Raw genomic sequence first — 52,270 nt, 5'->3', positions numbered from 1 at the left:
TCTTGCGGTCGGGATCGATAAAGTGGGCCATCGTTCACTCATCATATTGAATTATAAATAATTATACCTCAATAGGCTGGCCCGTGAAAGTCCGACAGGCTGCTAGTGACGGCCTTGCATGACACGCTTAAGTTCTATTGAAAGTTGGCGCGCCGGATAGAATCCCAGGTGACGTTGCACAACATGTCCATCGGGAGCGACGATAAGCGTATAGGGAAGCATTCCATTTCTATCCCCAATCGCTGAGAGCACCTTGCCAGGATGCGACCCCGCCAAGAGCGTCAGATAATTAAGGTGCTCATCGTGTATAAATTTCTGGGCAGATTTTTTGCCATCCAGCGCTATACCAACGAAGCGAACTTTAGATCCAAGTTTCCGGTGGAGACGAGCAAAATCCGGTGCCTCATGATGGCAAACTGGACACCAGTTTGCCCACAAATTAATCACCATTACTTTTCCTTCAAGATGGCTTAAGTTCACCAAACCTCCAGACAGATCTGGGAGTGATATGCCTGCGAGGACGGGATGGGAGATAGTGACAACGGGGGCCGCATAAGCCATTTCTGGCATCAGGAATACGAAAATAACGCTTGCCCATATTTTGAATATTCGCTTGTTCATTTTTAATCTCTCTTCTAGATGAATCTATTGGCCTCTATCAAAAGACGCGGGGTTGACTCTGCGCACCGACGTACGGGATTGGATATGCACATCTGCAAGGATGACATCTCCCCTGTCGCCTTCGCTCCGCCCAATTTGACTGTGTAATACTTAGGGATTTTATACAGAACCATGCCATGCCAATTATTTGTGGTTACTCACTGTTCGTGAGGCATTCAATTTTGTGAAAAAAACCATCCGAGATTCGCCACAACCAAAGGAGTCAGATAGTTGAAAATTATTTTCAATGTAATGCCGATAGTTACAACCCCTAAAAACATCTCCCCGCCTTCATTCACCAAAGTCAGTAGAGTACCTACAATGACCGCAATCAAGACGGTGCGTCGCAATTGAGAAGAGCGCAATATCTGCAGCGTTTTCATGTAAATATTCTTGCCCACCACCTTCTCCGCCCCTCAGGAACTACGGCATGGGCTGACAGGTCCTCTGGCGCGACCAAACTTATTATCCATCCGGGGAGGATGATTTTACCGCTGCACCCACAGGATGCCCCCAGATTGTTGGGGTCGTATATTTTGATAAATTTTGGATTTCCAGGATCATCGAAATAAACGATGCCCAAGTAGGGCTCGTCATGATCGGTGCGCAGCAGGCGATCTATCTCCTGAATGAATTTATCAAACGTTGCCACGGAGAGTGGCATGTTAGGGACTGTGGCGTTCAGGTAGTATACATACCATTGTCCATGGTTGTTTTCGCGTAGATACCTTGTCAAAGTATCCCAATCACTCCATTGCCGAACTCCAATCAGTATCCCATTGTAAATATCAGAAAAAGAACGATCAGAAGCGTTTACATTATTCGTCATGGGGCACCTCTGCCGTTTCTAATCCGATATATGCCGCGCCCAACATGCCAGCGCAATCTGCGCTGGATGAGGGGGTTATCCTTGTCCGTCCCCTCAGAATAGGAATCAGGTCCGCATCCAATGCGCTTTGAACGGCTGGGGCCATCCATGGCCAAGAGCCGATGAGCCCTCCGCCGATACAGACCAAATCGGCATCCAGAATTTTCTGCAAATGTGCGAGGGCTTGGCCAAGGGCGCGACCAGCTTGCCTGACGCGCCGAACGGTCTCCGGCATCCGCCATTTGTCCTATATCGCGAGCGGTCTTATAACAGCCGGTATATTCTGTGTAACTAAGCTTTACTCCACTCGCCGAAGCATATTGTTCCAGGCAGCCCCGATTACCACACCCACAAACACGTCCGTTGGGTTCCACAATCAAATGGCCGATTTCCAGGGCGCTCCCGTATGCACCAGGATAGACTTGTCCATTCAGAACCAGTCCGCCGCCTATGCCGGTCCCCAACCCCACATAGAGCAAATGTCTAAGGTCTGAGTGATGTGGTCGGGCCAGTAAATATTCGCCATAGGCAGCTGCATTGGCATCGTTTACCAGGCACACCGGCAGGCTAAATCGCTTCTGCAGGAGTGAAATCAAGTCTGTATTTTCCAGATGCTGTAAGTTGGGTGACTGCAGCAACAGGCTATTGCCGGGATCGACAAAACCAGGAATGCCCATGCCGATGTGCTGCACTTGCTTGTGCTTGCACAAAGCATCTGCGATGGCATCGCCAACCAGACGCACCACCAGTCGCTGCGCGTCTTCGCGATTTCCGGCGTGCCTGCAAACTTCCGAGAGGTCGGGCGCTGTGCGATATTCTGAAAGCAGTCGAAGTCCACGAAAAACACCTAAACGAAGATTGGTGCCACCGATATCCAGACCCAGGTGGAGTGCCGCATTTCTCTGGATCTTCGGATCTGCGGCAAGTGCTGGATGAACACTGGTTTTGGCGGGCGTCATGCCAAACCTTCGGCGTTGAAAGCGGGCCTATCGAAAGGCACGCCATCCTTCCTTGATCGCAGAAGCCGTATATACTCGGCATGAGCCCACGCCAAAGGCGTGGCCGAGCCGGTGCCACGCCCGGGATACAAGCCTTTTGCAGGTATGGCTGCCTGATCCCATATCTGCTCCGGGATACAACCTCCCTCATTGGCAAAACACTCCAGGGCACGGATATAGGAAGTCACTTCCTCTCCTGCGGCTATGGCAAAATGCCCTCGCTCGCCGGTTAGCAATGGCCATAAACGACCTTGGCCAAGCCCATCGAATGGGTCACCATCGCCGTGTTCCCCATATCCGTCGCCGTTATAGCGATACCAGCAGGGACCGCAAGGTGTTTCCTGGCGACAAACCCCATCCCAGACCGGCAAGGTTTTCAGAACATGGGGATCATCCGGTCGCCGCAAGCCCAGACGGACGAGTGACAGGAACCCGCCATCTACGACACAGCACTGGGAATGACTATGTATGGCCTCCGGCGGAAGGTATCGAATGGGGAGAAATATCCGGCATTCGGGAAGGTGCTCTCCGGTATCGATAACCGGGATCTGTGCGATACGCTCATAATGATCAGGGTGTCCTGGGAGCAGTCGCCCGCAATGGGTAAAGGTCCATTCCTCAATGCGCTGGCCCCAGGAATCTGCCACCTGATGGTAATTACAACCCCAGGCTTTTCCCTTCTTGCTGTCACAGAGCTGACTTGCGGCACGTAGGGCCGCCACCACCACGGCCAGGGTTTGCGGACTGTAACCGCGATTCTCCTCCCAGCGATCCTGCGGCGTGACCGGTCCCTGACTGACCAGAAAATCCGCAGCTCGATGGACGGTATCGCTCGGATCGGGGATCAGGCTTTCCTGGAATAAACGCCAGGCGAGCAAGATGGGGTAAGCCACTTCATCCAGCTGCAACCCGCGCCAATATGGCGTTCCATCGACCCAGAAATTCTGTGGCCAGGATCCATCGGCATTTTGCCGACGCTGCAGATAATGCCAGGTTTGCACAGGCGTATCGCAATCTCCAGCGGCCAACAGCCCCATGCTGAGATGATACAGGTCGCGCGGCCAGACCAGATGGTAACCCCCTTGAGCGCTGGTGGCGTCGCTTTGTTCACCCCAGGGAATCGAAAGAGAAGCCACACCGGCCCCTGGTTCCTCCTTGTCGAAATGGCAACGAAGAATGGCCACGCTGCGACGATATAATTTGCCGTGATCCTCACTGGAGGGAGACAAGTCGAGAAGATCCGTCTGATAGCTGAGCCACTCGCGGCTGTATTCCCTTAGGATTGAAATGAATCCCATGGTCAGGGAAAATCTGGCGTGAGCCATCGCTTGTTCATGGGACGCACCAAAGCCCAGAGCCAGGGTGCACTCGCCCACACCGAGATCCAGCTCTGCAGTCAGCGCCACATGACCAGGTCCTGCTTCGGAGAAGGTCCAGTGCATATCATGGTGGTAATGGAGGTCCTGCCAGCCATCCGAGGCACCCACATAGCCTGCAGACATGCGCACAAAAGGTGTGGTTCCCGTGAGCGCGACGGTAATATCGTCACGACAGGCGAGGCACCAATCGGTTCCATCGGGTTCGCGTTGACAGACGGCGTGATTGCCCATGCCTGTGTTTCCAATCTGCGGCGCCCATAACAGGAAGAGGCGATAAGGACCCTCTTCTGGAGACAAGACTTCGAAATGCAGGTGGATGAGTAGACTATCGCGTTCGGAATCGGTACATATTTGTTTGGTTAAACGAAACCGTTTGCCGGGATCTTCACTCATGATGAGATAGGCGGGTACCCCTTCCTCGATCCAGCGCACGGTGTGCACCAAATCGCGACGTTCTTCCTGAAAGCCACCGTTGGCATCCAATATTAAAAACTGGAGATCCCGCATATTGGGAGTATCCACTCGGGGATAATAGCATTCGGTGAGCACGCCATCGGCTATGGTGAACCACACGCGTGAGCGTGCACTCAAAGCCGTTCCCACTCCCGTCTTATGGGACGGCGCCCAGTCGGGTGCAAGTCCTGGCATGCCCAAAGCGTGCCCATAGGAAATGGATTTATCGCTCATTTTCGTCCTTCCTTCGAAACCGATGCATTCGTGATGACTTCGACGGTTTCCAGGGACTGCAAAATAGGGCAACCATGATAGCTGCCGGAGCGTTCATTCTCGCAATCCTTTATAAATCGCATTAAGGTGACTTCCAGGCTCTGCAATGCCTGAATTTTCTCGTGCACGGAAGACAGTTTGATTTGTGCCTGAAGATGCACCGTATCGCAGGCTTGCGCGTCATTGATCCGCAGCGCTAGCAATTCACGCGCTTCCTGCAACGTAAAGCCAAGCATTTGTGCGTGCTTGATAAAACGAATGCGCGCGATGGTGTCCTGTGGATAGCGCCGGATGCCGAGATGGGGTTTGACCGGTTGAGGAATAAGGCCTTGCCGTTCGTAAAAACGCACTGTTTCCACATGCACACCAGCGGCTTTGGCCACCTCGCCGATGCGATAATCTGGTTGCAGGGGGTTCCTGTTCATGACCAGTTCTCTTGCCGCTCAGGAAAGGCTTGCAGGAGCGTGGTCTGGAAGGCGAAAAACATCTGTCCTATACACTGCGCCTCTTGCACCGTGTACACAGTGTCTGTCAGGTTCCTGGCGCAATCTGGGCAGAGAAAATAAATAGCCGTACACAGCCCGCTACATGCGGGATGTTCCGTGCGCGTCTGACGATTCAGAAAGTGCATAAACACAAGCGGGGCATCCACCGCACATGGACTATCCACGCAGGGACCCAGATCCAGTTCAATGCCGACGCCACAGGCGTGGCACCGGCTCTCCAGGCGTACCAATGACTTCCAGAAAAGTGGGATCGCGAGCGCATCGACGGCACACATCGCAAATGTAGGCCGGTGTTTCCCATGGGCTACACGGATAGAGGTTTCTTTGGCGCTGAACGGATAAGCGCCCAGTCCCTCTACACTGGACACCACAGCGTCCAGTGCAATCAGCCTCCGCAATGCGGCCTCCGGGAAGTGCTGTGCCGAAGGTGGATTACTCCTGACGATCCAGAACCGCAAAATCTGTGTGTGGGTTCTCTGGATCAGCTCCGGCTCGTTGCTTATCCTGGCCTGCAGAGGAAAATCCCTCTGCAGATTTTCCAGTCCTCTTTCCACATGATCGAGGCGCATGATCGTTCTCCTTCTCCGCTAGCCGGCACAACAAGACAGCTGTTTCACATCTTTGGTAAACGTCTGAGCGCAGAGTTTCAAGCCTTCAACCATGGTCAGGTAGGGAAATAACTGGTCCGCCAAATCCTGGAAGCGTAGTCCGCCACGCAAGGCCAATGCCGCGGACTGGACAATCTCCCCACCCTCAGCGGCCAGTATCTGTGCCCCTAAGAGTTTGCCTGATGCCTCTTCCGCTACCAGTTTGATAAAGCCCCTGGTGTCGAAATTCGCCAAGGCTCGCGGCACATTGTCCAGGCTCAGGGTACGGCTAATCACTTTGATCCCCAGCCGTTCTGCGGCCTGTTCATCCAGTCCGACCGTGGCCACCTGAGGGTCCGTGAAGACCACAGCCGGCATGGCGCTCAGATCCAGTGTGGCATCACCTCCCAACATATTGACTGCGGCACGGGTACCTCCTGCAGCGGCGACATAAACGAACTGAGGATGTGCCGTACAGTCTCCTGTCGCAAAGATGTGGGAGACACTACTGCGCATGTGCTCATCAACCATGACGGCTCCGATCTCGTTGGTCACTACGCCAAGGGACTCCAACCCTAAATCCTGCGTGTTTGGTATACGTCCCGTAGCCACCAGCAACTGGTCTGCGCGGAGCGGGCCGGATGCGATCTGGAGCACAAACTGTCCATTCTCATAATGTACAGATTCCGGTACGGTATGCTTGAGCACCCGAATACCTTCTTCTTCAAATACGGCCGTCAGGCCCTCACCCAAGGCTGGATCATCCTTGGACAACAAGGTGCTACGCGCCAGGATAGTGACTTTCGCACCCAGTCTGCGGAAGGCTTGGGCGATCTCGACTGCCACCACAGAGCCACCTAATACCACAAGGTGACGTGGCAGATCGGCAGCGACCAGCGCTTCTGTTGACGTCCAATAGGGTGTTTGTTCCAGGCCCGGTATTGAAGGCCGGTGCGGATGCGCACCAACAGCGATGAGGATGCGATCTCCCTCAACGGACTGCTCTTTGCCATCCGGTGCACGTACAATGACGGTGTGCGCGTCGGCGAATCGAGCCGTTCCCTGCAGAAAAGTGATAGCTGGGTGCGAAGTCAGTACATTGGCATATTTTTCGTGGCGCAGTTCGTCAACACGTTCCTGTTGCTGTACCACAAGGGCTGCGCGATGCACTATGGGTTCACAATGACCGAGTCCATGGAAGGGATGCGCGCGCTGCCAATGTGCCATTTGCGCGGCGCGGATCATGATTTTGGAGGGAACACATCCGACGTTGACGCAGGTTCCTCCCAGAGTCCCTTTTTCGATCATGGTTACGCGCGCGCCCCCTTCAACGGATCGTATGGCCGCAGCGAAGGCTCCCGAACCAGAACCCAGAATGACAACATGCAACCCCTTTCCATCGGCGTCAGCAGCCCCTGCTTTTTGACTATGCATGCCTGCGGCAGTAGTGGTGGTGGTGTCCATTATCTTGGCGCCATAACCGGCCTTCGTCGTTGCGGCGATGAGCGCGGCGGCAGCAACATTGTCGGTCACATCCACCTGTGCCAAACCTTCCGGGAAGGATGCTTTGGCATTTTTTACACCAGCGACGCCACTAAGCGCTTTTTCTACGGTCACCGCGCAGTGGCTGCAGGTCATACCAGAAATTTGTAATTGAATATGCTTATCCATCATTGTTTCTCCTGGATCCATAACAGGTTGCACTATTTTATCCGTGCACTAAAGATGCGGGATATCCAATTCTCTGAAAGGTCCGCAATAGAACGGGCGCACTCATCTTTTTGGAATCATACGTTACAGTTACCGTTCTTTTCATATCGTCAATCCGGATATGCTCCACTCCAGGCATGCGATGCAATGCAATATAAATGGCTGTCTCACAGGCCTTATCACTACAACTCATAGAAGGCACTTTAAATATGGACGTGGCAGATGCCGCATGGACCACCACAGAGGAAGCCGGGGTGGCCCATGCGGTGGACATGCCGATCATGCTGCCCAGAACGACTGAAAGTGCAGATATTAAAACCCAATTTTTCCTGGAAGTTGCTTTGAAGTTCATACTTTTCACTCCTTAATTTAATGGAAAGATAAAATTTCTACATCAGCAAACGCGGCAACACATGCGGCAGAGCCAGCATAACAATCACAAAAACAGTGCCCATCCACAAAAGAGGCGTTTTCCACCGGCCTAACCGCCCCCCTGACGAACAGGAGCCACAGGCCGCAGCTTTTTGCTCGCGATAATTTTGTATATGGGCGTATCCCAGAAATATCAGAACAATCACATCCAGGTAAGGAGCGTAGGGATCTAGGATTCGCAAGTTGGCCATCCATGCGCCACCGACACCGGCCACAATCAGCAACAACGGCAAAACACAGCAGGCCGATGCCAGGAAACCCACCACGACAGCCACCAGCAAACCCCAAAGCCCTTTCGGTCGGAGGCTCGGCGTATTCAATGCGCTTGTGGCACAAACGTTCTCCGATGGATCCGATTTGATTTCATTCACATTCATGTTGTTCAGAACCTCCGCTTATCCGGATAACATCATCGTTCACGGTGAACTATAACCGCCGTACTATAGTACGGTGTCAAGCGCGAATCAGAGTCCATCTTTTAGGGCGGCGGGAGGGTGGGAGGAGGAAAATAACCCATCGAAATCCGTTGACAAAATCTATGCGTCATAAGTAGTATGAGCAAACATACATATGTAACATGACTTATGTCAATGAGGTGCCTGCCGTGGATTTTGAATCCTGCCCCGCCGTCCTCCTGGGACCCGTCCTCAAGGCCCTGGCTGAGCCCAACCGGCTGCGCATCCTCTGCACATTGGGGACGGAATGTCGGCCGGTGACCGACATTATTCATGCCACCGATCTGCCCCAAACCAATGTGTCCTTCCATTTGCGCATCTTGCGCGAGGCCGGCCTCGTACGCGCAGAGCGTCGGGGGGCCTTTATTTACTATTGCCTCCCCGATCCGGAGTTGTTGGCGATCCTGCAATCGTTGCAGCTTTGGGTGGCCGCACATGCCTCATTGGCCAATACTCAGGATTCGGAAGATATTAGCAACGAAAGCGTTTCTATAACCGAAAGGAGGGCCAACTCATGTGGATAAATGGCGGGTGGGGCTGGACGCCCTGGATGATGATTTTCCCTTTGTTTTTTCTGGTGCTGATGGTGGTTTTCATGGTTTTTATGATGCGCGGCGGCATGGGCGGCGCCATGGGCGGTGGTTCGCACGAAACGCCCGACTCAGGAGAAACTCCGCGGGAAGCCCTGGACCGGCGTTACGCCCGGGGCGAGATCACCCGCGAAGAATACCAGCAGATGCGCAAGGATCTGGAATAGCAGGGAAGGAGTCGGGATGAATACGAAAGAGCAAGCGGCATTTTTCCCGGCCACGGTCATGCCCGATCCCGACTGGTGGCAGGCCCTGTGGCACGATCCGGAGGGGGTCATCAGGGATTTGGGTGTCAGGCCCGGCATGACGGTGCTGGATATCTGCTGCGGGGATGGCTATTTCACCGCCGCCCTCGCCCGGCAGGTGGAGGACGGCCGAATCCTCGGTTTCGATCTGGACGAGCAGATGCTGGCCGCCGCCGCATCGGTGTGCGCTGGGCTGGAAAACTGCACCTTTCTGCAGGGCGACGCCATGGCACTGCATCGGCTGCTCCCCGAGCCGGTGGACTACTGCCTCATGGCCAACACCTTTCACGGCGTGCCCGAGCAGACGGGCCTGGTCTGGGAGATCGCCCGCGTCCTGAAGCCCGGCGGGCTCTTCGCCGTCGTCAACTGGCACGCCCGTCCCCGGGAAGAAACACCGGTCCTGGGGCAGGCCCGCGGACCGCGCACGGAGCTGCGCATGACGCCGGAGCAGGTGCGCGCCGTCGTCGAGGCCGCCGGCCTCCAGCTGGATCGCGTGGTCGAACTTCCTCCTTATCATTACGGCGCCCTTTTTCGGCTTCCCGGTTAACGGGAAAAGTGGGGATGTTCCGCAGGTTCCAGGACATTCCTTTTCCATCAGGTTCTGCAGTTCAGGAGGTTTCAAATGGAAACGAAAGTACCAGAAGGTCAGGCGGAGAGTCCGCAGGAAGCCGCCGCGCCGACGAAAGAAGGCGGTGGTAAACCCATGGGCATGGGCATGGGCATGATGAAAAAAATGATGGGTCAGAGGGGACAGGGCGGCGAAGGCCCCATGGCGATGATGCAGAAGATGATGGGCCAGAAAGGAGAAGGGGCGGAAAGCGGCGACAATCCGATGCAACAGATGATGGGGACATGCATGGAAATGTGTACGGAAATGCTGGACACCATGAGTCGCACCACTTCCCTAGCGGTCTATGCGCAGCCCGAACTACACCAGCTTTTTGAAGAATGGCTCGCGGGCCGGGAAGGTGATGTTCTAAAGCTTATTGAGGAGCGCGGCAGCCTGGACCCGGAGGCTCTGGCCGCTGCGCTGTCCATGAGTCCGGCGAGCGTGACCACCCTGCTGGCCCACCTGCAGAATCAAGGGAAGATCCGCCTGCATGCGGAAATCATCGAAAAGTCCTAACGGCTGACGGTTTCCCCGGGGCGGGCATGTACAGATGCGCGTCCTCCGGACTGATCGCTTGCGCATTGGGCATCATGTCGTTGAGCATGTTGAAAGGGGATACTGATGAAGAAACAAATCACCATCATAGGCAATGGGTTCGCATCCCTGTTTTTCGTTAGGTATTTTCTCGCCATCCCCATCTTTCCTGTCATCGCCTATTTTTTTCGAAGGATATATTCCCGATACGACATCACAGTCATCGGAAATGGTAAATTCATTTATTTTCCAGCAATTCCTGAATTTCTCACAAAGAAGCGAAACAAAGCAGATGTCACCATTGATATTCGTCCATTCCTAAGACGACGAAACATTCGCTTTATTGAGGGTACAGTTGTCGATATACAGGACGGCGGACGGACCGTGATTACCCATGATGGAGAATACAAGAATGATTATCTATTTATTGGTATATGGCCATCCTTTTGAAAAGACGACATTCCTGGAACAGGAGAATACACATATTCGCCATGTTATGGTCCGGATGAGATGGACGTATTTGTAAAGAAGCTGGAATCCCTGAGTGCTGGTATCATATATGTCGGCTACAAGATTAACCGGATGGACGGTTTCGTTGCCGGACGTCCCGGCCCCATGTATGAATGCGCCTGCCTCCTGGATTACGCATTGAGAGAAAGGGGGGTAAGAAATAATTTTGAGATTCATTTCTTCTCCCCAGATAGAAGTCCGGGAGAGAAAGGCGCGATAACCGATCGACTGCGTGAGCGCGGGATTATCCTTGACGATGGATATGCACCAGTAGAATTTTTAGATGGAGGGATGGCTGATAAGGATGGCAGGTTCAGGAAGGCCGATTTGGTCCTCTATTCTCCTGAAATAACGGGACCATCGCTTGTGCAGAAGTCATGCCTTCCCGTGTCTATTGGTGGCCATATTGATGTAGATAAATATGGGCAGGTAAAGGGGCTGCCTCATGTTTTTGCCGCGGGAGATTGCGCTAATCATGAAAACCCACCGCCATGGGTGCCACATCAAGCCCACATGGCCCAACTTCGAGCTAGCGCAGCGGCAAAAAATATGAAGGCCATTTTAAACGGTAAGAGATCCACGAATCTTTATAGACAGGAGCTTTCATGTATACTGGACATGCAGAATGATGCCATGTGGCTATACAGATCGGAAGATGGTAGACCCCCGTTTCGAAATATTTTCCGCGGCGTTCGAAGAATTTGATTTTCGTAAAAGAAGCATTCGAACGAATATTCCTGTTTTATCTTCGGCATTTGTAGTCGTGCATCACCATTCGGGAACCGCATCTAGCGCCATACACTTGATTAATGCCTAGACAACTCATGCCCTCTCCTCTGGAGGTTAGCAGCTATCCAGTACCAACCTTGTTGCCATACGGGTTTAAATTGCGAATGACCGCAATCAGTCTGTACCGGCCATTCAACATAAAAACTCCACCGGTAGCCTTTGGCATAAGGAATACACGGGTCGCGGAAGCATTATCATTCCTACCAGCATACTTCTATATGCCCTCATCACCGAGTTGTGTCTTCCAACTCAAAGCCAGTATAAATTATTAAGGTTTTTGGCCTACAAGTCCATGGGCTTCCAACCACATTTTGCAAATAGTCTTCTAACCCATCTTCTCGCGGCCATACCGCGCCCGCCTCAGAACAGTATAGCCATAGCCTTGTCTGCTGTGACCGCTTCATGGCACGCCTATATTTACATATAATATTGATTATATTACGTCTTCTTCTTGATCTTTCGGATTGTGATTCCGATTATTGCGGGTTCGAGCCCCGTCAGTCACCCCATATTTATCAATCTGTTTTTTTGAGGGGTAAGGCGGAGTTTTCTAGGGGTGTATGGTGGTTTTAAGTAAAGTCTGGAAGGTTACGTCTTTTGGGTAACTGAAGGCTCAAACTCGGCGCGTGTAAACGATTGACTGCGGGCATCCCTGTTTACATAGATTTGCAGGCTACTCCATGACTCATGCAGGCTGATACGCTGAATATCCGGGATGCTCAGCCCATCTTCCGCCAACCGTGAACAACCCTCGTGCCGCAAATCATGAAAATGCAGATCTTCGATTCCCAGGATTTGCATGTGCCGCGTCCAGTATGACCCGATGGTTTTTGGATCAAACGGAAACAGGCGGTCATCCTGCATCGTTTTTCGGCGTGCCACCAGATCAGCGTCCTCTATCGTTGCGTTAATGACGGGCAGAAGGGCATCCGTAATGTGCATCCATTGATGGTTCCCCTGCGATCCGCCAGGGTTTTTGATGTTGCGCACAAGCCAGATTCCACGGTCCTGATCGTAGTCCGAAAGTCGCATGGACATGATTTCCGATTGCCGGCGGCATGAATAGATGGCGAACCAAAAAATGAGATACATGGGTGGCGAGGATTTCCGGTGGCCCAGTGATAAAAATCGCTCGCAGATTCTCTCTATCTCTTCCCGTTTGAGCCGTCGCTTTCTCTTCCGTGATCTCGCTACCAGTCGCTCGGCCCGGCAAAGCTCCGTCGCGTCTCCAATGGCTTCCATGGACAGCGGGATGCCCCATGCCGCGCGTGCATAGCGATAGATTACCCGCAACCAGATCAGATCGTTGAGCACGGTGGATGGCCCTGTTCCGGACACGCGGCGACTACGAATGTGGGAGATAAGGCGCGGCGCATCAACTTCGGATGCCATACATTCCGCGATGGGCAGTCTCCGCAATAGGAGCAGGTGCTGCAACTTGCTACGACCTAGCGGCTCGACCGCTTGCTTTTCCTCAATGTAACGATCGATCATCTTGCCGATGGGCAACGCCGATGAGGGACGCACAGCCTCTTTGGGGTTTTCACGTAGCGCCTGTTCGCGTTCTAATGCCCAGGCTTTGGCGGTCGCTTTCTTGTGGAACGTCCGGCTCTCACAATGGAAGGCTTCCCCATTGCGCTTGAGGCGAATTGTTGCAGTATGGCGAAGGGTACCATCCTTCTGTTTTCGTGAGACAATAGTGGCCAACTCGGTGCTCCGGTGCAACATGGACGGGAAAACGGCTTCATGTTGCACTCTTGTAACACTGGATACGGTAAAATACAAGTTTACGCGGCTAAATGTGGCATAATACAGGCCGTCGAACCATGAGGTAACTCTATGAATAACAATAAAAACACAGTGAATTCAAGTGATAAGATATTGTCCGTCGCCCCCATGCTCGACTGGACAGACCGCCATTGTCGATATTTTCTGCGCCTGGTATGCCCTTCCTGTGTGCTTTATACCGAGATGGTCACCACCAGTGCGCTTCTTCTGGGGCGTGACCCTGAGCGATTTCTCGAATTCTCTGCGGCGGAGCACCCCCTGATTTTGCAGTTGGGGGGGGATGATCCGGCGGCGATGCGAGCGGTCGCGGCGATGGCGCATGCCTATGGCTATGACGGCCTCAATTTGAATGTGGGTTGTCCCTCGCCGCGGGTGCAGAAAGGCCGCTTTGGGGCCTGTCTGATGGCGACGCCTGAGCTGGTCGCCGAGTTGGTGGCAGCTATGGGAGAAAGTGGCTTGCCCGTCAGCGTGAAACACCGTCTCGGTCTGGATCGGGAAGAGGACTACGCGGCGCTGCGTGCTTTCATCGAAACCGTCGCGGTGGCGGGGTGCCGACACTTCATTGTTCATGCGCGTAATGCCTGGCTGAAAGGCCTCAGTCCGGCTGAAAACCGTGACGTGCCGCCCTTGCGCTGGGATTGGGTGCATCAGTTGAAAAAAGAGCTGCCGCATCTGACCATCGAGATCAATGGAGGCTTTAACGATTTGGCGGCGGTGACGGCGCAGTTTTCCTCAGTGGATGGGGTAATGATCGGGCGCGCTGCCTATCATCATCCTTTACTATTGGCGGAAATTGAACGTGCCATGGGGCGCAGGGAGACCCTGCCAGAACCCGAAGTGATCTTATCTGGATTGATAGAATATGCGGAACAGTGGGGGGAGGCGTTGCCTGCGCCGCGGTTAAGCCGTCATTTGCATGGGCTGCGCTTTGGGCAAAATGGCGCGAGAGCATGGCGTCATTTTCTGGGTACGGCTGAACTCGGTGAGAGCGCCGCGGAGTTTCTGCGGCGCGGTATCTCGCTGTTAGATTGAAAGTCAGGCGAGGACGTGGTGACTCATGGCCAGCAGGCGTAGAGTGCGCTGATCCCGGATGCGAAAGTACACACGACTGGCTACCCGTCGCACCAGCACCAAGCCGCTGTCCTGCAATAAGGCAAGATGCTGCGATGCATTGCTATGGCTGGTATTGATGGCTTTCACGAGGCTTTGCATGCTCATTTCGCCTCGTCCCAGCAGGCAGATAATCTTGTATCGCAGGGGGTGAGACATGGCTTTGATCACCTCGGAAAGCTGCTCAATCTTGCGTTCGGGAATAATGGGATTTTGCATGGTTAGGCTCCTTGTCATCAGAATACGATCTTCGCCCATATTTAGCATAGATCGTGCCATATTATCGCACTGGCCTGTATTGTTTGCATAAGTTTGAAAATGCCCGATGATATGATGGCGCGCAGCCGAGCTATATTGTAGCCTGTCGGCTACGCTTTTTTGTGGGGTACCTTGGGGCTATTGAGTTCTATGGGGTTTTTGCTGTGTGCAACGGACGACATCTAACGGCGCTGGCGGAGGAGGTGGCCTCCGCCGGGCTCTCACTCAGATCTGATTGCGCCAGTAGTGGTCTTCTTTGTCCATGATCCGGGTGGCCTCGTCTGGTCCCCAGGAGCCAGAGGGGTAGGTGAGGATGTAGTCGGTCTCCCGTCCCCAGGACTTGATGATAGGGTCGACGACGCGCCAGGCCCATTCGACCTCGTCAAAGCGGATGAACAGGGCTTTGTCGCCTTGCATCACGTCTAGCAGCAGGGCCTCATAGGCATCCAGCTCCTGCTCACCATCTTTGCGGTAAGATGCGTTGAGTTGTACGGGGCGAACGCGCATTTCCAGACCCGGTTCCTTGACCTGGATTTCAATTTTAAGGCTCTCCGGTTCCAGAGAGAGCAATATCCAGTTGGGCTCAATACGTTCGATACTGGTTTCGCGGAAGAGTTGTTGCGGTGTATGACGGAAGCGGATGGCCACGCTGGAGGTCTTGGCAGTAAGACGTTTGCCGGTACGCAAATAAAAGGGCACGCCGCGCCAGCGCCAGTTATCAATGTAAAACTTGGCGGCGACAAAGGTTTCTGTTACCGAGTTGGGCTCAACACCCGCCTCGTCCTGATAGCCGGGGACGTGTTTATCGTGGACAACGCCAGGCCCATACTGCGCGCGCATGGCATAGGCGGTAACAGCCGATTTGGGAATAGGGCGGATTGAGCGCAGGACTTTGACTTTTTCGTCGCGCAGGCTATCTGCCTCCAGCGAAGGTGGTGGTTCCATGGCGACCAGAGTGAGAACCTGCATCAGGTGATTTTGCAGCATATCGCGCAGAGCACCGGCCTGATCATAATAGCCAGCCCGATTTTCAATGCCGATATCTTCGGCCACCGTTATCTGGACGTGGTCGATGTAATTACGGTTCCATATCGCTTCAATCGCCAGGTTGGCGAAACGAAAAACCAGCAGATTCTGGACAATTTCTTTGCCAAGATAATGATCGATACGATATATCTGGTCTTCGTGGAAGTGACGATGCAACTGCTCATTGAGTTGTACGGCACTTTCCAGATCATCCCCGAAGGGCTTTTCAATGACGATGCGGTAGTCGCCATCCTGATTGAATCCTGCCTCGGAAAGGCGTTGTACCACCGGAATAAAATCGGTGGGACGAATAGCGAGATAAAAAATGGTACCTGCTGGTTTTTCGGCCCCTGCCGGGGTCAGCAGGCTGTGGAGTCTGGCGTAAGATTCCGGCTCATGGATTTCACCGCGCACATATTCAAAATGCCTGCAAAAATCGGCAAAGTGGTCCGCGTGATAATTGCTGGCATAGGTTTCCAGTTGCTCATGGAGAAAGTCCTGCCAGGTTTTGTCATCCCAAGGTCGTCGGCCGAAGGCGAGAATGCGCAGTTCTTCAGGCATTCTGCCTGCACAATGCAGATGATAAAGTGCGGGGAGAAGTTTTTTGCTGGCGAGATCGCCGGTAGCCCCAAAAATGACGAACTGACAATTACAGTTACTCATTCAGTCCTCCTTTTGCACGGCATGGCCGCCAAACTGGTTACGCATCATCGCCAGGAGTTTGGCGGCGTAGTCGTCGCGCCCCTGCGAGGCCCAACGCATTTGCAAGGCGAGGGTAATGACCGGCGCGGGAATTTTCAGTGCGAGAGCGGCCTGCGCGGTCCACAAACCTTCGCCGGAGTCCGCTACTACAGGCGCGATGTCGGCGAGCACCTGATCTTTGGCGAGGGTGTCAGCAGTGAGATCAAGAAGCCAGGAGCGGACGACGCTGCCATAGCGCCACATTTCGGCCACCTTGGCGAGGTCCAGTCCGAATTCGGTTTTGCCTTGCAAAATGGCGAAGCCTTCGGCGAGGGCCTGCATCATGCCGTATTCGATGCCATTGTGGACCATTTTGACAAAGTGGCCGCTGCCGACGGGGCCACAGTGCAACCAGCCTTTGTCGGTGCCCGGTGCCAGTGCCTCCAGAAAAGGCGTTACCTGAGCTACGGCTTCCTGGCTGCCACCGACCATCAGGGCATAACCCTCTTGTAGACCCCAGACACCGCCCGAAACACCGGCGTCTATGTAATGCACCCCCGCCGCCTCCACTTTTTTGGATTGGGCGACGGAGTCCTCATAAAAGGCATTCGCGCCATTAATCAGTATGTCGCCCTTGCTCAATAAGGGAAGAATGGAGTCGATATGACTCTGGGTGGCCTCTCCGGCGGGGAGCATGAGCCAGACGATCCGGCGGCTGGGCAAGGCCTGAACGAGGGCTTCCAGACTTTCGGCAGCGTGCATGCCTGTTTCTTTAGCCAGATCAGTGGATTTTTCGGTATGGCGATTGTAAACGGTGACTTCCAGACCCTTGATGTGCAGACGCCGCGCCATATTGGCACCCATTCGACCTAAGCCGACCATCCCGATGCTTTTGTTACTCATTGCTTGCTCCTTTGCGTACACGCCTGCCAGAAAATGTTAGCATGAGTATAGACGTTCGGGCCTTTATGTCGCCGTTTTACTGCTACGAAGGAAATTTCCATGCAACTGGGCACACCACTTTCCGCTTCTGCTACGCGTTTGCTCATGCTCGGTGCAGGTGAGTTGGGTAAAGAAGTTCTGATAGCCGCGCAGCGGCTGGGGGTAGAGACGATCGCGGTGGATCGTTACGCCGATGCGCCGGCCATGCAAGTTGCCCATCGTTCCCATGTGCTGGATATGACCGATCCAGAGGCCATTCTGGCCATTGTCAAACGCGAGCGTCCGCACTTTGTGGTGCCGGAAATTGAGGCTATTGCGACTTCCGCATTGGCGGAAATCGAGGCGCTGGGGTTGGCCACCGTGGTGCCCTCGGCACGGGCAGTACAGTTGACCATGGACCGCGAGGGTATCCGCCGCCTCGCTGCGGAAGAGTTGGGCTTGCCGACATCGCCGTATCGCTTCGCCGGGACGCTGGCAGAGTTGGAAGAGGCGGCGGCGGAGCTGGGCTTTCCCTGTGTGATTAAGCCGGTCATGTCCTCCAGTGGTAAGGGGCAGTCCGTAGTGCGTGGCGCGGCGGAACTGGCGCTGGCCTGGCAGGAGGCGCAGACGGCGGGTCGGGTCGGCGGCCAGCGGATTATTGTCGAGGGCTTTGTGGATTTCGACTTCGAGATCACCCTGCTGACCGTGCGCTCTGTCTTGGGGACGACTTTTTGTGCGCCTATCGGGCATCGTCAGGAGGCCGGCGATTATGTGGAGTCCTGGCAGCCGCAGCCGATGAGCGAGGCCGCTTTGCAGCAGGCGGAAAAGATGGCGCAATTGGTGACCGGCAATCTGGGCGGACGGGGACTGTACGGAGTGGAGTTTTTCGTGCGTGGTGAAGAGGTCATCTTCAGTGAGCTCTCGCCGCGCCCTCATGATACGGGTCTGGTGACCCTTGCCAGTCAGCGTCAGAGTGAGTTCGACCTGCACCTGCGTGCCATTTTGGGTTTGCCGGTCGATCCGGGCTTCCGGCGTCCGGCGGCGTCTGCGGTGATTCGCGGGAAGGAACTCGGTTGGGGGCCGGTGTATTCTGGGCTGGAGGAGGCGCTGGCGGTGCCGGAAAGCGATCTGCGGCTTTTCGGCAAGCCGACAGCCAGCAAGCTCAGGCGCCTCGGGGTAGGTATTGCATGCGCCGATGATGTGGAGGAAGCCCGGGAGCGCGCCCGCCGGGTTGCTGCGGCGATCAAAATCTGCCCCGCTTCCTGAGCGGGGTTGATCCTGCGGTAACGCGATCCCGGTTCTCGGGGCGGTCTAGGCGTTGATAAAAGCGCTGATGCGGTCCAGGGCCATCTCCAGATTCTTATCGCTGGTCGCGAAGGACAGGCGGATATGGCCAGGCGTGCCGAAGGCTGAGCCCGGTACTACTGCCACTCCGGCCTCCAGCAAGGCTTCAGCCAGGGCAAGATCGTCACGCAGACTTTTCGCCGCCATGACTTCGCGGAATCCCGGAAAGCTGTAAAAGGTACCATCGGAGGGCATGGCAGCAACGCCGGGCAGCGCTTTCAGGCGGTCGTAGACGTATTGGTGGCGCCGCTTGAAGGCATGCACCATTTCGTGGATGGCGCTGTCGCCACCTTCCAGCGCTGCCTGGGCGGCCACCTGGGCGATGGAGGTGGGATTGGAGGTGCTCTGGGACTGTACCGTATTCATTGCGGTGATCAGCGCTTTGGGGCCGGCGCAGTAGCCGATGCGCCACCCGGTCATGGCATAGGCCTTGGACACGCCATTCATGACGATGCAGCGCGGGGTCAGATCCGGGCAGGCATTGGCGATATTGACAAAGTCTTCATCGTAGAAACGGATTTTCTCATACATGTCATCGCTGGCGATGAGGATATGCGGATGACGGCGAAGTACCTCGCCCAGGGCTTCCAGTTCCGGGCGGCTGTAGGCCACGCCGGAGGGGTTGGAGGGGCTGTTGATGACCAGCAGGCGGGTGTTGGGGGTAATCGCCTCATCCAGTTGCTCCGGACTGATCTTGAAACGCTGGCTGGCGTCGGTATCGATGATGACAGGCCGTGCTTCCGCCAGTAGCACGATGTCCGGATAAGACACCCAGTAGGGCGCGGGAATGATGACTTCATCACCCGCATCCAGAAGGGCCTGACAAAGATTGAAGAAGCTTTGCTTGCCGCCGACGGAAACAAGAATTTCATCGGGGCGGTATGACAGATGGTTGTCGTGCGCGAATTTGCCGATGATGGCGGCTTTCAGCTCCGGCGTGCCGCCGACGGCGGTGTATTTGGTGAAGCCCTGCCGGATGGCGGCGATGGCCGCTTCCTTGATGTACTCCGGGGTGTCGAAGTCCGGTTCCCCAGCACCCAGACTGACAATATCCTTCCCTTCGCGGCGCAGTTGCTGGGCACGGGCAGTGACCGCAAGGGTGGGGGAGGGGCGCACCGCATTCACGCGGCGGGAAAGGCGGATATCCACAATCATCAACTCCAGGAGCAATTTCATCGGGCGCGGAAAATGCGCGCAAGAGCGCAAATGATAAGCATCCTTCGACTAAAATCAACTATTTTGCGCGAGGCAGGTATTTGCCGGGATGTGGGATGTGAAGGATTGACATTACAATCGACTAGAAGAGTACGATTTTCACCATGTATCCAGTCGACACCGCTTGAGTGGCCGGAAGGCAGGGGACGTGATTATGGCGAACGTAGAAATTGGAATAGAGGGCATGACCTGCGCCTCTTGCAGCAGCCGGGTGGAGCGCACCCTGAACCGCTTGCCGGGGGTGCAGGCCGCGGTGGTGAATTTGAGTACGGAACAGGCCACAGTGCAGTACGATCCGACGCAGATTACCCCTGACGCACTGACTGCGGCCATCACAGAAAGCGGCTACACGCCCGTGATCGCGGAGACGGAACTGGTTATCGAAGGGATGACCTGTGCGTCCTGCGTGGGGAGGGTGGAGCGCAGTCTGCGCCGCCTGCCCGGCGTGCTGGAGGCGACGGTCAATCTCGCCACAGAACGGGCGGCACTGCGCTATCTGCCGGATACTCTGGACCAAAACACCTTGATCGCCGCAGTGACCGCGGCCGGATATGGGGCGCGCACGGTGCTGGAGGATGTGGCCGTCGCTGACCGCAAAGCGCAGGTCATCCGCGCCATGCGCCGGGATGTCGTCATCGCGGTGGTGCTGGCTCTCCCCATTCTGCTGCTCTCCATGGGCATGGCGCTGGTTCCGGCACTGGATCGTCTGCTGGGCCGCCTGGAGCTTTTTCCGCAGTTTTGGGCCTGGGTGCAGGCGGGATTGGCGACGATCGTGCTGGCGGGTCCTGGTCGGCGATTTTTCCGGCCGGGTTTTCTCGCCTATCGCCATCTGTCGCCGGATATGAATTCCTTGGTAGCCACGGGAACTGGAGCGGCTTGGCTGTATAGCATGCTGGTCCTCGTGGCGCCAGACTGGTTCCCCACCAGTGCCCGGCATGTCTATTTTGACTCCGCGGCAGTGGTGATTGCGGCGGTTCTCTTCGGTAAATATCTGGAAGAACTGGCGAAGGGAAGGACTTCCGCAGCGATCAAGCAGTTGCTGGGTCTGCAGGCAAAGGAGGCCCATGTGTTGCGCGACGGCGAGGAGTTGCAGGTGGCGATCGGCGCCGTTGTTCTGGGCGATCAGGTGGTGGTCAGACCGGGGGAACGTTTGCCCGTGGATGGCGTGGTCGTGGATGGCGACTCCCACGTGGACACAGCTATGCTCACCGGCGAACCACTGCCAGAGCATAAAAAGCAGGGTGATCCGGTGGTGGGCGGCACGGTGAACCGCGAGGGGCGTCTGCTGATCAGGGCGACCTCGGTGGGCCGGGATACGGTGCTGGCGCAGATCATCCGGCTGGTGGAGCAGGCGCAAACGGGCAAGTTACCGATTCAAGGCCTGGCGGATCGGGTGGTGCGAATTTTTACACCGCTGGTGATCCTTATCGCTCTGCTGAGCTTTGTCTTCTGGCTGCTGTTCGGGCCGCCGCCCGCGATCACCCTCGCCATGCTCTCGGCGGTGGCGGTGCTGGTGGTGGCCTGCCCCTGTGCGATGGGGTTGGCGACCCCGGCGGCGGTGATGGTCGGTACCGGACGCGCCGCGGAACTGGGGGTGCTTTTTCGCAAGGGGGAGGCACTGGAGTCTCTGGCAGCGGTGGATACGGTTTGCCTGGATAAGACCGGGACCCTGACCTATGGGCGTCCGGCGGTGACGCAGATTGAGGCGACGGATCCCGGGTATTTATTGCAGATGGCTGCTGCCGTGGAGAGTGCTTCCGAGCACCCCCTGGCACACGCGGTACTGGTGGCTGCGGGCGAGCGTCATCTGGATCTCCCGGCAGTGCGTGATTTTATGGCATCCCCGGGGAAGGGTGTGCAGGGCAGGGTGGATGGAGAGATCGTGCTTGCAGGTACGTTAGCCTGGATGCGTGAACACGGGATCATTATGCCGGAGTCTTCTGCGGGCGATTTGCAGCAGACCGGCAGGACCATCGTCTATGTAGCCAGGGATGGCCGCCTGCTGGGACTGCTGGGGATCAGCGATGTGGTCCGGCCGGAATCTGCCCAGGTGGTCCGGGCGCTCAGGGCGTTGGGCTTAAGGGTGGCGATGGTGACGGGCGATGCCGAGGCTGCGGCCCGGGTGATTGGCGGCCAGTTGGGGATTGACGAGATCTATGCGCAGGTATTGCCGCAGGATAAGGCGGAGATCGTGCGTCAACTACAGGGAAAGGGCCGCAAAGTGGTTTTTGTCGGGGAGGGCATCAACGATTCGCCGGCGCTGGCGCAGGCGGATGTGGGCATGGCCCTCGCCTCAGGTACGGACATCGCGATGGAGGCGGCGGATATCACGCTTACCCATGGAGATCTGGGGGGGGTCATTACCGCGATTCAGGCGGCACGCCAAAGCATGCGGACCATTCGCGGTAATCTGTTCTGGGCTTTTTTTTATAACATTCTGCTGATACCTGTTGCTGCCGGTGTGGCTATTCCCTTCGGAATTCAGCTCAACCCGATGCTTGCAGGCGTGGCCATGGGACTGTCTTCGATTTTTGTACTCAGCAACAGTCTGCGGCTGAAACGTTTACAGCCCTGGGCGGCAGCACCCTGAGCACCAGGCGGGTGAATGGAGTATGCTGAGGCATTCTCCGTGTATTGTCAGGTGATATGTGGCGCAAAATCCGTGGCAACGTCCGGTCAACAGAAATGTCTGGGTGTTGTGGAAGCTCAAGCCGTTTTTGCTGACCCGTCGTGTGTATCTGCTGTTCTATGCACTGGCCCTGTTGCTGAGCGCCGCCAGTGCGCTGGTGCTGCCGCAGGGCGCGCGCTGGATTCTTGATAAGGGATTTCACAGCTACCCGGCGCTGCTGTGGATCAGTGCCGCCCTGCTGGGATTGGGACTGTTCACTGTCGCCATGCGCGCCCTGCGCGATGCCCTGGCCACCTGGATCGGACAAGGTGTGGTGGCGGACCTCCGTACTATGGTGTTCAGTCATGCCTTGCATTTGCCTGCTGTTTTTTATGAGGTTTTTCGCACCGGAGAGGTCATTTCCCGGCTCAGCAGCGATGTGACCATCCTGCGTTTTGGCTTGACCGGGGTACTGGGGCGCAGCCTGCAAAGTGGCATTACCCTGATCGGGGCGCTGACGCTGATGGCCGCCACCCTGCCGCAACTGATCATCCCCGGCTTGGTCGCCTTACCTCTGCTGGTGCTCATCAACCTGAAATCCGGCCGCCTGCAACGTCGCTACAGCCGCAACGAGCAGGACTACCTAGCTGATCTGAGCGCGCATACGGAAGAGTCGGTCAATGGTATCCGGGTGATTCAGGCGTTGACCCTGGAGCCGCAGACGGAGGAACATTATCGGCGCGATATCCGGTTGTTACTGGGGCAAGTCTGGTCCCGGGTGATGGTGCAATTGTGGTCCACCTTTTTGACCGGCGGGCTCGTATTCCTGGCGCTCAGTGTGATGCTCTATTGGGGTGGGTTGGCCGTGTTGCGCCACGAAGTGGGGATCGGGGTGCTGGCGGCTTTTCTGCTCTACGCCCTGATGGCAGCGACTTCTCTCGCCGCCCTCGGCGAACTGTGGGGCAGCATGGCGCGTTTAGCCGGGGCGACGGAGCGGCTGTTGGCCCTGCTGGATGAGACGCCGGAGGCAAGTGCACCTGTCTCCTCCATACAGGATGCAGCGCCACCTCATGTGAACGACGGACTGCTGGCGCAGCGGGTAAGGCCCGCCCGCCTGCGTCTGGATGATGTATCTTTCAGTTATCCGTCACGTAGCGATTGCCACGCGATTGCAAATATCTCTTTCGACATTGCCGAGGGAGAAACGATGGCCTTTGTGGGTGCCTCTGGTGCTGGTAAAAGTACGTTATTTTCCCTGTTGTTGCGCCATTATCAGCCGAGTCGGGGCCACATTTTGCTGGACGGGGTCGATATTAACACCTTGCCGCTCCATTCGTTGCGGCAACAACTGGCGGTGGTGCCTCAGCATCCGGTGATTTTCTCCATGAGTATTGCGGAAAACATCATGATGGCCCGTCCGGACGCGAGCGAGGCTGACCTTCTGGAGGCGGTGTGTGCGGCGCGGGTGGATGAATTTTCTGATCGTCTGAAGGGGCGGCTGCAGACCCATGTGGGGGAGAAGGGCGTTACTTTGTCGGGCGGGCAACGTCAGCGTATTGCCATTGCCCGGGCCATTCTGCGTAATCCACGCGTACTGATCCTGGATGAGGCCACCAGTGCCCTGGATGCAGAGAACGAACGCATTATTCAGGAGGCGCTGGGCAATCTTACCGCTCAGCGCACCACCCTCGTTGCGGCACATCGGTTGGCGACGGTTATTCATGCGTCACGTATTGCGGTGCTGGATAAGGGAAGGCTGGTCGCTGTGGGGAATCACCGGGAGCTTTTGGATTCTTGTCCGATTTATCGTCAGTTCGCGCAATTGCAGCGCTTGCATGAGGGAGTGGAAGATATGCCGGAACTCCAAAAAGTTCGTGCGTGATCGGGCTTGGCGAACTAAAGTTGAGACGAAGAGTCTCATTTCAAATGAGCAGCGCGTTTTTTATAAACATGAGTGGGGTACCGCATATCGGGTGTATTGGTGGCAATCTAGGGAGGGAGGCCCTGTATGAGTACGGATTTTGAGCAAAATATGGCCTGGATCAGGCGGGCACAAACAGACATGAAGGCTTTTGTGGAAGGGTTGGCGACGCGTCTTGAGGGTGACGTGCCGGGTTTTGTGGAGGTAGAGCGCAAGAAGGACGGATTCTTTGCGAAAACCAGCCACATTGAGTCAATTATTATCCACACCAATAATAACGACTATATCCTCAAAAAAGAGGGCGCCCATATCAGCACCGTGCGCGCGAAAACCGTGCGCGGCGTAGTGCTCAAACACGAAGATTTATCGTTATCCGTCTGGCTGGAAAGTTTAGTCGCGGATCTGGCTGATCTCTCCGGCGAAATGCAGGGCGCCAGCAATACCTTGCACGACTTTCTTATGGGGTAATCTGAAGGAGGGTTTATGTCCATTTGGGACAAGATCAAACACGGCATCGAGGAAGTCGCACATGATGCCCAGCGTGCCGCAGAAAATATCGGTCAGAGTGCCAGCAAAGGCATTCGCTCACAAACCCCCGAAGAAATGCAGCGTTACTCCGAATGGGAACTGGCGCTGCGCCAACACCGCCTCCCTTCTTTCGTTCAAAGCCGCATGTTTCAGACCAGCCAGGGGCGATTGCCCTGGATCAGTACGGCGAAGGCGTCCGAGTTGCTGCTACAGCGCAGCCACGGTGTGCAGCCCATTGGTATGGTGACCGGCAACTGCTGGTACCATTTTGGTTATTCCTGGACCCAGGGGCACTATGATGGCTGGCACACGGCGGTAGAGCGCATGCGCCTGGAGGCGCTGGCCGTGGGTGCGAATGCCATCGTCGATGTGCGGATGAAGGTGCATCATGGTGAGCACGAAGATATGGATTATGGCGTTACCGGCACGGCCATCCGCATTCGCGGTCTGCCACCGTCCGCGGAGCCGGTCGTGGCGACGGTGTCGGCACTGGAGTTTGTACGGCTGCTGGAAGACGGGGTGGTGCCTGTGGGTATTGCTATAGGTGCCAATTTTGACTGGTACAGCCCGTGGATGGGTACCGTAGCTGCGCAGGCCGCTCAGTCTTCTCCCTTTGCGGCACGCTACTGGAATATGGAAATCACCGACCTGTCGGCATTCCAGGAAAATGTCCGCCGTCGTGCTCTCTACGATTTACGTGAAGATGGACGGCGTATGGCGGCTGCGGTACTGGCCCATACCAGCACTACCCAGATGTTCCATGTCGCCGGAGATCAGGACAACCCAGAACGCTTTCTTTGCCGACACATCAGTATTGGCACGGCCATCAGTTATTTGCCGCAAAATGTCCCCCAGCACGAGTTGATTCCGATGATTTCACTCCTTGACCATCCATTGAAAAGTGCCACCACGACACGAAAGGATCTTATATGACTGATACCGCTGAACAACTGGCTCCTCATGCCATCGAACGTCTGAAAGGCTTGCGTTCGCAGGGCAGTCACGAAGGCATATTTACCTCCGATCTTTCCGTCAATGAATTCGTTATGGTCCGTAAGGCCAATTTTGAGCCTTTAGGGCTGGTGGTGGGTTCCTGCATTTACCACATGGGTATTCAGTATGGTAACTGGAATCAGAACATGGAGATGGATGTGCTGTCCCAGGCGATGTACCAGGCCCGCGAACTGGCCATGAGTCGCATGGAACAGGAGGCTACCTTGCTACAGGCGGATGGTATTGTTGGTGTGCGCCTGGAAGTCAAACGCATGGAATGGGATCAGGAGATTCTCGAATTTATGGCGATTGGTACGGCTATCGCGCACCGTAGCGGCGCCTCCGGATTTAAGGGGGTGGGGGGTAAACCGTTCACCAGCGATCTCAGCGGGCAGGATTTCTGGATGTTACTACAGGCGGGCTATCGGCCGATGGAAATGGTGATGGGCTCCTGTGTGTATCATGTCGCCCATCAGGGCCTTTTGAAATCTCTGGGCAATGTGGGGCGCAATACCGAAATGGAGCAATTTACCCAGGCTATGTATGACGCGCGTGAGCTGGCCATGGAGCGTATGCAGCATGAGGCCCAGGAGGCCCAGGCTGATGGCATTACCGGCGTGCAACTGCATGAAGGTAGTCACAACTGGAAGCCGCATGTCATTGAGTTTTTTGCGGTGGGCACGGCAGTGAAGGCCATGGAGAATGCGGATGCACTGGTCGATGGTCTGAGTCCGCAACTGGTGATCCCGGTGAATGATTGATGCAGTGAACAGCACGATGCTGTCCTAAGGAGTGATCTGATGTCGATCTTTAAGCGTGCCGCAGAAATACTGGAAGGCAAGGTGAATCATTTTCTCGATAATGCGGAGGACCCTGCAGAAGCCCTGGATCTTTCCTATGAGAAGATGGTTACGAATTTGCAGGATACCAAAAGACATCTTGCCGATGTGGTGACCGAACGGGTCTCTCTGGAAAACCAGATGGCGCAGGCGCAGAAAGCGTCCGATAAAGCCGACGCCGATGCCCGTATGGCGCTGGGCGCCAACCGGGAAGATCTGGCGCGCGCTGAATTGGCCCAGAAGCAGTCCGAATTGCAGAAGATCGCTTCCCTCAAGGAAGCGCATGATACCGTCGCCGCCCAGGCGCAGAAGCTGACCGATTACGAGAATAAGCTGCGGGACCATATCGAGCAGTTCAGAACCCAGAAGGAAGTGACCAAGAGTGAGATGACCGCGGCGCAGGCGGAAGTCAAAGTCAGCGAGTCGCTCACCGGTATTGGCAAAGGCATGGATGACGCCGGTGATGCCATGCGCCGCGCTCAGGGTCGTACTCAGAACATGGAGGCCAAGGCAGCGGCCATGGATGGGCTGATGGAATCTGGTGCGCTAAATGATCCTTTGGATAGCCGTAGTCAGATCGAGAAAGAGCTGGATAACGTGCGCGCTACGAGTGGTGTGGATGATGATCTCGCCAAGCTCAAAGCGGAAGTGGCGAAGGATAAAGGCACATCGGCGAGTGGTGCCAGCGGTAGTTGAGGATCCTGGTTGGGTTGTTGGGGCGGAGGATTGACCGAGCCCCCTTCTGTGGGTATATTACGCCCTCCACGCGCTCGTAGCTCAGCTGGATAGAGCAACTGGCTACGAACCAGTAGGTCGGCGGTTCGACTCCGTCCGAGCGCACCATGTAAAACAAGGGCATTGAGGTATATCCTCTTTGCCCTTTTGTTTTTTTTGGTTGGTTATCGCGTCGGTTACCCCTTGCTTTGATCCCGGTCTGTGAAGGAGATATCTGTTGCGTATTGGTAGAACGGTTCAGCATGCGCCCGCCGTGGATGCTACCCGGATCACGGCCTTGTTCTCGCCCTGCAGGACCTGGCGATACCGGCTTACCCTCCCGTTTTCCGGCCGCGCGGGGGATATGATCGCCGTTTTTCTGAAAAATCCTTCCAGCGCGAACGAAATAGCCGCCGACAAGACCGTACGCACGGCCTCAGAGTATGTCTGGCGCAAATTTCCGCAAGCGGGCGGGTTGCACATTTTGAATCTTTACGCCTTACGCGGCACTGACAGCAAGGAAGTAGGCGGTGTGCTGCGACAACGGGGCGAGTCCTATGTCATAGGTCCGCAAAATGACGCCACCATTCGTGAAACACTTGGTGCGAGCTCTGCTGTCATTGTTGCTTGGGGTGGCCATGCGGGCATTCCGCCTGCCCTTTACGACAAGCGCGTTGCACGGTGCCTCGAAATTTTGTGCGAGAATCAGCCAGCCATTTGGAGAAACGGGAGAAAGGGATCAGACAAATATCCATTTCATGCGTGCTACTGGGCTTATGATGATCGCCTGACGCCTGTACAAATGCCTTAACGATATCTGCTCAGGGCGACACATGGATGATCATGACAGCCAGGACGATGGTGATACTCAGCAGAATGACTCCGTAGAGGCCATAGAGGAATTTGTGGACATGATAACTACCTTCGTCTACTTTTTTGACCGTGCGAATGAAGTTGATACCACCAATCACCAGATTGGTGACCCCGAGAAGAATGAAAACAATGCCCATCCCGGAAAAACCTGCTCCCGTCACGAGTTTGGTATGGAGCATGAGGGAGAGCTGCTCCAGAAAGAAGTCGAACTTCTCAATGACGAAACCAAAGGCGATCAGGCCGATGCCTGTGCGCACCCAAGCCAGGAAGGTGCGTTCGGCAGCCATATAAATGCGCGGATCAATGATTTCTTTCGCAGCCACGGGAGGTCCTTTTCCGATGTGTTCCAAGTCTGACATAAAACGAAATCCTACCACAAAAATTAGGATGATGGCGGGCCAACTGAGCCAATAGAAAGTTTCAGTAAAAAAGTCTCCCAGCGTGGCGTAGTGGAGCGCCTTAAACAGCATCGCCAGACGTGCAGAGACCAGGCCGGTACCTATAGAGACGAAGAGGAGCTTGAAATAGCCCAGGTAGGTGCGCTCCAAGGCCATGTAAAGACGCGGTTCCTGCACCGTCGGCAGGTGTCTCAGGAACATCATGACTAAGGTAACCGTCTTTGGTGGGACATTGGGTGCGCGATATGGGCTAAGACCGGAGCGCAGTGTAACGTGAAAAAATGGGTGTGAGAAGATCAAAAAATGATTGACCCTGATGCCTTTGATTGGTATTTTGTGCCCTCTCCAGATGAGAGGCACTCATTTTGGGCGGTTAGCTCAGTGGTAGAGCACTGCCTTCACACGGCAGGGGCCAGTGGTTCGAACCCACTACCGCCCACCAAATAAACAGTGGCTTGGCAAGAAATGCCAGGCCGTTTTTTTGTCATCACCCGGTTTACCGCGCCAATTCTTTGAGTGCGTAGAGCAAATCCAAGGCCTGCCTGGGGCTGAGTTGGTCCGGTTCCATCTGACTTAATCGATGCACCGCCGGGTGCGGAGCGGCCTGGAAGAGGGACAACTGGGCGGGCGCTGTATTGCGGGTTGGCTGCTGGGCGGTTTCTTCCAGTAGACTGAGCCGATGGCGGGCGCGTTGCACGACCGGGTCAGGAATCCCGGCAAGCTTGGCAACCGCCAGTCCGTAGCTCTGCGCGGACGGGCCACCCTCCACCCGATGCAGGAATACGACCTGATCCCCTTGTGTCAAAGCATCGAGATGGGCGTTACGCAAGCCGGGAAGATCCATCTCCGTCAATTCAAAATAGTGGGTGGCGAAGAGCGTGCAGGCGCCCCGTTCCACCAGTGCTTCGGCCGTGGCCCAGGCGATGGAGAGACCGTCATAAGTGGCGGTGCCCCGCCCGATTTCATCCAGGATCACCAGGCTTTGTGCCGTAGCGAGATGGAGGATGCGCGCTGTTTCGCTCATTTCCACCATGAAGGTGGAGCGACCACCGGCCAGATCGTCGGCAGCACCGATGCGGGTAAAAATCTGGTCGATGGGGCCAATGATGGCTTCGCGGGCAGGCACCCAGCTGCCGATGTGGGCGAGCAGGACGATGAGCGCTGTTTGCCGCATGTAGGTGGATTTGCCGCCCATATTGGGACCGGTGATCAGCAGCATCCGCTGCTCTTTATCAAAATCGAGATCGTTGGGCACGAAATTACTGCCGATCTGGGCTTCTACGACGGGATGGCGGCCGTCGCGGAGATGTAAAACCGATTCTGTGACGAAATGCGGGGCATACCAGTGCAGGGTGATGGCGCGTTCAGCCAGCGTGCTGAGACCGTCCAGTTCGGCGACGGCGGTCATGGCGTCTTGCAGGGCCGGCACTTCGGGGGCTGCCGCTTCCAGGACTCGCATGAAGAGCAGGCGCTCGCGGCTCAGGGCCAGACTCTCTGCCGAGAGAGCCTGATCTTCGATTACTTTCAGGGCGTCATTGATGTAGCGTTCCGCGTTCTTGGTGGTTTGGCGGCGGCGATAGTCGTCGGGAATGGGTCCTTGGTAGCTGCGGCTGATTTCGATGTAAAAGCCATGCACCCGGTTGAACTGGATTTTAAGTTGGGCGATGCCGGTGCGCTGGCGTTCCTGCTGTTCCAGATCACGCAGCACCTCCTGCAAATTCTGGCTGAGCTGCTGCAGTCGATCTAACTCGGCGTCGTGGCCTGCACGAATGTAGCCACCATCCCGCTGGGTCATGGGCGGGGCATCCACTAAGGACTCTTCCAGCAGTGTGCGGAAGGCGGCAAAGAGCGGTATGCGCTCCTGATAAGCAGTTAGTGCAGGATGCCCTGTTTCTTCGAAGGCGGCGCGCAGCGTGGGTAGCGCCTGCAAGGTGCTGCGGAGTTGGGCGAGATCACGGGGGCTCGCCCTATTCAGGGCGACGCGGGTGAGAATGCGTTCCGCGTCCGCGATACCGTGCAAGGCCTTCTGAATGGCAACCGGCCCGCTGCCTTGGATGAGCGCTGCGACGACTTCCTGACGGGCCGCAAGCACGGGTCCCTGGCGTAGTGGTCGCAGAAGCCAGCGACGGAGCAAGCGGGCGCCCATAGCCGTCTGGGTTTTTTGCAACAAGGTGAGCAAAGTGGGACCATTCCCTTGTAGGCTTTCCACCACTTCCAATGCCCGCAAGGCGGTCGCGTCCAGATAGAGCTCTTCTTCAGTGCGCTCCGGATGAATTCGTTGAACTTGGGTCAGGCTGCTGCGTAGTTGGGTCTCGGCATAATTCAGGAGTGCGGCGGCGGCGCGTAAGGCGAGGGGCCAGTCATTGCACCCGAAACTCGCCAGTCGTCCCCCAAAATAGCGTTCAAGTACTGCCTCGGTGCGCCGAGTTTGAAAGCCGGTTTTCTCCAGGAGTTGCAATTTTTGCGGGTCGATTCCGACTGGAAGCGACGTCTCTTCCGGGGCAATGATTTCTGCGACGGGACGCCGCGCTATGGTATCTGCGATGGCGGTGTCGGCTACCTCACTCACCATGAGGCGTCCTCCGGCGGCATCCAGCCAGGCCAGGCCACAACGCGGACCGTCCGGACAGAGGGCCAGGAGCAGAGGCTCCTGGCCGGCATCCAATAAGGCACCGTCAATGATGGTACCGGGGGTGATGACCCGCACGATGGCGCGTTCCACAGGACCTTTGGCGGTGGCCGGATCGCCAATCTGCTCACCGATGGCCACCCGTTCGCCCAGACGCACCAGTTTCGCGAGATAGCCATCTATGCTCTGGACGGGTACCCCCGCCATAGGAATAGCCTGTCCTGCGCTCTGTCCGCGGCTGGTGAGGGTGATGCCGAGAAGGCGGGCGGCTTTTTCAGCATCGTCAAAGAATAGCTCGTAGAAATCCCCCATGCGATAGAAAAGCAGCGCATCCGGGCATTGTTCCTTCAGCCCGAAATACTGGCGCATCATGGGGGTGTGGTTTTGCAGAGAGGTGGAATCAGTCATGGTTTATAAAACGGGAAAAGGCGATGTCTGACATCCCCGGTGGCGACATGGCAAATAGTGCTTGCCATGCTTTCAGAAAATCGTCCTTCCCACCGATGCAGGAAGGACGCGGTAATCAATCGCGACTGCCCCCAAAGATTTCGAGCAACGCCATGAAGAGGTTGATGATGTCCAGATAAAGCCCGACCACCAGCAGGACCGGCTCCTGAATGCCGCCGCGGATCATGCGCTGGGTGTCAAAAAGGATCAGGCCGCTGAAGACCAGTACCAGCACGCCAGCAATGGCCAGTTGCAACGCGGGGATATGGAACAGGAACATGTTCAGCAAAGAGACCACGATGGCCAGCACCAGGCCGGTGATCAGGAAGCCGCCGATGTTGCTGAAATCCCGTCGGGTGGTCAGGGCATACGCGGACAGTCCAACAAACATGGCTGCGGTAGTACCCAAGGCCTCGGCGATGATTGAGGCGCCACCCGGCATCCGCAGATACATCTCAATGGCCGGACCCATCATCATGCCCATGCCACCGGCGAACAGGAAAACCAGCGGAACCGCAAAGGGACTGCGGTGGGCGCCAGTGTACTGCACTGCAAAGAGCAGGGCGAAGGAGCCGATCATCAGGATGAAGGGATGCTGGTAGGCGAATGCCGAGTGCATGCCATACACAGAGGCAATGGCAGACACCACGAGCGTGGCCGCGAGCAGCGCATAGGTTTTGCCCATGAGTGCGCCGATAGATGTGCCTCTGCTGGCCCCCGCCGGATTCATACTGTCCGGAAACTGGTATGGGTTCTGATTCTGGTTCATGTCTGACTCCTGTGAACGAACACGCTGGCATGATAACGTAAATTATGTTTTTTTGCTCCTCTCTTTATGAATGGGGTTGCTGGATGAAAAAAGCAACGTCTGGATAAAGTACTCGTACAAACAATGAGATGTTGTGTTTTCCGTAGGGTTCCACCGGGCATTGGCGCTTGCCCATTGCGAAGCAGGCATTTACCCTGCATCTTTTCGCCGGATCCGGGATGAGGTTTTGCATGCGCGCATTGATTTTTGATACCGAAACGACGGGCCGTGTGGAGCCTGATCTGATTGAGGCAGCCTGGCTGGCGGTGAGCGATCTGAAAACGCTGGAGGTGGAGGAACAATTCGTGCAGCGTTACCGACCGGCCAAGCCCATTGAGATGGGAGCGATGGCGGTACACCATATTCTCGAGGAAGATCTGCTGGAAAGCCCGCCCGCCAGCAGCTTTCAGTTGCCCGAAGACACAGGGTATCTCGTCGGCCACAGCATTGATTATGACTGGGGCGTCATCGGCAAGCCGGACGTCAAACGTATCTGCACTTATGCCATGACCCGCAAGCTCTGGCCCGAGGTGGATAGCCATTCCCAGTCGGCATTGATGTATCACTTCAGCAAGGATAAGCACAAAACCCGGGATAACCTCAAAAACGCCCACTCGGCACTGGCGGACGTGAAATTTTGCCGGATTCTTCTGAATAAGGTCATCCTCTCGGTGCGGCCCAATTCCTGGGAAGATTTATGGGAGTTCAGCGAGCGCGCACGGATTCCCGAGACGATGCCTTTCGGCAAGCACAAGGGCGTGAAGATTGCCGATCTGCCCGATGATTACCGACGCTGGGCCCTGAATAACCTTACCGATATGGACGTTTATCTGCGCAAGGCGCTGGAGGCCTGAGCTTCGGTAACGGCGTTTAATAGCACGGCGCCAGTCTCTGCGGCGCTGTGGCCCGCGGCGATGAGCCCGTCTTCGTGACCGGCCATCCGGATGAGCAGGGGTAACCGCCCCTGTCTGGCGAGATGAAATACGGCCAAGGCCATGGCGGGGGTGCCATATTCAGCATCGAGCGGAGTGGCCGGTAACCCCAGGGCCGCGGTCTGTTGCCAGAGCAGCGGATCGTGAATGTGGAAGACCCAGCGAATTTCCGGATGGGCGTCATAGCAGGCCGCATGGCTGAGGGCTTCAGAGGAGGGCGGCTGTGGTCCTTTGGCCCAGATCTGGTTGTGGACGATATCCCAGCGGGTCACCTGACAGAAATGCTCCGGTGCCAACGTGGCGAGGTGGCCGGTCTGGGTGGCGGTGATCAGAAAACCGCCGTAGCAACGACAACTCACATTGCCAAAACCGATGCCGTCGTAACGGGCGGGATCGGCGCCGATCAGGCCGCGGACATATAGTACGTCGCGCCAATGACCGAGAATGGCCCGCTCTGCGCAGGCGATGACGGGACCGGCCTGCCAGTCCAGGTGAAATTTGCTGACGCCCTCCTGAGCCATATTTGTCCTTAGCGTTTGACGAAAATGCGTTGTAGCAGGCGATACCAGCCGGGTGCGGATTCCGGCACCCGCGCCTTTGAAGCCGGTGAACTGCGGGGTGGTAAGGGTGCGTCCGGCGGATAAATATCGACCAGGGTCGCGCCCCAACTGCTGCGGTCATTGGCCAGACGGAAATTCCGGACCATGGGCTCGCGGCGGAGCAGCGCGTGAACGGTCTCGCGCAGCACGCCTTTGCCCTTGCCATGGATGATACGAATTTCCGTGATTTGGGCGGCGCGGCAGGCCTGGAGATATTCGCGCAGCAGGTCGGGTACCTCCTGCGGGCGGAAGGCGTGCAGGTCGAGCACGCCGTCAAGGGGTGCTTGTGCGGGACGTGTCTCGGTGGCGGAGCTTTCCATAGGGCTGCGCTTGCCCTCAGCTCGCCGCATCTGCTGCGGGGCGCCAGTACATCCAGAGGGCCAAGGCCACCAAAACGGCCGGCAGGGTCATAGCCAGTATCGGTATGTCCGTCAGCAGAAAAGCAAAAACCACGGCGCCCCCGAGATAGGCTAGTAAGGCAGTAAATTGCTGGCGTAGGGCAAATGGCAGAGGAAGGCGTTTGTGCAGGCTTTGAATGAAAGTCAGCACGATACTGGTCAGGGTGTTGGTGAAAACCACGGATGGTACGCCGGCGACATTCACCAGTCGTGCCGCCACACTCTGCAACCCCATGCTCATGGCGGAGAATAGAATGAGCGCATAAAGGGGAAAGCCCTCTGGTGGAAAACCCCAGAGTAGCCAGCAGAGTGCGTATGACAGGAGAAAGATAACTTCCAGTCCCAGTATCCAGCGCAAGCCGAGGAGACGTTCTTTCCAGAGTGCGGCGATGGCCACCCCGGTCACGAATCCCAGTAGCGCGGAGAGGGAGTGGGTCGCGGAAAGCAGATGTCCCTGGCCGATGGCGATGCCGAAGAGGGCGAGGTTGCCGGTCATTGCCGAGGTGAACACCATATGAAACTTCAGGAAAGCGACGATATCCGCCGCCCCGGAAGTGGCCGAGAGCAGGTGCATGGAACGGTCCGGTTTGCCCAGTCGCTGGGGTGGCGGGTTGGCGGCCATCAGAGCAAGACTCGCTCAATACCCCCCTGGCGAGCGGCGTCGATAAAACCCCGTTGCCACTGTGCGCCGAGGATTTTACGTGCCAGTTCGACGACAATGTAATCGGTGTCGAGACCCGTATCTTCGCGGTAACGCTCCAGGCCCTGTTGACAGGCGGGGCAACTGGTGAGCAGCTTGACGTTGCCATTCTCCGCACGCAGGCTGCCGGTGAGCTGCAGGATGCCTTCCTTGAGTACCTCTTCCTTACGGAAACGGAGCTGGGTGGCAATATCCGGGCGGCTGCTGGCCAGGGTACCCGCCTCTCCACAGCAGCGGGCAGAGTCCAGTACCTGTTGCCCGAGCAGTTGTGACGCCACGGCCTGGGGCTTGTGGGTTTTCATGGGGCTGTGGCAGGGGTCGTGGTAGAGATACTGCACACCCTCTACGCCTTCCAGAGCGACGCCCTTTTCCATCAGGTACTCATGGATATCCAGCAGACGGCAGCCGGGAAAGATCTGCTGGAACTGGTATTGCAGCAATTGATCCATGCAGGTGCCGCAGGACAGGATCACGGTCTTGATATCCAGGTAGTTCAGCGTGTTCGCCACGCGATGAAAGAGCACCTGATTGCGCACGGAGATTTCCTGCCCCTTGTCTTCATGACCGCCCGCCGTTTGTGGATAGCCGCAGCAGAGGTAGCCGGGTGGCAATACGGTTTGCGCGCCGACATGATGCAACATGGCCAGTGTCGCCAGACCAATCTGGCTGAAGAGCCGCTCACTGCCGCAACCGGGGAAATAGAACACCGCATCACTCTCGTCGGTGACTTTGGCGCTGTCGCGGATGATGGGGACGGTCTTGTCATCGACAATGGCGAGAAGCTGGCGCATGGTCTGCACGCCCATGTCCGTAGGCAGCGGTTTGCGCAGGAAGTGGATGACCTCGGCGCGTAGCGGGGCCTTGCCGGTGGTGGCCGGTGGTGGCCCCTTGGGCAGCAGTGGTTTGACGATTTTATGGGCGATGGCCTGCGCATTGTAGGCGCTTTGCAGCACGCCCCGCCGTAAGAGGTGGACTTTGCCGGGCTCTGTGGCATTGAGATAGCTCATGGCCAAGCGCGTGCCGAGATTAAAGGATTTCTCACCCCGCGCCCGGAGTATGTTACGCATGTGAATGGAGACCTTGCCGAAGTCAATATCCACCGGGCAGGGCGTCTCGCACTTGTGGCAGGTGGTGCAATGGTCGGCCACATCGTTGAGGGCGGCAAAATGTTGCTGAGAGACGCCACGCCGCGTCTGCTCCTCATAGAGAAAGGCCTCGATGAGCAGGCCGGTGGCAAGGATCTTGTCGCGCGGCGAGTAGAGCAGATTGGCGCGGGGGATATGGGTCATGCAGACCGGCTTGCATTTGCCGCAACGCAGACAGTCCTTGATCTCACGATTGAGGGCACCCAGTTCGCTGGCTTCCAGCAACAGCGCTTCCTGTTCCACCAGTTGTAAAGAGGGCGTATAGGCAGTTTCCAGCCCGGAGCCCGCCAGCAGCTTGCCCGGATTGAAGAGGCTGTCCGGGTCCACTTTGGCCTTATAAGCCGCGAAAGCAGCAATCTTTTCCGGTTCCATCCAGCGCATCTTGGTGATGCCGATGCCGTGCTCGCCTGAGATGACGCCACCCAGTTTCTGGGCGATGGCCATAATCCGGTCCACCACCCTGTCGGCCTCGTGGAGCATGGCGTAGTCGCTGGAGAGCACCGGGATGTTAGTGTGGATATTGCCATCGCCGGCGTGCATGTGCAGGGCGACAAAAAGACGGGCACGGCGTACTTCTGCATGGATCTCGCGGATACGCGACCGCACGGCAGCAAATGCATCGCCAGCGAACAGCGCCTCCAGCGGCTTGCCGACGTGCTCACGGTAACTGACGCGCAGGGCACCGCGTAGTAGGAGACCGGCCAGGGTGTCATTGGGATGCACGGCGGACAGCATGTGTGCATCCAGCAGTTCCGGATGCTCCATAGCCAGTATATCCAGTTTCTCCAGCAGAGATTGCCAGCGCTGACGTGTATCGCCAATCAACGCCCTGGCGGCGGATTTTTTGGCGTCGACGATGGCCTGATCTTCACTGCTTTCTTCATAATCCTTAGCTTTGCGGATTTCTGCGAGATCACCGGAGACATATTCCTCCAGTGCGCTGAGGCTGGCCAATTTACTGCTGATGGACTGCTCGATATTGATACGCTCGACCGCGCGGCTATACTCCGCCAGCCTCTCCAGAGGAATGACCACATCTTCATTGATTTTGAAAGCATTGGTATGGGCGGAAATGGCGGCGGTGCGGCTGCGGTCGGCCCAGAATCGGCGTCTTGACTCGGGCGTAGTGGCGACAAAGCCCTCACCACCTCGGGCGTTGGCAATACGTACTACCGCCGCTGCCGCCGCACCCGCTGCATCGGGGTCATCGCTGGCGATATCCGCGAGCAGCAGCATCTTCGGGCGTTCGTGGCGGGGGGCCTTGTTGCTGTACTTGATGGCTTTGAGATAGCGCTCGTCCAGGTGCTCCAGACCAGTGAGCAGGACATGCCCCAACCCCTCCACGTAGGATTTCACTTCGACGATGGCTGGTACCGCGGCATCCAGATCGGTGCCATAAAACTCCAGGCAGACCGTGCGCACATGGGCTGGCATCTGATGGAGCAGGAAGCGTCCGGAGGTGATAATGCCGTCGCAGCCTTCCTTCTGGATGCCTGGCAGACCGCCGAGAAACTTATCGGTGACATCCTTGCCCAGCCCGGCCTTGCGGAAGCTGGCACCGGGCAGGGTGAGCACTTCCGACTCCCCGAGCGACGTATGCCCGTCGGTGGCAAAGCGATTCAGGCGGAAACGGACCACCGGCTGGTCGTGAATCTTGCCGAGATTATGGTCCATGCGTTCCACTTCCAGCCAATTCCCATCGGGGGTCACCATGCGCCAGGAAAGCAGGTTGTCGAGGGCCGTACCCCAGAGCACAGCCTTCTTGCCCCCCGCATTCATGGCGATATTTCCGCCGATGGTGGAGGCGTCCATGGATGTGGGATCGACGGCAAAGACGAGGCCTGCCGCATCGGCCGCATCGGCCACGACCTTGGTGACCACACCTGCACCCGCAAAGATGCTGGGGACGCTGGTGTTCAGGCCCTGTGGCGTGACCATTTCGATCACCGACATTTGTTCCAGCTTTTCGGTATTGATGACCGCGCAGTGGCGGCGCAGCGGAATGGCACCGCCGGTATAGCCGGTGCCACCACCGCGCGGGATGATGGATAGCCCAATTTCGCGGCAAGCGGCCACCATGCGCTGCACTTCGGGCTCGTCGGCGGGATAAAGGACGACAAAGGGTAATTCCACACGCCAGTCGGAGGCGTCAGTGACATGAGCGACGCGGGCATAGGCGCTGAAGTCGACATTATCTCTTGCGGTGATTTTGAGCAGGCTGCGCTCCGCTTTCTTGCGCAGGGCCAGATCCTCATCAAATTGCTGCGTAAAGCTACTCACCGCGACGCGAGCGCTCTCCAGCAGACGAATCACCAGCGGATTGCCCTCAGCGCGCTCAGTAATATCGTTCAAGCGATGTGCCAGAGCGTCCCAGAGGGCCTGACGGCGATGCCGATCCTTCGCCAAATCATCCTGGATGTAAGGATTGCGCTGCACCACCCAGAGATCGCCCAGCACTTCAAAGAGCATCCGTGCAGAGCGTCCAGTGACCCGCTGTTCGCGCAGGTCTTCCAGTATCCGCCAGGCATTCATCCCGATCAGGCGGCACACGATCTCGGCGTCTGAAAACGAGGTGTAGTTGTAAGGAATTTCGCGCAGGCGAGTGTTCATCAAGGAACTATAACATTGTCGATGAGCCGAGTCTGCCCCAGCCGTGCAGCCCCGAACCAGCGCGCATCAGGCTGCGGAACGTCAAGTGCCTGCAAAGTCTGGGCATCGCACAACTCCAGATAGTCCGGCAAAAAACCGGCTTGCTCCAGCCTTTCCCAGCCTTCTGTCGTGAGGCTTGCGATATCCGCTGCGCTGGTGCTGCGTCGGGCGAGATCGAACAGCGTTTGCGCGAGCAGCGGAGCAACCTGCCGCTCTGCCGGGTTCAAAAAGGTGTTGCGCGAGCTGTATGCGAGCCCGTCTGCCTCTCTCTGTAAGGGGCCCGGCAAGACCTGCACGTTGAGGTTCAGATCGGCCACCATCTGCTGAACAATGCGCAGTTGCTGATAGTCCTTTTCGCCGAGCAGGAGGATTTCTGGCGCGACTATGTGCAATAGTTTGCCGAGTACGGTACAGACCCCGGCAAAATGGCCGGGACGACTGGCGCCGCAAAGCACCTTGCTCAGGCTGCGTGGTGGCATAACGATGCTGATATCCTGGCGTCCCCGCGGATACATCAGTCCGTCATCCGGGGTAAATACGGTCTGGCAGCCAGCGTCGTGCAGACGCTGCAAGTCCCGGCCAAGGGTGCGCGGGTAGTTTGCAAAGTCTTCCCGGGGCCCGAATTGCAAGGGATTGACGTAGATGCTGACCAGCACCTGTTCGGCTCGGGTGGCGGCGAGTTTCACCAGCGCGAGATGCCCATCGTGCAGGTTGCCCATGGTGGGCACCAGGGCCAGGGGGCCACGCAGACTTTGGCGCCAATGGCGCAGGCTGTTGATATCTTTGAAGATCGCCATTTCAGCGCTTGCGACGTGGCGGGAACTGGACGTTGCCCACGTCTTGCACATATTCGGCGAGGGCATCCCGCATGATCTGGCCGCCTTCGATATAGCGCCGGGCAAAGGGTGGGCTTTCCGCGCCAAGCCCCAGCAGGTCGTGCATCACCAGCACCTGGGCATCCGTATCCGGCCCGGCCCCGATGCCGATCGTGGGTATGGTGATATCGCGGGTAATGTTCGCCGCCAACGCATCGGGGACCGCTTCCAAAACGACGAAGCGGGCACCCGCTTCCGCCAGTGCTCCGGCATCAGTCTGCAAGCGGCGCGCACTGTCCGCGTCGGTACCCTGCCGCTGAAAACCACCCCATTGCCGCACCCGCTGGGGGGTCAGGCCGATATGGGCGCAGATATTGACGCCCCGTTCCGCGCAGAAGGCCACCGTAGGCGCCATCTCCGCACCACCTTCCAGCTTGATGACATCGGCACCGGCGCGCAGCAGGGCTACCGCTGCATCCCAGGCCTGCTCCGGACCCTTTTCGTAGGTCCCGAAGGGTAGGTCAGCAAATATCAGGCAGTCACCTGCTCCTCGCGCCACCATCCGGGTGTGATAGGCCATCTGCTCCAACGTAACACTGAGGGTGTCGTTGGCGCCGGTGACCACCATGCCGAGAGAATCGCCTACCAGTATGCCATGCACCCCCGCCTCCGCCGCGAAACGGGCGAAGGGATAGTCATAGGCCGTAACCACGGCGCGTCTGATGCCGTTTTTTTTGTCCTGCACCCAGCGGGCAATTTTCTTATGCATCTTGTTCCTCAGCCTTTTTCAGCCGATATCTGACGGCGTCGATCAGTTGCTCAGTGTGCCGCGGATCGTAGACAAAATCCACCTGCGCCGAGTCGATATCCAGGCAGGGCAAGGAATAGTCAGCCTCCCACGCACGGTAAGCCGCACTGATGATGCGGGGATTGGTCATGCCTGGGCGGAACGGGTGTTGTGCACGGACGTTTCCTGAATGTTGTCAGGAATACGGGTGATGGATTGCCCAGCCACGGCGGACAGGTGGTCGGCGATGCGCCCGCAGCCGGGAATGACCAGTTCCGGATCAAACTCGGCAAGGGGGATGAGCACGAAGGCTCGCTCGTGCAGGCGGGGATGGGGTAGGATGAGTTCCGGATCCGTGGAACGGGTAGTCCCGTAGCTCAGCAGATCGAGGTCCAGCACCCGCGGACCCCAGTAAATTTCCTCGGCGCGGCAGCGTCCCGCTGCTGCCTCCAGGGTTTGCAGGTGACTGAGGAGGGCGCGGGGTTGCAATGCCGTTTGCAGCCGGGCGACCGCATTGATGAACGCAGGCTGGGTGACACCACCCACGGGTGCCGTCTGGTAGAGATGGGACTGCCACAGGAGGGTGCTTTCCGGTACAGCGGCCAGGGCCTCCAGCGCATGCCGCGCCTGTGCCACGGGCAGGCCCAGGTTGCTGCCAATACTGATCCAGGCAATCACGGTTGGATGGATGGCAGGATGCCTTGTCTGATAAGCCATTGTCGGGCAGTTTCCTTGTCTTTAATCGCGCCATCCAGGCGGGCATCGCGCAGGCGACGCAGTACCTTACCAAGCTGTGGACCGGGCGCCAAGCCCAAGGCTTGCAGATCCCGGCCATTGAGCGGTGACGTCAGACCACGCTGTTTCAGCAAGTAGTAGCGGCCACTTTCGGTGACGGCATCGGTTTCCGGGTACTCTGCGAGTAGCGCCAGTATGCCTGGCAGAGACAGCGATTCCCATAATCGCGCTACTGCACTGGGGCGACTGGCCTTCGCCAAGGCCACAGGCATTTCTGACAGCAAGTGCAGATCGTTCAAAATATGACGCCCATCAGCCAGCGGCCAATAGTGTAAGCGTTTCTCCACCTCCGCCCAAGGAACATCCCGCCAGAGTATGGTCAGCAAGACGGCGGCGCCGAAGAGTTTTTCGCCGGAGAAGTGGCAGTGAAACCAGTTGATTTCCTGTTGACCACGCCGTACCCGGGGAAGGAGAACCTCCAGTTCCAGCGGTGCCGGGCGCAACAGTGGCCATAACTGCCAGGCACCCAGCTTCTCTAAAGCCGCAGGGAGGTCGGTGAGTTCGAGCAGATACTTCAGTTCACGCCACAAACGCGCGCTGCTGAGTCGGGCGAAAATATTCTGGGCCAGCGCCTCCTCCAGTAGTCCGTGCGTGTCGGTTTCCAATTGGAGTTGAAAACGCACGGCGAAACGGAGTCCGCGCAGAATGCGGGTAGGGTCATCCAGAAAAGAAAGGGGATGGAGTACGCGCAGCAAGCTTTGTTGCAGATCTTCACGGCCTCCATAGGGATCCAGAAAGTCGCCAAACTTTTCCGGATCCAGGGAGATGGCCATGGCGTTGATGGTGAAATCGCGGCGGATCAAGTCTGTCTGAATGTCTCCAGGCTGCACTTCCGGCAGTGCTGCGGGCGCTGGATAATGTTCTATCCGGCAACGCGCCAGATCCAGTTGGAATCCGTCGGGGTACTGGAGGATGGCGGTGCCAAATTGCGGATGATATGTACATTGCACGCCGGACAGTTCCGCGGAGCAGGCCCCGGCGACCGCGCGGACGTCACCCTCAATGGCCAAATCTACGTCTGGTGTGGGATGGTTTTGCAGGAGGTCACGGACAGAGCCGCCCACAAGATAAGCCGGTGTGCCAAGCTTTGCAGCAATCCTGCCGATGGCGAGCAGGCGCTCTAGCAGCGCGTCTCCCCATCGCTGTTGCAGCATCCTCTGAATCTCTTCGGCGGGTAGGTGGCCTGCCTTTGGGGTGGCACTGTGAGCGTCCAGCGAGTCGTGTCCCGTAGAAATGAGCGGATCCGGATTAACCGTTGGCGGTTTGTCCGTCGTCATAACTGTCGTCCGCGCCGCCCGGTTGGGCCACGGCGCCCTGATCCGAATGGTTACTGCGCCGTCGCCGTCGCCGGGGACGGCGACGTGACGTTGCCGGGAGTGGCCCCAGCGCTGGTTCCTGTCCGGTTTCTTCGAGACGGGCCTGCTCGATGAGGAGGCGCCGACCATCATGATCTGCAGTCTGGAATTGTTCCCACCATTCCACCAAAGTGGCAGGTATTTCTCCACTGTGGCGGCGCAGACTCAGGAAATCGAAGGCCGCGCGAAAGCGTGGATGGGCGAGCAGAGCATGAGGACGACGTCCGCCACGGCGCAGAAAACGCGCCTGCAAATCCCAGATTTCGCGCATGGGCAGGGCGAAGCGGCGGGGGACAGAAACCCGCCCCACGCATTCCTTCAGCACGTCGCTGGCAGCCTGCTGCAACGCGACCGTGGCGGGTTTGCCCTGTTGTTCGAGCAACTGGCTTTGCAGTTGCAGGGCTGGCCAGAGCAGTGCGGCAAAAAGGAACGCGGGCGTCACCGATTTGCCGTCGCGTACCCGCGTATCAGTGCCTTCCAGCGCGCCTTGCAACAATGCACGCGCTGCGCCGTATTCCGCGTTGTCGAGGAGCACATCCACCTGCGGAAACAGGGCGGCAAACAGTCCCTGCTGACGTAGGTGTTCGAAACTGGTCTGCGCATTACCGTTCAGAAAAAGTTTCAGCGTTTCCTCAAACAGCCGCGCCGAGGGCACCTCCTGCAGACGCTCGCGGCAGGCCGCTATGGGCACCTGTGCGGCTGTATCCATTATGAATCCCAGCTTGGCAGCAAAGCGAACGGCCCGCAGCATCCGCACCGGATCTTCCCGGTAACGCTGCTCGGGATCACCAATGACGCGCAGACGACCGGCCTGCAAATCTTCCATGCCCGTGGAGAAATCCAAAATGCTGCGGTCGGCAATATTGTAATAAAGGGCATTGGTGGTGAAATCCCTTCGCCGCGCGTCCTCTTCCAGCGAGCCATAGACGTTGTCTGCCAATATGCGCCCTGTTTCACTGTGCTCGCTGGCTTCGTCTTCCTTGCCGTTCGCGCTACCACGGAACGTGGCTACTTCAATAATCTCGTTACCAAACTGCACATGGACCAGAATAAAGCGTCGGCCGATCAGTCGTGCGTTACGCCGAAACAGCTTCCGGACCTGCTCCGGGCGCGCATCCGTCGCGACATCGAAATCCTTAGGCTCCCGTCCCAGCAGCAGATCGCGGACACTGCCGCCGACCAGATAGGCCTGAAAGCCGGCGCGGTGCAGGCCATTGAGCACTTGCAAGGCACTGTCACTAATCTGGCGCCGGGATACGTTGTGCTCGTTGCGCGGCGTCACTCGTGCACCGGGGATGCCGGGTGATGGCGACGAAGGCGCCGCCGCCGTTTCGATGGCGCTGTCGGGCAGGTTCAACTGCTTGGTAATAAAGGATTTTATGGATACCAAGGGCGATCTCTGGGTTGGTAGGCGGTAATCTGGGCGACAGTGTACCTGAAAAGTTGCGGAAAATGCAGTGCTCGCCGGGAAGCGCGTGCCTTTCTCTTAATGTCCAATAATTATGGGTTGTCTTCTGATCGAATCGCGTTAGGTAAATTGACCATTCCCCAGGCTTGTCTGACCAGGTATACCGGCCTCTGCTTGCTTTCCTCATAGATCCGACCGAGGTATTCACCGATCACCCCCAGGGCCATGAGCTGCACGCCACCCAGGAATAGCAAGGTAACCATCATGGATGGATAACCCTTTACCGGGTTTCCATACACCAGGGTGCTGATGATCAGCCAGACGGCATAAAGGAAGGCCAACAGCGAAACCACAAAACCCAGATAAGCGGCAAGTTGTAATGGTACCTGGCTAAAAGAAGTAACGCCTTCTACGGCGAGATTCCATAGCCGCCAATAGTTCCAGGTGGTTTTCCCCGCATGGCGGGGCGCACGATGGTAGTAAACATTCGTGCTGCGAAAACCGACCCAGGCAAACAAACCCTTCATGAAGCGCCTGCGTTCAGGAAGGGTCTGCAAGGCATCGAGAACCGGACGGGACAGCAGCCGGAAATCCCCCGTATCCGGCGGTATCTCCACATCGCTCATGCGATTGATGATCCGGTAAAAGACATGCGCAGAGGCGCGTTTGAGCCACGATTCTCCTTCGCGGGAGAGTCGGACGGCGTTCACCACATCAAACCCCTCCCGCCATTGGGCGAGAAGCTCGGGAATAAGTTCGGGCGGGTCTTGCAGGTCAGCATCCAGCGGAATGGCGGCTTCTCCCCGCGCGGCATCCAGCCCGGCGGTGAGCGCCGCTTCCTTGCCAAAATTTCTGGATAAATCAATAACCCTGACCCGTCGATCCTGGTGATGCAGGGCGATCAACTGCAACAGTGTGTCATCGCCGCTGCCGTCATTGACGCAAATCATCTCCCACGGCTCACCCGCCTCGTCCATGACGGCACAGACCCGGGCGTAGAGTGTCGCGAGATTCCCGGATTCGTTGTGGCAGGGGATGATGATGGAAACGGTCATGATGCTTCGATGTGGGCCGGGGCGTGGAGATGATGGAGCCATCGCAGAAAACTACAAGAGTGTGTCCGCCACGTCAAACAATGCTGGAAAAAAAGTGTTCACTTGGGTATAGTGCGGGATGCTTTGGACCATGGGGCTGGGACGCCACTGCCCAGCCCCTTTCTTGTTAGGTGAACCACTATGCAATTGATCGGCGAAGCCCTCACCTTTGACGATGTGCTCCTCGTTCCCGCCCATTCGGCGGTGCTCCCCCGTAATGTGCAGATCGCGACCCAGCTCAGTCGCCGCATCCGGCTGAATATCCCACTGCTCTCGGCGGCGATGGATACAGTAACCGAGGCCGCCATGGCCATCGGACTCGCGCAAGAGGGTGGGATCGGCATCATTCACAAGAATATGTCCCCGGACCAGCAGGCCGCTTTGGTGCGGCGGGTCAAAAAGTTCGAGTCTGGCGTTATTAAGGACCCCATTACCACCCGCGCCGATGTGAGTATTCGCGAAGTGTTGCAGGTGATGGCCGTGCACGGAATTTCCGGCGTGCCAGTCGTGGATGGTGAGCGTCTGGAGGGCATCGTGACCCACCGTGATCTGCGTTTTGAAACGCGCATGGATGCCCCGGTGAGCAGTGTCATGACCCCGCGTGAGCGCCTGGTCACGGTGCCGGAAGGAACCAGTCTGGACGCCACCAAGGCATTGCTGCATCAGCATCGCATTGAAAAAATCCTGGTGGTTAACGAGAGTTTCGAATTGCGTGGGCTGATTACGGTCAAGGATATCCGCAAGGCTACTGAACACCCGCTGGCCTGCCGTGATGGGCAAGGCCGCCTGCTGGTGGGTGCAGCGGTGGGCGTCGGCGAAGGCACCGACGTGCGGGTACAGGCACTGGCGGAGGCGGGGGTCGATGTCATTATCGTCGATACGGCCCATGGTCACAGTCAGGGTGTGCTCGACCGGGTACGCTGGGTGAAGGATCATTTTCCGGATGTGGATGTAATCGGCGGCAACATTGCTACCGGCGAGGCAGCCCTGGCGCTGGTGGAAGCGGGCGCTGATGCCGTCAAGGTGGGTATCGGACCGGGCTCTATCTGTACGACGCGTATTGTTGCCGGGGTAGGTGTGCCACAGGTCACGGCCATCAGTAATGTGGCGGACGCGCTGGCAGGTACCGGTGTATCGCTCATTGCCGACGGCGGCATCCGCTATTCCGGGGACTTCGCCAAGGCGTTGGCCGCGGGGGCGCATGCGGTCATGGTCGGTGGCCTGCTCGCGGGTACCGACGAAGCGCCGGGCGAAATCGAACTTTATCAGGGGCGTTCCTACAAGGCTTATCGTGGCATGGGCTCGCTGGGGGCCATGCAGCAAGGGTCTGCCGACCGCTATTTTCAGGATGCCAGTCCGGAGGCCCCCAAGCTGGTGCCCGAAGGCGTGGAAGGCCGGGTGCCCTATAAGGGACCGGCCGGGCAGGTGATTCACCAGCTCCTCGGTGGCTTGCGCTCCAGCATGGGCTACCTGGGGGCAGAAGATTTGTCGGCTCTGCGCAGCCGTGCCCGCTTCATCAAGATTACCCAGGCGGGCGTGCGCGAGAGCCATGTCCATGACGTGAATATCACCAAAGAAGCGCCCAATTACCGGGTGGAGTGAACCATGCAAGAACGTATCCTGATTCTCGATTTCGGTTCGCAGTTCACCCAGCTTATTGCGCGGCGGGTGCGCGAAGCGCACGTTTACTGTGAAATTCATCCCTATAATATGCCACTCGCGGACATTCGTGCGTGGCAAGCGCAGGGGATCATTCTGTCCGGCGGACCATCGTCGGTACATGATGTCGACGCTCCCATGGTTGATCTGGACGTGTTTACCCTGGGCCTGCCGATCCTCGGTATTTGCTACGGCCTGCAGTTGATGGCGCATTTGCTGGGCGGAAGAGTCGGCAAGGCGGAGCATCGGGAATATGGCCGGGCGCACATTCAGATAACAGAAGCGGTCGGCCCGTTCTTACCCTTCGGGGCGGCAGACACTGCCGAAGAAGTCTGGATGAGTCACGGCGACCGGATCGAGTCCGTGCCCGATGGTTTCCGAGTCCTGGCCAGCAGTGCCAATTCGCCGCTGGCGGCTATTGGCGACCCTGCGCGCAACTTCTATGGCGTGCAGTTTCATTTGGAGGTCGCCCATACCCCCCGTGGTGCGGAGATGCTCACGGCCTTCGTGCGCGGCGTATGCGGCTGCACGGGTGATTGGACCATGCACTCTTATGTGGACACGGCAGTGGCGACGATCCGTACCCAGGTGGGTAAGGGCCGGGTCATTGCCGCGCTTTCCGGCGGGGTGGATTCGGCCGTAGCGGCCGTGCTCATTCATCGCGCCATCGGCGACCAGCTCACCTGCATTTTTGTGGATAACGGGCTGTTGCGCTTTGGGGAAGCGGAGAAGGTGGCGACGGTCTTTCGCAATTACTTTCAGATTCCCCTGCAGGTGGTGGATGCCCGACAGCGTTTTCTGGATGTACTGGCGGATGTCACTGATCCCGAAAAGAAGCGCAAGGCCATCGGTAATCTGTTCATCGAGATTTTTGAGGAAGAGTCGAAGCATCTGGAAGGCGCCGACTTTTTGGCCCAGGGTACCCTTTATCCCGACGTGATCGAGTCTATTTCGTTTAAGGGTCCCAGCGCGACGATCAAGTCTCACCATAACGTGGGTGGCTTGCCGGAGCGCATGCACCTGCAACTGGTCGAACCTTTGCGTGAGCTGTTCAAGGACGAAGTGCGGGAACTCGGCCGTGAGCTGGGCATGCCCGAAGAAGTAATCCGGCGTCAGCCCTTCCCGGGGCCTGGTCTGGCTATCCGTTGTCTGGGGGCGATTGATGAACATCGCCTGGAAGTCCTGCGCCGTGCCGACCGTATCGTCATGGAAGAGATCCGTGACGCCGGACTATATGACCGCCTCTGGCAGGCTTTTGCGGTATTGCTGCCGGTGCGCAGTGTCGGCGTGATGGGCGACGCGCGGACCTATGATGAAACCATCGCCCTGCGCGCGGTGGAGTCGGCGGATGGCATGACCGCAGACTGGGCGCACATACCCTATGAAGTGCTGGGGCGCATCTCCACCCGGATCATCAACGAGGTCGCCGGGATCAATCGCGTGGTTTACGATATTTCATCCAAGCCGCCGGCCACCATCGAGTGGGAGTGAACTGACGTCCTTCGGGGACTATCGCCAGGTATCGAAAAACTGCCGTAACATTTTGAGTTATAAATAAATACGTCACAGCAGCTATTGATGGCTATCGTCGGCTAGAGGAACAGGTTGGCGTTAAAAGTGGCGGCAAGAACCGGAGGCCGGATTAAGACCCTCCCGTTCACTATCTAAAGTCTAAGTCAAAGACTTATAAGACTTCTGACCGCGATGGGATGTACGTGACGGTATCGCCTACCGGTACCGTCACCTTCCGCGGCGATGCGCAAGAGCATCGTCGATAGGGACATTCCGCCGGCCTTCCAGAACCGGCAGCTCAACGAAATCACCGCTGATGACCTGCGCGCCCTCTGCAACAAGGTGAAGGCACGCGGTGCGCCCGCTACCGCGGTCCACATCCGTGACATCGTGAAGCAGGTCTATGCCTTCGCCATCCAGCACGGCGAGAAGGTGGACAACCCGGCCAAGGATTTGGGCGCCGCGTCGATTGCGGCTTTCGTGCCGAAGGATCGCGCCTTGTCACCGCTGGAGATCCGGCTGATGGCATGGCAGATGGAGTCGGTGGCGACCTATCCGACCATCCGGCTGGCGCTGCGCATGATCCTGCTGACGCTGGGGGGCAAGAGCGAGCCGGTTCACGCCACCTGAAGCCGGCGCCATCCGAATTGGAGCAGCGCGAGGCGCGGCTACGGGCGCAGATGGAGGCCAAGAAGGTGAGACGCCAGGGTAGGAAGGGGCGTGGAGCTTGACGCAGTCTTGCGTGGATGACTGCATAGTTCTGTGATTGCAGTCACAGAAAGCAAATGAGGAGTATTGAATTATGGCAATCCTGACTGTAAGGAATGTGCCGGATGACGTGCATCGCGCTTTGCGCGTGCGGGCGGCCCAACACGGCCGCAGCATGGAAGCGGAGGTGCGCGAGATTCTGGCGGCCGTGGTCAAGCCGGAGAAGCGCGTGCGCTTGGGCGAAGCCCTGGCCGCCATCGGCCGCAAGATCGGTCTGACCAATGAAGATTTCGCCGTTTTCGAGAGTGTGCGCGACAAGACGCCGGCCAAACCGTTGCGCTTCGACTGAATGATCGTCCTGGATACCAGCGTCGTTTCCGAGGCGATGAAGCCAGAGCCAGACGCGGCCGTGAGGGCCTGGCTGAACGACCAGGCGGCGGAAACCTTGTATCTGTCGAGCGTCACGCTGGCCGAGTTGCTGTTTGGCATCCGGGCGCTGCTGGCGGGCAAGCGCAAGAACATGCTCGACCGCGCCCTGACCGAACTGCTGGAGCTGTTCAAGGATCGGGTCCTGCCCTTCGATACGGATGCGGCGCGCCACTATGCCGACCTGGCCGTGACGGCCAAGAACGGCGGGCGCGGCTTCCCGACGCCAGACGGCTACATCGCGGCCGTTGCAGCATCGCGGGGATTCATCGTGGCATCACGCGACACATCGCCCTATGAAGCGGCAGGCGTGGCCGTCATCAACCCTTGGAAGGGTGCATGAGGAATTCACGCCCATGAGAACGCCGTAGAAATCGAACAAGCCATCACCGACCTCGCGGAGCGGCCCTTTGACCCCGCAGAGTTCCCCTACACCTTCCTTGAAGCCTTTGACATCCGGGCCACCAGCCGCCTGAATCGCCTGTACGTCGAACTGTTGAAAGACAACCCCGAATCGTAACGCGCGCTTTACTGCGGAATAGCTGCCAGTGTATCCGTGATTACGTACCAAAGCAGCGTGAATAGTGGTGCCCTGTATGCCTTCTCCTGACCATCGGGCAATGCGCTCCTCATGTTCTTTGAGGGTGGAGACACACTGGTTGGGCACGGCCTGCTTGCGCTGATGCTGCAGGGCAGCGAGTTCACCGTCGTCGGGTAAAGGCTGCTGGGGGTCCAGCCAGTCGTGCAGTGCTGCTTGATGACGTAATACGCCTAACTTCTTGCGCCCCATGAGTCCGGAATGGGCGATCTCCCTGTCCCTATCACCTTGGCGCATCAGTACCAGGATTTGGCGAATCGTAAACATCTCAAACCTCCGATTACTCATGGTCACCTGAGTACGGTCAAAGATATTGATGGCTTTAGACGCGCTGACGGTCACGTAGCGTGAGGGGCTGGGGGTAAACCCCCTCGAAGAACTTGAACAAACGCGCCTGTTGGGGGAGTGTCACTTTCCGACCAAGAAAAGGACCCCGTCAGTGTGCCACAACCTTCTGCATGATCCCAAAATATTTCAGTTGTTGTACCGCGTTGATGAAGCCCTTGCCGAAGAAGCCAGGGCCACTCGGTGTGCCTGTGGTGGGAAGTGGCATCGGGCGGACTACCCCCGCAAGCCCAGAGGCTGTTTACGGGATTTCAGAATGCGGTACGCCTCGCGCTTCAGTTTCTGCTGCAGCCACTGCCGCAAGCGCAGAACATCACCCTCCGTGCGGTTTTTCGGGCGCCGGGTCTATCTGGCCCTGGTGATCCTGCTGATGGCCGGACGGCTGACCGCCAGAACACCGGGCGCCCAGGCGGTTTGCGCTTTGCTCGACGTGCCCGGACGCACCCTGCGGCGCTGGCGAGACTGGTGGAGGCAGGACTTCCCGCTGACCTCCCTCTGGAAGGCGGAAGTCGCCTGCTATCTGCCGCCGGTCCACCGGGAAGATCTGCCACTCAGCCTGCTGGCCCGGTTTGCGGGTCCACCCGTTGCTGCCGTGCTGGACGGTTTGGCACTGCTCACGCCGCTGACGATCCGCCAGGGGTAAACCAGGGGTAAAAATCCCGCGGAATGAGGGTTGCAGATTTCCCGCAGAACTTGGCAAGTGTCACCCTGGCCGAGGGTTTGTAAGCTGGGTCCCCCGTGCTGCCCTGGGCGGCACCACCTCTGGAGACCTGACCATGAAGACCCGTATCGACTCCCCCCAACGGGATCGCTGGGCATTGTTGCGCTTTGCGATCATCGGCCCCTTGCTGGCGGCACCACCGGCCCCAGGGGAACTGGCCCTGGCATTGAAGGCGCTGGCCGCCCGGTCGTGGCGTCATCCGCTCACCGGTGAACCAGTCCAGTTTGGATTCTCCACCCTGGAGCGCTGGTATTACCTGGGCCGAACTGCCCAGAATCCGGTCATCACCTTGCGTAATCGGTTACACGGTAACGTCGGCCAGTTCCCGAGTATCACGCCACGGGTGATCGAGACGCTGACCACCCAATACCGGGAGCATCCGGGCTGGACGGCCCAGTTGCACTACGACAATCTGCAGTCCGCCCTGCAGGGGCATGACGTGACGCTTCCGTCCTACCCGACGATCCGCCGCTATCTCAAGGCACATGGCCTGTTCCGGCAGTCGCGGCCGAAACGCGCCGCCGTCGGTGCGATCGCCGCCCGGGACCGACTGGAACGGCTGGAAGTGCGCAGCTATGAGGTAGAACACACCGCCGCCCTCTGGCATCTGGATTTCCACCATGGCTCCCGCAAGGTGCTGACCCGCGCCGGCACCTGGGAGACACCCATGCTGCTGGGGATCATCGACGATCACTCGCGGCTGCTCTGCCACCTGCAATGGTATCTGGACGAGACCGCCGAGAGCCTCATCCACGGCCTCTGCCAGGCCTTCATGAAGCGCGGCCTGCCACGGGCGCTGATGACCGACAATGGCGCCGCCATGGTGGCCGAGGAAACCACCAACGGGCTGGCCATGCTGGGGGTGCTGCACCGGACCACACTCCCATATTCCCCGCACCAAAATGGCAAGCAAGAGTGCTTCTG

Annotated in this window: 51 protein-coding genes, 2 tRNA genes and 3 pseudogenes; 26 read left to right on the top strand and 30 right to left on the bottom strand. The window is 57.5% G+C overall.

What is annotated here, in order from left to right; genetic code table 11:
* Positions 1 to 102 precede the first annotated feature (102 nt).
* The 9 genes and pseudogenes from Q0C48_RS11685 to Q0C48_RS11645 all read right to left on the bottom strand — a co-directional run bounded on the left by Q0C48_RS11685 (position 103) and on the right by Q0C48_RS11645 (position 7,708).
* Positions 103 to 621, bottom strand: coding sequence for a peroxiredoxin (locus tag Q0C48_RS11685; RefSeq protein ID WP_291524537.1), 519 nt, complete (start codon positions 619 to 621; stop codon positions 103 to 105).
* A gap of 215 nt (positions 622 to 836) precedes the next feature.
* Positions 837 to 1,043: a hypothetical protein gene (locus tag Q0C48_RS11680; RefSeq protein WP_291524535.1), complete on the bottom strand. Its 207-nt coding sequence runs from the start codon at positions 1,041 to 1,043 to the stop codon at positions 837 to 839.
* Positions 1,040 to 1,489: a hypothetical protein gene (locus Q0C48_RS11675; RefSeq protein WP_291524533.1), complete on the bottom strand. Its 450-nt coding sequence runs from the start codon at positions 1,487 to 1,489 to the stop codon at positions 1,040 to 1,042. Before Q0C48_RS11675 ends, Q0C48_RS11680 begins: the two co-directional genes overlap by 4 nt.
* A pseudogene (locus Q0C48_RS11670) lies at positions 1,479 to 2,487 on the bottom strand (ROK family protein). The gene Q0C48_RS11675 and the pseudogene Q0C48_RS11670 overlap by 11 nt, the downstream one beginning before the upstream one ends.
* Complete coding sequence (locus tag Q0C48_RS11665) at positions 2,484 to 4,592, bottom strand: glycoside hydrolase family 15 protein (RefSeq protein WP_291524529.1); 2,109 nt, start codon at positions 4,590 to 4,592, stop codon at positions 2,484 to 2,486. The pseudogene Q0C48_RS11670 and the gene Q0C48_RS11665 overlap by 4 nt, the downstream one beginning before the upstream one ends.
* On the bottom strand, positions 4,589 to 5,056 hold the full coding sequence (locus tag Q0C48_RS11660; RefSeq protein WP_291524527.1) for a MerR family transcriptional regulator: 468 nt from the start codon (positions 5,054 to 5,056) through the stop codon (positions 4,589 to 4,591). Before Q0C48_RS11660 ends, Q0C48_RS11665 begins: the two co-directional genes overlap by 4 nt.
* Positions 5,053 to 5,706, bottom strand: a complete 654-nt coding sequence (gene merB / locus Q0C48_RS11655; RefSeq protein ID WP_291524526.1) for an organomercurial lyase — start codon at positions 5,704 to 5,706, stop codon at positions 5,053 to 5,055. The genes Q0C48_RS11660 and merB overlap by 4 nt, the downstream gene beginning before the upstream one ends.
* Before the next feature lie 18 nt (positions 5,707 to 5,724).
* Positions 5,725 to 7,395: a mercury(II) reductase gene (gene merA / locus Q0C48_RS11650; RefSeq protein ID WP_291524541.1), complete on the bottom strand. Its 1,671-nt coding sequence runs from the start codon at positions 7,393 to 7,395 to the stop codon at positions 5,725 to 5,727.
* A gap of 37 nt (positions 7,396 to 7,432) precedes the next feature.
* Positions 7,433 to 7,708, bottom strand: a complete 276-nt coding sequence (locus tag Q0C48_RS11645) for a cation transporter (protein WP_291524539.1) — start codon at positions 7,706 to 7,708, stop codon at positions 7,433 to 7,435.
* On the opposite strand from Q0C48_RS11645, the gene Q0C48_RS11640 reads away from it, so the two are divergent.
* Positions 7,644 to 7,802 carry a hypothetical protein gene (locus Q0C48_RS11640; protein ID WP_291524542.1) on the top strand — a complete coding sequence of 53 codons (159 nt, stop codon included), beginning with the start codon at positions 7,644 to 7,646 and terminating at the stop codon, positions 7,800 to 7,802. The genes Q0C48_RS11645 and Q0C48_RS11640 overlap by 65 nt on opposite strands.
* A gap of 21 nt (positions 7,803 to 7,823) precedes the next feature.
* Here Q0C48_RS11640 and Q0C48_RS11635 read toward each other — a convergent pair whose 3' ends face one another.
* Complete coding sequence (locus Q0C48_RS11635) at positions 7,824 to 8,243, bottom strand: mercuric transporter MerT family protein (RefSeq protein WP_291524524.1); 420 nt, start codon at positions 8,241 to 8,243, stop codon at positions 7,824 to 7,826.
* Between the two features lie 227 nt (positions 8,244 to 8,470).
* Here Q0C48_RS11635 and Q0C48_RS11630 point away from each other — a divergent pair, with 227 nt between their 5' ends.
* The 6 genes from Q0C48_RS11630 (at position 8,471) to Q0C48_RS11605 (ending at position 11,515) form a co-directional block, all read left to right on the top strand.
* Positions 8,471 to 8,845 carry a metalloregulator ArsR/SmtB family transcription factor gene (locus tag Q0C48_RS11630; protein WP_291524522.1) on the top strand — a complete coding sequence of 125 codons (375 nt, stop codon included), beginning with the start codon at positions 8,471 to 8,473 and terminating at the stop codon, positions 8,843 to 8,845.
* On the top strand, positions 8,836 to 9,078 hold the full coding sequence (locus tag Q0C48_RS11625) for an SHOCT domain-containing protein (protein ID WP_291524520.1): 243 nt from the start codon (positions 8,836 to 8,838) through the stop codon (positions 9,076 to 9,078). The genes Q0C48_RS11630 and Q0C48_RS11625 overlap by 10 nt, the downstream gene beginning before the upstream one ends.
* Before the next feature lie 16 nt (positions 9,079 to 9,094).
* Positions 9,095 to 9,703, top strand: coding sequence for a class I SAM-dependent methyltransferase (locus tag Q0C48_RS11620; protein WP_291524518.1), 609 nt, complete (start codon positions 9,095 to 9,097; stop codon positions 9,701 to 9,703).
* 75 nt (positions 9,704 to 9,778) lie between these two features.
* Positions 9,779 to 10,282: a FeoC-like transcriptional regulator gene (locus Q0C48_RS11615; RefSeq protein WP_291524516.1), complete on the top strand. Its 504-nt coding sequence runs from the start codon at positions 9,779 to 9,781 to the stop codon at positions 10,280 to 10,282.
* Between the two features lie 105 nt (positions 10,283 to 10,387).
* Positions 10,388 to 10,750, top strand: a complete 363-nt coding sequence (locus Q0C48_RS11610) for a hypothetical protein (RefSeq protein WP_291524514.1) — start codon at positions 10,388 to 10,390, stop codon at positions 10,748 to 10,750.
* A gap of 60 nt (positions 10,751 to 10,810) precedes the next feature.
* Positions 10,811 to 11,515 (top strand): FAD-dependent oxidoreductase, encoded by a 705-nt coding sequence (locus tag Q0C48_RS11605; RefSeq protein ID WP_291524512.1) that lies wholly within the window; start codon positions 10,811 to 10,813, stop codon positions 11,513 to 11,515.
* 672 nt (positions 11,516 to 12,187) lie between these two features.
* Here Q0C48_RS11605 and Q0C48_RS11600 read toward each other — a convergent pair.
* Positions 12,188 to 13,306, bottom strand: a complete 1,119-nt coding sequence (locus Q0C48_RS11600; RefSeq protein ID WP_291524511.1) for a tyrosine-type recombinase/integrase — start codon at positions 13,304 to 13,306, stop codon at positions 12,188 to 12,190.
* A gap of 132 nt (positions 13,307 to 13,438) precedes the next feature.
* On the opposite strand from Q0C48_RS11600, the gene dusA reads away from it, so the two are divergent.
* A complete protein-coding gene (gene dusA / locus Q0C48_RS11595; protein ID WP_291524508.1) occupies positions 13,439 to 14,419 on the top strand; it encodes a tRNA dihydrouridine(20/20a) synthase DusA in 981 nt (326 codons plus the stop codon).
* A 3-nt stretch (positions 14,420 to 14,422) separates the two neighbouring features.
* On the opposite strand, the gene Q0C48_RS11590 is transcribed toward dusA, so the two are convergent.
* The 3 genes from Q0C48_RS11590 to gnd form a co-directional block, all read right to left on the bottom strand.
* Positions 14,423 to 14,716, bottom strand: coding sequence for a metalloregulator ArsR/SmtB family transcription factor (locus tag Q0C48_RS11590; protein WP_291524506.1), 294 nt, complete (start codon positions 14,714 to 14,716; stop codon positions 14,423 to 14,425).
* A gap of 264 nt (positions 14,717 to 14,980) precedes the next feature.
* Entirely contained in the window at positions 14,981 to 16,444 is a 1,464-nt protein-coding gene (zwf, locus tag Q0C48_RS11585) for a glucose-6-phosphate dehydrogenase (RefSeq protein ID WP_291524504.1), read from the bottom strand.
* Positions 16,445 to 17,365, bottom strand: a complete 921-nt coding sequence (gene gnd, locus Q0C48_RS11580; protein WP_291524502.1) for a phosphogluconate dehydrogenase (NAD(+)-dependent, decarboxylating) — start codon at positions 17,363 to 17,365, stop codon at positions 16,445 to 16,447.
* 99 nt (positions 17,366 to 17,464) lie between these two features.
* Between gnd and purT the strand changes: the two genes are divergently transcribed.
* Positions 17,465 to 18,649 carry a formate-dependent phosphoribosylglycinamide formyltransferase gene (purT, locus tag Q0C48_RS11575; protein WP_291524500.1) on the top strand — a complete coding sequence of 395 codons (1,185 nt, stop codon included), beginning with the start codon at positions 17,465 to 17,467 and terminating at the stop codon, positions 18,647 to 18,649.
* Positions 18,650 to 18,694: 45 nt separating this feature from the next.
* Here the strand turns inward: purT and Q0C48_RS11570 are convergent, their stop codons facing one another.
* On the bottom strand, positions 18,695 to 19,903 hold the full coding sequence (locus Q0C48_RS11570; protein WP_291524498.1) for a pyridoxal phosphate-dependent aminotransferase: 1,209 nt from the start codon (positions 19,901 to 19,903) through the stop codon (positions 18,695 to 18,697).
* Between the two features lie 193 nt (positions 19,904 to 20,096).
* Here Q0C48_RS11570 and Q0C48_RS11565 point away from each other — a divergent pair, with 193 nt between their 5' ends.
* The 8 genes from Q0C48_RS11565 (at position 20,097) to Q0C48_RS11530 (ending at position 28,356) form a co-directional block, all read left to right on the top strand.
* The gene (locus tag Q0C48_RS11565; protein WP_291524496.1) at positions 20,097 to 22,532 is read left to right on the top strand and encodes a copper-translocating P-type ATPase; all 2,436 of its coding nucleotides are present in this window, start codon (positions 20,097 to 20,099) and stop codon (positions 22,530 to 22,532) included.
* A 58-nt stretch (positions 22,533 to 22,590) separates the two neighbouring features.
* Positions 22,591 to 24,432: an ABC transporter transmembrane domain-containing protein gene (locus Q0C48_RS11560; protein ID WP_291524494.1), complete on the top strand. Its 1,842-nt coding sequence runs from the start codon at positions 22,591 to 22,593 to the stop codon at positions 24,430 to 24,432.
* Between the two features lie 126 nt (positions 24,433 to 24,558).
* Positions 24,559 to 24,939 carry a hypothetical protein gene (locus Q0C48_RS11555; protein WP_291524492.1) on the top strand — a complete coding sequence of 127 codons (381 nt, stop codon included), beginning with the start codon at positions 24,559 to 24,561 and terminating at the stop codon, positions 24,937 to 24,939.
* A 15-nt stretch (positions 24,940 to 24,954) separates the two neighbouring features.
* Positions 24,955 to 25,932 (top strand): heavy metal-binding domain-containing protein, encoded by a 978-nt coding sequence (locus tag Q0C48_RS11550; RefSeq protein WP_291524490.1) that lies wholly within the window; start codon positions 24,955 to 24,957, stop codon positions 25,930 to 25,932.
* Positions 25,929 to 26,753, top strand: coding sequence for a heavy metal-binding domain-containing protein (locus Q0C48_RS11545; protein WP_291524488.1), 825 nt, complete (start codon positions 25,929 to 25,931; stop codon positions 26,751 to 26,753). Before Q0C48_RS11550 ends, Q0C48_RS11545 begins: the two co-directional genes overlap by 4 nt.
* A gap of 39 nt (positions 26,754 to 26,792) precedes the next feature.
* Entirely contained in the window at positions 26,793 to 27,527 is a 735-nt protein-coding gene (locus Q0C48_RS11540; protein ID WP_291524487.1) for a PspA/IM30 family protein, read from the top strand.
* A 70-nt stretch (positions 27,528 to 27,597) separates the two neighbouring features.
* A tRNA-Arg gene (locus tag Q0C48_RS11535) sits at positions 27,598 to 27,674 on the top strand.
* A 145-nt stretch (positions 27,675 to 27,819) separates the two neighbouring features.
* The gene (locus Q0C48_RS11530; protein ID WP_291524485.1) at positions 27,820 to 28,356 is read left to right on the top strand and encodes a DUF1643 domain-containing protein; all 537 of its coding nucleotides are present in this window, start codon (positions 27,820 to 27,822) and stop codon (positions 28,354 to 28,356) included.
* A 10-nt stretch (positions 28,357 to 28,366) separates the two neighbouring features.
* Here the strand turns inward: Q0C48_RS11530 and Q0C48_RS11525 are convergent, their stop codons facing one another.
* A complete protein-coding gene (locus tag Q0C48_RS11525) occupies positions 28,367 to 29,020 on the bottom strand; it encodes a DUF202 domain-containing protein (protein ID WP_291524483.1) in 654 nt (217 codons plus the stop codon).
* A 163-nt stretch (positions 29,021 to 29,183) separates the two neighbouring features.
* On the opposite strand from Q0C48_RS11525, the gene Q0C48_RS11520 reads away from it, so the two are divergent.
* A tRNA-Val gene (locus Q0C48_RS11520) sits at positions 29,184 to 29,258 on the top strand.
* A 54-nt stretch (positions 29,259 to 29,312) separates the two neighbouring features.
* Here Q0C48_RS11520 and mutS read toward each other — a convergent pair.
* On the bottom strand, positions 29,313 to 31,853 hold the full coding sequence (mutS, locus tag Q0C48_RS11515) for a DNA mismatch repair protein MutS (protein WP_291524481.1): 2,541 nt from the start codon (positions 31,851 to 31,853) through the stop codon (positions 29,313 to 29,315).
* A gap of 115 nt (positions 31,854 to 31,968) precedes the next feature.
* Positions 31,969 to 32,661, bottom strand: a complete 693-nt coding sequence (locus Q0C48_RS11510) for a Bax inhibitor-1 family protein (protein WP_291524479.1) — start codon at positions 32,659 to 32,661, stop codon at positions 31,969 to 31,971.
* 230 nt (positions 32,662 to 32,891) lie between these two features.
* Here Q0C48_RS11510 and Q0C48_RS11505 point away from each other — a divergent pair, with 230 nt between their 5' ends.
* Positions 32,892 to 33,554, top strand: a complete 663-nt coding sequence (locus tag Q0C48_RS11505) for a DUF3820 family protein (protein ID WP_291524478.1) — start codon at positions 32,892 to 32,894, stop codon at positions 33,552 to 33,554.
* Here Q0C48_RS11505 and Q0C48_RS11500 read toward each other — a convergent pair.
* From Q0C48_RS11500 to Q0C48_RS11450, 11 genes are all read right to left on the bottom strand, one after another.
* Positions 33,527 to 34,153 carry a class II aldolase/adducin family protein gene (locus Q0C48_RS11500; protein ID WP_291524476.1) on the bottom strand — a complete coding sequence of 209 codons (627 nt, stop codon included), beginning with the start codon at positions 34,151 to 34,153 and terminating at the stop codon, positions 33,527 to 33,529. The genes Q0C48_RS11505 and Q0C48_RS11500 overlap by 28 nt on opposite strands.
* A gap of 8 nt (positions 34,154 to 34,161) precedes the next feature.
* A complete protein-coding gene (locus Q0C48_RS11495; protein WP_291524474.1) occupies positions 34,162 to 34,551 on the bottom strand; it encodes a Smr/MutS family protein in 390 nt (129 codons plus the stop codon).
* A gap of 16 nt (positions 34,552 to 34,567) precedes the next feature.
* Complete coding sequence (locus Q0C48_RS11490) at positions 34,568 to 35,251, bottom strand: YoaK family protein (RefSeq protein WP_291524472.1); 684 nt, start codon at positions 35,249 to 35,251, stop codon at positions 34,568 to 34,570.
* Positions 35,251 to 39,084 carry a DUF3683 domain-containing protein gene (locus Q0C48_RS11485; RefSeq protein WP_291524471.1) on the bottom strand — a complete coding sequence of 1,278 codons (3,834 nt, stop codon included), beginning with the start codon at positions 39,082 to 39,084 and terminating at the stop codon, positions 35,251 to 35,253. Before Q0C48_RS11485 ends, Q0C48_RS11490 begins: the two co-directional genes overlap by 1 nt.
* A complete protein-coding gene (gene panC / locus Q0C48_RS11480) occupies positions 39,084 to 39,920 on the bottom strand; it encodes a pantoate--beta-alanine ligase (protein ID WP_291524470.1) in 837 nt (278 codons plus the stop codon). The genes Q0C48_RS11485 and panC overlap by 1 nt, the downstream gene beginning before the upstream one ends.
* A gap of 1 nt (position 39,921) precedes the next feature.
* A complete protein-coding gene (gene panB / locus Q0C48_RS11475; protein ID WP_291524468.1) occupies positions 39,922 to 40,707 on the bottom strand; it encodes a 3-methyl-2-oxobutanoate hydroxymethyltransferase in 786 nt (261 codons plus the stop codon).
* Complete coding sequence (locus Q0C48_RS11470; RefSeq protein ID WP_291524466.1) at positions 40,700 to 40,876, bottom strand: hypothetical protein; 177 nt, start codon at positions 40,874 to 40,876, stop codon at positions 40,700 to 40,702. The genes panB and Q0C48_RS11470 overlap by 8 nt, the downstream gene beginning before the upstream one ends.
* On the bottom strand, positions 40,873 to 41,442 hold the full coding sequence (gene folK, locus Q0C48_RS11465) for a 2-amino-4-hydroxy-6-hydroxymethyldihydropteridine diphosphokinase (protein WP_291524464.1): 570 nt from the start codon (positions 41,440 to 41,442) through the stop codon (positions 40,873 to 40,875). Before folK ends, Q0C48_RS11470 begins: the two co-directional genes overlap by 4 nt.
* Positions 41,400 to 42,797, bottom strand: coding sequence for a CCA tRNA nucleotidyltransferase (locus Q0C48_RS11460; RefSeq protein ID WP_291524462.1), 1,398 nt, complete (start codon positions 42,795 to 42,797; stop codon positions 41,400 to 41,402). The genes folK and Q0C48_RS11460 overlap by 43 nt, the downstream gene beginning before the upstream one ends.
* On the bottom strand, positions 42,769 to 44,265 hold the full coding sequence (pcnB, locus tag Q0C48_RS11455; RefSeq protein WP_291524460.1) for a polynucleotide adenylyltransferase PcnB: 1,497 nt from the start codon (positions 44,263 to 44,265) through the stop codon (positions 42,769 to 42,771). The genes Q0C48_RS11460 and pcnB overlap by 29 nt, the downstream gene beginning before the upstream one ends.
* A gap of 110 nt (positions 44,266 to 44,375) precedes the next feature.
* Positions 44,376 to 45,338, bottom strand: a complete 963-nt coding sequence (locus Q0C48_RS11450; protein WP_291524457.1) for a glycosyltransferase family 2 protein — start codon at positions 45,336 to 45,338, stop codon at positions 44,376 to 44,378.
* 180 nt (positions 45,339 to 45,518) lie between these two features.
* Between Q0C48_RS11450 and guaB the strand changes: the two genes are divergently transcribed.
* The 5 genes and pseudogenes from guaB (at position 45,519) to Q0C48_RS11425 (ending at position 50,025) form a co-directional block, all read left to right on the top strand.
* Positions 45,519 to 46,979 (top strand): IMP dehydrogenase, encoded by a 1,461-nt coding sequence (gene guaB / locus Q0C48_RS11445; protein WP_291524455.1) that lies wholly within the window; start codon positions 45,519 to 45,521, stop codon positions 46,977 to 46,979.
* A gap of 3 nt (positions 46,980 to 46,982) precedes the next feature.
* The gene (gene guaA, locus Q0C48_RS11440; protein WP_291524454.1) at positions 46,983 to 48,527 is read left to right on the top strand and encodes a glutamine-hydrolyzing GMP synthase; all 1,545 of its coding nucleotides are present in this window, start codon (positions 46,983 to 46,985) and stop codon (positions 48,525 to 48,527) included.
* Positions 48,528 to 48,700: 173 nt separating this feature from the next.
* Positions 48,701 to 49,175 (top strand): annotated as a pseudogene (locus Q0C48_RS11435) (hypothetical protein); the annotation flags it as partial.
* A 175-nt stretch (positions 49,176 to 49,350) separates the two neighbouring features.
* Positions 49,351 to 49,605 (top strand): plasmid stabilization protein, encoded by a 255-nt coding sequence (locus tag Q0C48_RS11430; RefSeq protein ID WP_291524450.1) that lies wholly within the window; start codon positions 49,351 to 49,353, stop codon positions 49,603 to 49,605.
* Positions 49,606 to 50,025 (top strand): type II toxin-antitoxin system VapC family toxin, encoded by a 420-nt coding sequence (locus Q0C48_RS11425; protein WP_291524448.1) that lies wholly within the window; start codon positions 49,606 to 49,608, stop codon positions 50,023 to 50,025. It begins immediately after the preceding gene.
* A 174-nt stretch (positions 50,026 to 50,199) separates the two neighbouring features.
* Here the strand turns inward: Q0C48_RS11425 and Q0C48_RS11420 are convergent.
* Positions 50,200 to 50,547 (bottom strand): annotated as a pseudogene (locus tag Q0C48_RS11420) (IS21 family transposase); the annotation flags it as partial.
* A gap of 334 nt (positions 50,548 to 50,881) precedes the next feature.
* On the opposite strand from Q0C48_RS11420, the gene Q0C48_RS11415 reads away from it, so the two are divergent.
* Together Q0C48_RS11415 and Q0C48_RS11410 are read left to right on the top strand one after the other, a co-directional pair.
* The gene (locus Q0C48_RS11415) at positions 50,882 to 51,268 is read left to right on the top strand and encodes a hypothetical protein (protein ID WP_291524445.1); all 387 of its coding nucleotides are present in this window, start codon (positions 50,882 to 50,884) and stop codon (positions 51,266 to 51,268) included.
* Between the two features lie 133 nt (positions 51,269 to 51,401).
* Positions 51,402 to 52,270 (top strand): DDE-type integrase/transposase/recombinase (locus Q0C48_RS11410; RefSeq protein WP_291524443.1); only part of this gene is annotated, 869 nt, incomplete at its 3' end.

Origin of the sequence: Acidithiobacillus sp. (genome assembly GCF_023255755.1) — a bacterium.
Taxonomy (GTDB): Bacteria; Pseudomonadota; Gammaproteobacteria; order Acidithiobacillales; family Acidithiobacillaceae; genus Acidithiobacillus.
The sequence above is the reverse complement of the archived record's forward strand: the minus strand, read 5'-3'. Positions and strand labels throughout refer to the sequence as shown.

Excerpts from the sequence above, each read along its gene's own strand:
- merA (WP_291524541.1), bottom strand. The coding sequence starts at position 7,395 with ATGGATAAGCATATTCAATTACAAATTTCTGGTATGACCTGCAGCCAC.
- zwf (WP_291524504.1), bottom strand. The coding sequence starts at position 16,444 with ATGAGTAACTGTAATTGTCAGTTCGTCATTTTTGGGGCTACCGGCGAT.
- Q0C48_RS11675 (WP_291524533.1), bottom strand. The coding sequence starts at position 1,489 with ATGACGAATAATGTAAACGCTTCTGATCGTTCTTTTTCTGATATTTAC.
- Q0C48_RS11470 (WP_291524466.1), bottom strand. The coding sequence starts at position 40,876 with ATGACCAATCCCCGCATCATCAGTGCGGCTTACCGTGCGTGGGAGGCT.
- Q0C48_RS11610 (WP_291524514.1), top strand. The coding sequence starts at position 10,388 with ATGAAGAAACAAATCACCATCATAGGCAATGGGTTCGCATCCCTGTTT.
- merB (WP_291524526.1), bottom strand. The coding sequence starts at position 5,706 with ATGCGCCTCGATCATGTGGAAAGAGGACTGGAAAATCTGCAGAGGGAT.
- folK (WP_291524464.1), bottom strand. The coding sequence starts at position 41,442 with ATGGCTTATCAGACAAGGCATCCTGCCATCCATCCAACCGTGATTGCC.
- Q0C48_RS11495 (WP_291524474.1), bottom strand. The coding sequence starts at position 34,551 with ATGGAAAGCTCCGCCACCGAGACACGTCCCGCACAAGCACCCCTTGAC.
- Q0C48_RS11590 (WP_291524506.1), bottom strand. The coding sequence starts at position 14,716 with ATGCAAAATCCCATTATTCCCGAACGCAAGATTGAGCAGCTTTCCGAG.
- Q0C48_RS11605 (WP_291524512.1), top strand. The coding sequence starts at position 10,811 with ATGGACGTATTTGTAAAGAAGCTGGAATCCCTGAGTGCTGGTATCATA.
- Q0C48_RS11555 (WP_291524492.1), top strand. The coding sequence starts at position 24,559 with ATGAGTACGGATTTTGAGCAAAATATGGCCTGGATCAGGCGGGCACAA.
- panC (WP_291524470.1), bottom strand. The coding sequence starts at position 39,920 with ATGGCGATCTTCAAAGATATCAACAGCCTGCGCCATTGGCGCCAAAGT.
- Q0C48_RS11545 (WP_291524488.1), top strand. The coding sequence starts at position 25,929 with ATGACTGATACCGCTGAACAACTGGCTCCTCATGCCATCGAACGTCTG.
- Q0C48_RS11565 (WP_291524496.1), top strand. The coding sequence starts at position 20,097 with ATGGCGAACGTAGAAATTGGAATAGAGGGCATGACCTGCGCCTCTTGC.
- guaA (WP_291524454.1), top strand. The coding sequence starts at position 46,983 with ATGCAAGAACGTATCCTGATTCTCGATTTCGGTTCGCAGTTCACCCAG.
- Q0C48_RS11460 (WP_291524462.1), bottom strand. The coding sequence starts at position 42,797 with ATGACGACGGACAAACCGCCAACGGTTAATCCGGATCCGCTCATTTCT.
- Q0C48_RS11490 (WP_291524472.1), bottom strand. The coding sequence starts at position 35,251 with ATGGCCGCCAACCCGCCACCCCAGCGACTGGGCAAACCGGACCGTTCC.
- Q0C48_RS11620 (WP_291524518.1), top strand. The coding sequence starts at position 9,095 with ATGAATACGAAAGAGCAAGCGGCATTTTTCCCGGCCACGGTCATGCCC.
- Q0C48_RS11500 (WP_291524476.1), bottom strand. The coding sequence starts at position 34,153 with ATGGCTCAGGAGGGCGTCAGCAAATTTCACCTGGACTGGCAGGCCGGT.
- gnd (WP_291524502.1), bottom strand. The coding sequence starts at position 17,365 with ATGAGTAACAAAAGCATCGGGATGGTCGGCTTAGGTCGAATGGGTGCC.
- Q0C48_RS11450 (WP_291524457.1), bottom strand. The coding sequence starts at position 45,338 with ATGACCGTTTCCATCATCATCCCCTGCCACAACGAATCCGGGAATCTC.
- dusA (WP_291524508.1), top strand. The coding sequence starts at position 13,439 with ATGAATAACAATAAAAACACAGTGAATTCAAGTGATAAGATATTGTCC.
- Q0C48_RS11540 (WP_291524487.1), top strand. The coding sequence starts at position 26,793 with ATGTCGATCTTTAAGCGTGCCGCAGAAATACTGGAAGGCAAGGTGAAT.
- Q0C48_RS11625 (WP_291524520.1), top strand. The coding sequence starts at position 8,836 with ATGTGGATAAATGGCGGGTGGGGCTGGACGCCCTGGATGATGATTTTC.
- purT (WP_291524500.1), top strand. The coding sequence starts at position 17,465 with ATGCAACTGGGCACACCACTTTCCGCTTCTGCTACGCGTTTGCTCATG.
- Q0C48_RS11635 (WP_291524524.1), bottom strand. The coding sequence starts at position 8,243 with ATGAATGTGAATGAAATCAAATCGGATCCATCGGAGAACGTTTGTGCC.
- Q0C48_RS11615 (WP_291524516.1), top strand. The coding sequence starts at position 9,779 with ATGGAAACGAAAGTACCAGAAGGTCAGGCGGAGAGTCCGCAGGAAGCC.
- Q0C48_RS11640 (WP_291524542.1), top strand. The coding sequence starts at position 7,644 with ATGGACGTGGCAGATGCCGCATGGACCACCACAGAGGAAGCCGGGGTG.
- Q0C48_RS11660 (WP_291524527.1), bottom strand. The coding sequence starts at position 5,056 with ATGAACAGGAACCCCCTGCAACCAGATTATCGCATCGGCGAGGTGGCC.
- Q0C48_RS11510 (WP_291524479.1), bottom strand. The coding sequence starts at position 32,661 with ATGAACCAGAATCAGAACCCATACCAGTTTCCGGACAGTATGAATCCG.
- Q0C48_RS11665 (WP_291524529.1), bottom strand. The coding sequence starts at position 4,592 with ATGAGCGATAAATCCATTTCCTATGGGCACGCTTTGGGCATGCCAGGA.
- panB (WP_291524468.1), bottom strand. The coding sequence starts at position 40,707 with ATGCATAAGAAAATTGCCCGCTGGGTGCAGGACAAAAAAAACGGCATC.
- Q0C48_RS11485 (WP_291524471.1), bottom strand. The coding sequence starts at position 39,084 with ATGAACACTCGCCTGCGCGAAATTCCTTACAACTACACCTCGTTTTCA.
- mutS (WP_291524481.1), bottom strand. The coding sequence starts at position 31,853 with ATGACTGATTCCACCTCTCTGCAAAACCACACCCCCATGATGCGCCAG.
- Q0C48_RS11685 (WP_291524537.1), bottom strand. The coding sequence starts at position 621 with ATGAACAAGCGAATATTCAAAATATGGGCAAGCGTTATTTTCGTATTC.
- Q0C48_RS11645 (WP_291524539.1), bottom strand. The coding sequence starts at position 7,708 with ATGTCCACCGCATGGGCCACCCCGGCTTCCTCTGTGGTGGTCCATGCG.
- Q0C48_RS11425 (WP_291524448.1), top strand. The coding sequence starts at position 49,606 with ATGATCGTCCTGGATACCAGCGTCGTTTCCGAGGCGATGAAGCCAGAG.
- Q0C48_RS11680 (WP_291524535.1), bottom strand. The coding sequence starts at position 1,043 with ATGAAAACGCTGCAGATATTGCGCTCTTCTCAATTGCGACGCACCGTC.
- Q0C48_RS11525 (WP_291524483.1), bottom strand. The coding sequence starts at position 29,020 with ATGATGTTCCTGAGACACCTGCCGACGGTGCAGGAACCGCGTCTTTAC.
- Q0C48_RS11415 (WP_291524445.1), top strand. The coding sequence starts at position 50,882 with ATGCGGTACGCCTCGCGCTTCAGTTTCTGCTGCAGCCACTGCCGCAAG.
- guaB (WP_291524455.1), top strand. The coding sequence starts at position 45,519 with ATGCAATTGATCGGCGAAGCCCTCACCTTTGACGATGTGCTCCTCGTT.
- Q0C48_RS11570 (WP_291524498.1), bottom strand. The coding sequence starts at position 19,903 with ATGAAATTGCTCCTGGAGTTGATGATTGTGGATATCCGCCTTTCCCGC.
- Q0C48_RS11550 (WP_291524490.1), top strand. The coding sequence starts at position 24,955 with ATGTCCATTTGGGACAAGATCAAACACGGCATCGAGGAAGTCGCACAT.
- Q0C48_RS11430 (WP_291524450.1), top strand. The coding sequence starts at position 49,351 with ATGGCAATCCTGACTGTAAGGAATGTGCCGGATGACGTGCATCGCGCT.
- Q0C48_RS11505 (WP_291524478.1), top strand. The coding sequence starts at position 32,892 with ATGCGCGCATTGATTTTTGATACCGAAACGACGGGCCGTGTGGAGCCT.